The organism is Streptomyces sp. NRRL F-6676 (genome assembly GCF_000725625.1).
In the GTDB taxonomy this organism is placed as follows: Bacteria; Actinomycetota; Actinomycetes; order Streptomycetales; family Streptomycetaceae; genus Streptomyces.
The window spans coordinates 57,672-115,342 of record NZ_JOHS01000019.1 but is presented as its reverse complement, the minus strand read 5'-3'; the positions used below and the strand labels follow the sequence as shown (position 1 = coordinate 115,342).

Annotated in this window: 48 protein-coding genes and 2 pseudogenes (2 of these 50 cut by a window edge); 29 read left to right on the top strand and 21 right to left on the bottom strand. The window is 72.5% G+C overall.

Annotated features, from left to right (window positions below):
* Together IO29_RS15460 and IO29_RS15455 are read left to right on the top strand one after the other, a co-directional pair.
* A protein-coding gene (locus IO29_RS15460; RefSeq protein ID WP_030379967.1) for a helix-turn-helix transcriptional regulator crosses the window boundary here: on the top strand, positions 1-1,260 show its final stretch. The gene continues 1,530 nt to the left of window position 1, outside the view; 1,260 of the gene's 2,790 nt are visible here — the last part of the coding sequence; its start codon lies off the left edge, out of view; it ends in the stop codon at positions 1,258-1,260.
* A 158-nt stretch (positions 1,261-1,418) separates the two neighbouring features.
* A complete protein-coding gene (locus IO29_RS15455; protein ID WP_051707891.1) occupies positions 1,419-3,080 on the top strand; it encodes an FUSC family protein in 1,662 nt (553 codons plus the stop codon).
* 78 nt (positions 3,081-3,158) lie between these two features.
* Here the strand turns inward: IO29_RS15455 and IO29_RS15450 are convergent, their stop codons facing one another.
* The 4 genes from IO29_RS15450 to IO29_RS15435 form a co-directional block, all read right to left on the bottom strand.
* Complete coding sequence (locus tag IO29_RS15450) at positions 3,159-5,390, bottom strand: HelD family protein (RefSeq protein ID WP_030379969.1); 2,232 nt, start codon at positions 5,388-5,390, stop codon at positions 3,159-3,161.
* Positions 5,391-5,620: 230 nt separating this feature from the next.
* A complete protein-coding gene (locus IO29_RS15445) occupies positions 5,621-5,959 on the bottom strand; it encodes a thioredoxin family protein (protein ID WP_030379970.1) in 339 nt (112 codons plus the stop codon).
* Positions 5,956-6,384 (bottom strand): MerR family transcriptional regulator, encoded by a 429-nt coding sequence (locus IO29_RS15440; protein ID WP_030379971.1) that lies wholly within the window; start codon positions 6,382-6,384, stop codon positions 5,956-5,958. Before IO29_RS15440 ends, IO29_RS15445 begins: the two co-directional genes overlap by 4 nt.
* A 130-nt stretch (positions 6,385-6,514) precedes the next feature.
* The gene (locus IO29_RS15435; RefSeq protein WP_037840548.1) at positions 6,515-7,900 is read right to left on the bottom strand and encodes a cation:dicarboxylate symporter family transporter; all 1,386 of its coding nucleotides are present in this window, start codon (positions 7,898-7,900) and stop codon (positions 6,515-6,517) included.
* A gap of 144 nt (positions 7,901-8,044) precedes the next feature.
* On the opposite strand from IO29_RS15435, the gene IO29_RS15430 reads away from it, so the two are divergent.
* From IO29_RS15430 to IO29_RS15400, 8 genes and pseudogenes are all read left to right on the top strand, one after another.
* Entirely contained in the window at positions 8,045-9,730 is a 1,686-nt protein-coding gene (locus IO29_RS15430; protein WP_030379973.1) for a sensor histidine kinase, read from the top strand.
* A gap of 92 nt (positions 9,731-9,822) precedes the next feature.
* Entirely contained in the window at positions 9,823-10,434 is a 612-nt protein-coding gene (locus IO29_RS15425) for a response regulator (protein WP_234316388.1), read from the top strand.
* 270 nt (positions 10,435-10,704) lie between these two features.
* Positions 10,705-11,211: pseudogene (locus IO29_RS39445) on the top strand (hypothetical protein); the annotation flags it as partial.
* Positions 11,212-11,298: 87 nt separating this feature from the next.
* Entirely contained in the window at positions 11,299-12,645 is a 1,347-nt protein-coding gene (locus IO29_RS15420; RefSeq protein ID WP_051707894.1) for a hypothetical protein, read from the top strand.
* 23 nt (positions 12,646-12,668) lie between these two features.
* On the top strand, positions 12,669-14,225 hold the full coding sequence (locus tag IO29_RS15415; RefSeq protein WP_420705395.1) for a VWA domain-containing protein: 1,557 nt from the start codon (positions 12,669-12,671) through the stop codon (positions 14,223-14,225).
* Between the two features lie 76 nt (positions 14,226-14,301).
* The gene (locus IO29_RS15410) at positions 14,302-15,426 is read left to right on the top strand and encodes an ATP-binding protein (RefSeq protein WP_030379977.1); all 1,125 of its coding nucleotides are present in this window, start codon (positions 14,302-14,304) and stop codon (positions 15,424-15,426) included.
* 14 nt (positions 15,427-15,440) lie between these two features.
* Positions 15,441-18,281 carry a DUF5682 family protein gene (locus IO29_RS15405; RefSeq protein WP_030379978.1) on the top strand — a complete coding sequence of 947 codons (2,841 nt, stop codon included), beginning with the start codon at positions 15,441-15,443 and terminating at the stop codon, positions 18,279-18,281.
* A 346-nt stretch (positions 18,282-18,627) separates the two neighbouring features.
* On the top strand, positions 18,628-19,347 hold the full coding sequence (locus IO29_RS15400; RefSeq protein WP_078618297.1) for a helix-turn-helix domain-containing protein: 720 nt from the start codon (positions 18,628-18,630) through the stop codon (positions 19,345-19,347).
* 125 nt (positions 19,348-19,472) lie between these two features.
* Here the strand turns inward: IO29_RS15400 and IO29_RS15395 are convergent, their stop codons facing one another.
* A complete protein-coding gene (locus IO29_RS15395) occupies positions 19,473-20,498 on the bottom strand; it encodes an ATP-dependent 6-phosphofructokinase (RefSeq protein ID WP_030379980.1) in 1,026 nt (341 codons plus the stop codon).
* Positions 20,499-20,736: 238 nt separating this feature from the next.
* Here IO29_RS15395 and pta point away from each other — a divergent pair, with 238 nt between their 5' ends.
* From pta to pyk, 3 genes are all read left to right on the top strand, one after another.
* Complete coding sequence (pta, locus tag IO29_RS15390; RefSeq protein WP_030379981.1) at positions 20,737-22,812, top strand: phosphate acetyltransferase; 2,076 nt, start codon at positions 20,737-20,739, stop codon at positions 22,810-22,812.
* A 111-nt stretch (positions 22,813-22,923) separates the two neighbouring features.
* Positions 22,924-24,180 (top strand): acetate kinase, encoded by a 1,257-nt coding sequence (locus tag IO29_RS15385; protein WP_030379982.1) that lies wholly within the window; start codon positions 22,924-22,926, stop codon positions 24,178-24,180.
* Between the two features lie 73 nt (positions 24,181-24,253).
* Positions 24,254-25,684 carry a pyruvate kinase gene (pyk, locus tag IO29_RS15380; protein WP_030379983.1) on the top strand — a complete coding sequence of 477 codons (1,431 nt, stop codon included), beginning with the start codon at positions 24,254-24,256 and terminating at the stop codon, positions 25,682-25,684.
* Between the two features lie 111 nt (positions 25,685-25,795).
* Here pyk and IO29_RS15375 read toward each other — a convergent pair whose 3' ends face one another.
* The 4 genes from IO29_RS15375 to IO29_RS15360 all read right to left on the bottom strand — a co-directional run bounded on the left by IO29_RS15375 (position 25,796) and on the right by IO29_RS15360 (position 30,278).
* The gene (locus IO29_RS15375; protein ID WP_030379984.1) at positions 25,796-27,202 is read right to left on the bottom strand and encodes a hypothetical protein; all 1,407 of its coding nucleotides are present in this window, start codon (positions 27,200-27,202) and stop codon (positions 25,796-25,798) included.
* Positions 27,192-27,818 (bottom strand): DUF6114 domain-containing protein, encoded by a 627-nt coding sequence (locus tag IO29_RS15370; protein WP_030379985.1) that lies wholly within the window; start codon positions 27,816-27,818, stop codon positions 27,192-27,194. The genes IO29_RS15375 and IO29_RS15370 overlap by 11 nt, the downstream gene beginning before the upstream one ends.
* 186 nt (positions 27,819-28,004) lie before the next feature.
* A complete protein-coding gene (locus tag IO29_RS15365; protein ID WP_234307527.1) occupies positions 28,005-28,598 on the bottom strand; it encodes a DUF6230 family protein in 594 nt (197 codons plus the stop codon).
* Positions 28,599-29,297: 699 nt separating this feature from the next.
* Complete coding sequence (locus IO29_RS15360) at positions 29,298-30,278, bottom strand: tetratricopeptide repeat protein (RefSeq protein ID WP_030379987.1); 981 nt, start codon at positions 30,276-30,278, stop codon at positions 29,298-29,300.
* Positions 30,279-30,531: 253 nt separating this feature from the next.
* Here IO29_RS15360 and IO29_RS15355 point away from each other — a divergent pair, with 253 nt between their 5' ends.
* A complete protein-coding gene (locus IO29_RS15355; RefSeq protein WP_030379988.1) occupies positions 30,532-31,149 on the top strand; it encodes a TetR/AcrR family transcriptional regulator in 618 nt (205 codons plus the stop codon).
* 231 nt (positions 31,150-31,380) lie between these two features.
* Here IO29_RS15355 and IO29_RS15350 read toward each other — a convergent pair whose 3' ends face one another.
* From IO29_RS15350 to IO29_RS15335, 4 genes are all read right to left on the bottom strand, one after another.
* Positions 31,381-33,081, bottom strand: a complete 1,701-nt coding sequence (locus tag IO29_RS15350) for a coenzyme B12-dependent isobutyryl-CoA mutase large subunit (protein WP_030379989.1) — start codon at positions 33,079-33,081, stop codon at positions 31,381-31,383.
* A gap of 84 nt (positions 33,082-33,165) precedes the next feature.
* Entirely contained in the window at positions 33,166-33,507 is a 342-nt protein-coding gene (locus IO29_RS15345; protein ID WP_030379990.1) for a DUF3817 domain-containing protein, read from the bottom strand.
* A 77-nt stretch (positions 33,508-33,584) separates the two neighbouring features.
* Entirely contained in the window at positions 33,585-34,094 is a 510-nt protein-coding gene (locus tag IO29_RS15340) for a MarR family winged helix-turn-helix transcriptional regulator (RefSeq protein WP_030379991.1), read from the bottom strand.
* Between the two features lie 22 nt (positions 34,095-34,116).
* A complete protein-coding gene (locus tag IO29_RS15335; protein WP_030379992.1) occupies positions 34,117-35,400 on the bottom strand; it encodes an MFS transporter in 1,284 nt (427 codons plus the stop codon).
* Between the two features lie 70 nt (positions 35,401-35,470).
* On the opposite strand from IO29_RS15335, the gene IO29_RS15330 reads away from it, so the two are divergent.
* Positions 35,471-36,493, top strand: coding sequence for an ArsR/SmtB family transcription factor (locus IO29_RS15330; RefSeq protein ID WP_033226411.1), 1,023 nt, complete (start codon positions 35,471-35,473; stop codon positions 36,491-36,493).
* Here IO29_RS15330 and IO29_RS15325 read toward each other — a convergent pair.
* The gene (locus tag IO29_RS15325; RefSeq protein WP_030379994.1) at positions 36,457-36,771 is read right to left on the bottom strand and encodes an MTH1187 family thiamine-binding protein; all 315 of its coding nucleotides are present in this window, start codon (positions 36,769-36,771) and stop codon (positions 36,457-36,459) included. The genes IO29_RS15330 and IO29_RS15325 overlap by 37 nt on opposite strands.
* On the bottom strand, positions 36,768-37,112 hold the full coding sequence (locus IO29_RS15320; RefSeq protein ID WP_030379995.1) for a DUF3817 domain-containing protein: 345 nt from the start codon (positions 37,110-37,112) through the stop codon (positions 36,768-36,770). The genes IO29_RS15325 and IO29_RS15320 overlap by 4 nt, the downstream gene beginning before the upstream one ends.
* 270 nt (positions 37,113-37,382) lie before the next feature.
* Between IO29_RS15320 and IO29_RS15315 the strand changes: the two genes are divergently transcribed.
* The 4 genes and pseudogenes from IO29_RS15315 to IO29_RS15300 all read left to right on the top strand — a co-directional run bounded on the left by IO29_RS15315 (position 37,383) and on the right by IO29_RS15300 (position 40,053).
* Positions 37,383-38,021, top strand: coding sequence for an AIM24 family protein (locus IO29_RS15315; protein ID WP_030379996.1), 639 nt, complete (start codon positions 37,383-37,385; stop codon positions 38,019-38,021).
* 1 nt (position 38,022) lies between these two features.
* The gene (locus tag IO29_RS15310) at positions 38,023-38,673 is read left to right on the top strand and encodes an AIM24 family protein (protein WP_030379997.1); all 651 of its coding nucleotides are present in this window, start codon (positions 38,023-38,025) and stop codon (positions 38,671-38,673) included.
* Positions 38,670-39,472, top strand: a pseudogene (locus IO29_RS15305) (AIM24 family protein). The gene IO29_RS15310 and the pseudogene IO29_RS15305 overlap by 4 nt, the downstream one beginning before the upstream one ends.
* Positions 39,473-39,576: 104 nt before the next feature.
* A complete protein-coding gene (locus IO29_RS15300; RefSeq protein WP_030379999.1) occupies positions 39,577-40,053 on the top strand; it encodes a MarR family winged helix-turn-helix transcriptional regulator in 477 nt (158 codons plus the stop codon).
* A gap of 79 nt (positions 40,054-40,132) precedes the next feature.
* Here the strand turns inward: IO29_RS15300 and IO29_RS15295 are convergent, their stop codons facing one another.
* Positions 40,133-40,765 carry a TetR/AcrR family transcriptional regulator gene (locus IO29_RS15295; RefSeq protein ID WP_033226412.1) on the bottom strand — a complete coding sequence of 211 codons (633 nt, stop codon included), beginning with the start codon at positions 40,763-40,765 and terminating at the stop codon, positions 40,133-40,135.
* Between the two features lie 121 nt (positions 40,766-40,886).
* Between IO29_RS15295 and IO29_RS15290 the strand changes: the two genes are divergently transcribed.
* On the top strand, positions 40,887-41,582 hold the full coding sequence (locus IO29_RS15290) for an alpha/beta fold hydrolase (RefSeq protein WP_030380001.1): 696 nt from the start codon (positions 40,887-40,889) through the stop codon (positions 41,580-41,582).
* Between the two features lie 152 nt (positions 41,583-41,734).
* Here the strand turns inward: IO29_RS15290 and meaB are convergent, their stop codons facing one another.
* Together meaB and IO29_RS15280 are read right to left on the bottom strand one after the other, a co-directional pair.
* Complete coding sequence (meaB, locus tag IO29_RS15285; protein ID WP_030380002.1) at positions 41,735-42,691, bottom strand: methylmalonyl Co-A mutase-associated GTPase MeaB; 957 nt, start codon at positions 42,689-42,691, stop codon at positions 41,735-41,737.
* A 65-nt stretch (positions 42,692-42,756) separates the two neighbouring features.
* Positions 42,757-43,959: an acetyl-CoA C-acetyltransferase gene (locus IO29_RS15280; protein ID WP_030380003.1), complete on the bottom strand. Its 1,203-nt coding sequence runs from the start codon at positions 43,957-43,959 to the stop codon at positions 42,757-42,759.
* Positions 43,960-44,117: 158 nt separating this feature from the next.
* On the opposite strand from IO29_RS15280, the gene mce reads away from it, so the two are divergent.
* The 7 genes from mce (at position 44,118) to IO29_RS15245 (ending at position 54,144) form a co-directional block, all read left to right on the top strand.
* The gene (gene mce, locus IO29_RS15275) at positions 44,118-44,558 is read left to right on the top strand and encodes a methylmalonyl-CoA epimerase (protein WP_030380004.1); all 441 of its coding nucleotides are present in this window, start codon (positions 44,118-44,120) and stop codon (positions 44,556-44,558) included.
* A gap of 223 nt (positions 44,559-44,781) precedes the next feature.
* On the top strand, positions 44,782-48,627 hold the full coding sequence (gene scy / locus IO29_RS15270; RefSeq protein WP_030380005.1) for a polarized growth protein Scy: 3,846 nt from the start codon (positions 44,782-44,784) through the stop codon (positions 48,625-48,627).
* A gap of 182 nt (positions 48,628-48,809) precedes the next feature.
* Positions 48,810-49,745 carry a coiled-coil domain-containing protein gene (locus IO29_RS15265; protein ID WP_030380006.1) on the top strand — a complete coding sequence of 312 codons (936 nt, stop codon included), beginning with the start codon at positions 48,810-48,812 and terminating at the stop codon, positions 49,743-49,745.
* 109 nt (positions 49,746-49,854) lie between these two features.
* Complete coding sequence (locus IO29_RS15260; RefSeq protein WP_030380007.1) at positions 49,855-50,817, top strand: ABC transporter ATP-binding protein; 963 nt, start codon at positions 49,855-49,857, stop codon at positions 50,815-50,817.
* Positions 50,814-51,590 (top strand): ABC transporter permease, encoded by a 777-nt coding sequence (locus tag IO29_RS15255; RefSeq protein WP_033226413.1) that lies wholly within the window; start codon positions 50,814-50,816, stop codon positions 51,588-51,590. The genes IO29_RS15260 and IO29_RS15255 overlap by 4 nt, the downstream gene beginning before the upstream one ends.
* Before the next feature lie 251 nt (positions 51,591-51,841).
* Positions 51,842-53,278: an ABC transporter ATP-binding protein gene (locus IO29_RS15250; protein ID WP_037840547.1), complete on the top strand. Its 1,437-nt coding sequence runs from the start codon at positions 51,842-51,844 to the stop codon at positions 53,276-53,278.
* Positions 53,275-54,144, top strand: a complete 870-nt coding sequence (locus tag IO29_RS15245) for an ABC transporter permease subunit (protein WP_030380010.1) — start codon at positions 53,275-53,277, stop codon at positions 54,142-54,144. Before IO29_RS15250 ends, IO29_RS15245 begins: the two co-directional genes overlap by 4 nt.
* A 21-nt stretch (positions 54,145-54,165) precedes the next feature.
* On the opposite strand, the gene IO29_RS15240 is transcribed toward IO29_RS15245, so the two are convergent.
* On the bottom strand, positions 54,166-54,498 hold the full coding sequence (locus IO29_RS15240) for a hypothetical protein (protein WP_030380011.1): 333 nt from the start codon (positions 54,496-54,498) through the stop codon (positions 54,166-54,168).
* 203 nt (positions 54,499-54,701) lie between these two features.
* Here IO29_RS15240 and IO29_RS15235 point away from each other — a divergent pair, with 203 nt between their 5' ends.
* Positions 54,702-55,730, top strand: a complete 1,029-nt coding sequence (locus tag IO29_RS15235) for an LLM class flavin-dependent oxidoreductase (RefSeq protein WP_030380012.1) — start codon at positions 54,702-54,704, stop codon at positions 55,728-55,730.
* A gap of 131 nt (positions 55,731-55,861) precedes the next feature.
* On the opposite strand, the gene IO29_RS15230 is transcribed toward IO29_RS15235, so the two are convergent.
* Positions 55,862-56,254, bottom strand: a complete 393-nt coding sequence (locus IO29_RS15230) for an SCO5389 family protein (protein WP_030380013.1) — start codon at positions 56,252-56,254, stop codon at positions 55,862-55,864.
* A gap of 299 nt (positions 56,255-56,553) precedes the next feature.
* Between IO29_RS15230 and nucS the strand changes: the two genes are divergently transcribed.
* Positions 56,554-57,225 carry an endonuclease NucS gene (gene nucS, locus IO29_RS15225; protein ID WP_030380014.1) on the top strand — a complete coding sequence of 224 codons (672 nt, stop codon included), beginning with the start codon at positions 56,554-56,556 and terminating at the stop codon, positions 57,223-57,225.
* 188 nt (positions 57,226-57,413) lie between these two features.
* Here nucS and IO29_RS15220 read toward each other — a convergent pair whose 3' ends face one another.
* Positions 57,414-57,671, bottom strand: the end of a protein-coding gene (locus IO29_RS15220) for an ATP-binding protein (protein ID WP_030380015.1). 2,400 nt of this gene lie beyond the right edge of the window; only the last 258 of its 2,658 coding nucleotides appear in the window; its start codon lies off the right edge, out of view; it ends in the stop codon at positions 57,414-57,416.

The following is a 57,671-nucleotide window of genomic DNA, read 5'->3' as shown; positions in this document are numbered from 1 at the left end:
GAGGACGCCCAACTCCACCGCATCCGGGACATCCTGCGGCGCCTTCCGGAGGACGCCTCGTACGCGGGCGTGCGCGCCTGGGTGCGGGCGGTGTCGGACCCCTACGACGACCGGGCCCGGCTCGTCTCCCTGCTGCCAGAGGTGGCTGCCGGGGCGGAGGGCCGGCCGGAGCTGCTCACCGCCGTCGGGATCATGGCGTGGATCCTGGACGAGACCGCGCAGGCCGTCCGCGCCTTCGACGAGGCCTTCGACCGCTGGGAGGCGCGGGGAGCGCTGCCCGAGGGGCTGGGCGGCGCGGTCGCCTGGGCCTATGTGGAACGCGGACGGTGGGGACAGGCCCGTGAGGCCTGCGCCCGTATCACCGCGGTCGGCCGGGCGGCCGGTCTCGACCACGCCGTCGCCTGCGCGGCCACCGTGGACGCCACCCTGTCGGCCTTCCAGGGCGACGCGTCCTCGGCGCGTACCCGGGCCGAGGAGGCGCTCGCCCTGGTCGATCCGCTGGAGAGCCGGTCGGTCGCCGTCTACGCCCATCGCGCGCTCGGTGCCGCGGCAGCCGCGGAAGGCGCCTACGAGAGCGCGTACGGCCACCTCCGCGCGGTCTTCACGGCGGACGGCGCTCCGGTGCACTACCACGCCTCCTACCCGGCCCTCGCGGATCTGGCGGCCGCCGCTGTGCGCTGCGGCCACCACGCGGAGGCCGCCCTGATCGTGGAGCGTTCGGCCTCGGCGCTGGCGGACGACGCCTCACCCCGTCTGCGCGCGCTGATCGGCCGGGCCCGTGGCCTTCTGGCGGGCCCCGAGGACGCCGAAGCGCACTTCCGGGCGGCCCTGGCGGATCCGGTGCTGGAGTACTGGCCCTTCGAACGCGCGCAGACCCTGCTCGACCTCGCCGAGTGGCTGCGGCGCCGCCGGCGCATCGCGGAGGCGCGCGGTCCGCTCACCGAGGCCCTGGAGACCTTCCGTCGCCTGGGCGCCCGCCCGTGGATCGAGCGGGCCCGGGCCGAATCACGGGCCGCCGGCCTCGACGTCACGGAAGCCGCCCCGGACGCGCTCGCCGAGCTCTCCCCGCAACAGCAGCAGATCGTCCGGCTCGCCGCGCGCGGCCTGACCAACCGCGAGATCGGCGAGAAGCTCTTCCTCTCCCCGCGCACGGTCGGCTCGCACCTCTACCGCAGCTTCCCCAAGCTGGGCATCACCGCCCGTTCCCAGCTGCGCGGCCTCATCGAGGAGGCCCCCGCGACGGCGGCCCACCAGGGCTGACGGCGGCCGCCAGGAGCGGGCCGCCCGGCCGCGGAAGCAGTCACATGACGCATACCGTGCGCCGTCGCGCCGGGCCAGACTGGCTGCCGGGGCGAAGCGAGCCCCCTCCTCGTACCGGGACGGGGACGGCCGGCACGACGAGCGAACGGGAAGCCACGGTGACAGCGAGGACAGCGTCGCTATGGGAGCGGGTCGCCACGGCCGACCCGGGGCTGCTGCGGCTGACCGCCGGGCTGCGTGCCGTCCTCGGCCTCGCCCTCACCCTGGCCGCGCTGGCGGTACGGCAGCAGTCCTCCGTCGCGCTCCTGGCCGGCGGCTTCACCGCGGTGGTCACCTCGTTGGCGAGCAGCGACCCGCACCCCCGCAACCAGTTCCGCACCCTGCTCGCCGGGGTTCCCGTCACCTTTGCCGCCCTGTCGGCCGGGAGCCTGCTGGCGCCGTATGTCGTCGCGTCCCACCTGGCCTTCCTGGTGCTGATCTTCGTCGCGGTCTACGCGCGTCGCTTCGGGCGGCTCGGCATGGACCTCGGGGTCTTCGCCTTCATGGCCTACTTCCTGTCCCGGTTCGCCGACATCCGTCCCGCTCAACTCCCGGGCTTGACCGAGGCGGTGGCCCTGGCCTTCGCGGCGGCCGCGGTCACCCGTGCCTGTCTGGTGCCCAGGACGTCCCGCGGGATCCTGAGACGTCTGAGGGCGGCCTTCGACAGCCGTCTCCGTGCGGCGCGGCAGGCCACGTCGGACCTGCTCGCGGACGGCGGAGCCGGCGTCCGCGGAGTCGCACGGCGTCTCGACCGGCTGCACTCGTGTGCGCTGCTGCTCCAGGAATTCCTGTACGAGGCCCCTGCCGGGCTGCTCCACGACACGACGGCGGAGCGGGAGCGGACGGCACGTGCGGACGCGGCCGCGCAACGCCTCGGCGTACTCGCCATCCGTTCGGCGGAGGGCTCGGCGAAGTCCTCCGCCGGCGCGGCGGGGGAGGTGGACACCGCGGAGCTGATCGACCGGGCGGAGCGCGACCGTACGGCGCTGCGTCCGGGGGCGGCACGGCACGCGGGCCCCCGGCGGTACACGACGCGGCAGGCGTTCCAGGTGACCGCCGCGGCCGCGCTGGCCGTACTCGGCGGGCATCTTCTCTCCCCCCACCTGTGGTACTGGGCCGTGGCCACGGCATGGGTCGTCTTCATCAACGCCGAGCACACCGGGGACGTCCTGTTGCAGAGCGGGCGGCGGCTGGTCGGCACCGTCGCCGGGGTGCTGTTCGGCTACGGCCTCGCCGCTCTGGCCGACGGGCACCTCGCCCTGGCCCTGGTCTTTCTCCTCGCCTGCGTCTTCGGGATGTTCTACACCCCCTCCGGCAGCTACTGGGCCGTGACCTTCTTCATCACCGGCTCGCTCAGCATGGTGCTCGCCGCCCTGCGCACGCTCTCCCCGCACCTGCTCGCACTGCGCGTCCAGGAGACCGTTCTGGGGGCCGGGTGCGGGATACTGGCGGCCTCGCTGGTCGCTCCCGTGGCTGTCCGCGCGGTCGCCTACACGCGTCTGGGAGAGCTGCTCTCCCTTCTTCGCCCGCTCGTGCGCTGCGCGCCGCGGACCGGTGTCCCGGAGCCCGCACTGGACGCGCACGCTCTCGACCGGGCGTTGGAGGCCTTCCGCACGGCCTGCCGTCCCCTGGTGCATCCGCTCAATCCCCACCGCGCCGAGCGCGCCCGGGTCCGCCGTGTCCTCGCACACGTGGAAGCCGTCTCCTTGCAGGTGCGCGGCCTCGCCGCCGAGACCGCACCCGACAGCTGTCGGCCGGCAGCGGCCCGCTCCCCCCGGTGAACGGTCCGCCGGCCCGGGACGGAGCCGGGACGGCTCCCCGCCCGCGCGCCGCGGCGGGCAGACGGGGAGCGGTGTGTGTCAGACGTTCGCCAGGCCCGCCGGCAGTCGGCCCGTGTGCAGGATGCCCAGGTTCTGTGTCGCCCGGGTCAGGGCGACGTACAGGTCGCTCGTGCTGTAGTGGGACGGTTCGACGACCAGGACCGCGTCGAATTCCAGGCCCTTGGAGCCGCGGGGGTCCAGGAGGACGACCGCGTGGGTGAGGTCCGGTTCGGTGGCCGCCGTGACGTCGGGGAGGTGGGCGGCCAGCCTTCGGTGCAGGGAGCGCGGGGCGATCACCGCGAGGCGGCCCTCCTCGGGGGTCAGTTCGGCTGCCGCCTTGCCCACCGCTTCGGCCAGGTCACCGGCGTCCACCTGCCGGATCCACGGCTTCGCCCCCGTGGCCCGTACCGACCTCGGCGGCTCGAAGGACGGGTCGGCCGCCCGGACGACCGCCGCCGCGAGGTCCATGATCTCGGCGGGCGTGCGGTAGTTGACGTCCAGCCGGGTGTGCTCCCAGCGGTCGCCGACGTACGGCGCGAGGATGTCGGACCAGTTGCCCACCCCCGCCTCCTCCGCCGTCTGGGCGGGGTCCCCGACCAGCGTCATCGCACGGGTCGGGCTGCGCCGCATCAGCAACCGCCAGGCCATCGGCGACAGTTCCTGCGCCTCGTCGACGACGATGTGGCCGAACGCCCACGTCCGGTCGGCGGCGGCGCGCTCGGCGGCGCTGCGGTGGTCGTCCTCCTCCTGGCGCTCGGCGAAGCGTTCGGCGTCGATGATGTCGTGCGCGGAGAGCACCTCGGAGCTCTCGGGGTCGTCCTCCTCCTTGTCCTCGAACTCGTAGGTGCGGGAGGCGTACGACATGTCGAGCACGCCCTGCGCGTACGACACCTGCGCCGCGCGCTCGCGCTCGGCGCGGGCGCGGACCACCCGGTCGTCCTCGCCCAGCAGTTCGGCGGCCTCGTCGAGCAGGGGAACGTCGGCGGGGGTCCAGGCGCGGGTGACGGGGCGGCGTACGGCGTCGGCGTCCTCGGCGGGGAGCTGGTCCTCGGGGGCGGCGAGGAAGTCGGCGACCAGGCGCTGCGGGGTCAGTACCGGCCACAGCTGGTCGATGGCGGACCACACCTCGGGGTTCTCGGCCAGCTCGTCGCGGATCTGGGTGATGTCGCTGGGGTCGAGGAGGTTGGTGCCGTCGTAGGGGTCGGTGCCGATGCGCTCGGCGACCATGTCGGTGAGCGTGTTGAGGATGTGGCCCTCGAAGTGCTCGCGGGCCGCGTTGTGCGGCAGCTTCGCCGCGCGGGTGCGGTCGCGGGCGACCTGGACGAGCCCGGCGTCGAGCAGGAGCACGTCCCGGTCGTGCTCGATGGTGACGACGGGGTCGGGCAGCGCCTGCCGGTCGGCGACGGCCCGGGCGAGCGCGTCCGCCATCGCGAGGCCGCCCTTGACGGCGGCGGCGCGGGGCGTGTCGACGGCCGTGGCCCGCACGCCGGGGAACAGCTCCCCGACCGTGGCGAGCAGTACGCCGGTCTCGCCGAGCGCGGGCAGCACCTCGCCGATGTAGCCGAGGAAGGCCGGGTTGGGGCCGACGATGAGGACGGCCCGGCGGGCGAGCAGCTCCCGGTGCTCGTAGAGCAGATAGGCGGCCCGGTGCAGGGCGACGGCGGTCTTGCCGGTGCCGGGGCCGCCCTCCACGACGAGGACGCCCTGGTGCGGGGCGCGGATGATGCGGTCCTGGTCGGCCTGGATGGTCCGCACGATGTCGCCCATCCGCCCGGTGCGGGCGGAGTTGAGGGCGGCGAGCAGTACGGCGTCGCCCGTGGGGTCCTCGTGGCCGGTGCGTTCGGTGTCGGCGAGGTCGAGGATCTCGTCGTGCAGCTCGGTGACGCGGCGGCCGTCGGTGCCGATGTGCCGGCGGCGGCGCAGCCCCATCGGGGTGTGGCCGGTGGCCAGGTAGAAGGGGCGGGCGACGGGCGCCCGCCAGTCGATGAGGACGGGCGTGCGCTCGGCGTCGTCGGCGCGCAGCCCCAGGCGGCCGATGTGGTGCGCCTCCCCCGAGGTGAGGTCGATGCGGCCGAAGCAGAGCGAGCCGTCGACGGCGTTGAGCGCGGCCAGCAGCCCGGAGCGTTCGGCGACGAGGATGTCCCGCTCCAGGCGGGCCTGCATGGGGGTGTGGCCCTGGGCGAGGGCGTCGTCGACGGCGGTCTCGGTGCTCCCCCGCAGCCGGTCCACGCGCGCGTACAGGTCGTCCATGAATTCCTGCTCACGGCGCATTTCCTGGTCGGTGAAATCCGCGTGCGCTCCCGTGCGCGATCCTGTTTGCGATCCCGTGTTTGACAATTCCGCTCCCGGCCGGATAGGATGGCGTCATCAATACTTCCGCGACCTTCGCCTCGTAAAGTCGCGAACCATTGAATATACGCAGAGAAATCCCCCGGGCGCAATCGCCCGGGGGATTTCTTGTGCTGCCTGTACGCCGGTACGTCACCCGCCTCTACGTCACCTCACAGCACGTCCGCGTCCGCGAGTTCCTCGCGCAGTCGGCGCCCCGGCCTCGCCCCCACCATGGAGCGCACCGGCTCGCCGTCGCGGAAGACCATGAAGGTCGGCATGGACAGCACCCGGTAGGCGTGGGTGGTCTCCGGGTTGGTGTCCACGTCGAGCTGCACGACCTTGAGCCGGCCGCTCTCCTCGTCGGCGAGTGCGCTGAGCACCGGGCCCATCTGGCGGCACGGGGGGCACCAGTCGGCGGTGAACTCCACGAGTACCGGCAGTTCCGCCTCGATGACCTGTTCCGTGAAGTCCGCGTCCGTCACCTCTGTGACGCCGGCTGCCTTGATCACGATGTCTGTCCTCCCAGTTCGCACACGGGTTCCGGGCCGCCCGGAACGTCCGCTTCGACCGACAGCCGGTCGCGGGTCCGTTCGGCCCGTTCCAGCTCGCCGGCGACCTTTCGGCGTACGGCGCCGAGCTCGTCGATGAGGGTGTCGAGCTCGGCGAGTTTGCGGCGGTAGACGGCGAGCGAGGCGGGGCAGGCGTCGCCGGACGGGTGGCCGGCGCGCAGGCACTCCACGAAGGGACGGGTCTCCTCGAGGTCGAACCCGAAGTCCTGGAGGGTCCTGATCTGACGGAGGAGGGTGAGGTCGGCCTCGTCGTAGGTGCGGTAGCCGTTGTCGCCGCGGCGGGCGGGGAGCAGGCCGCGGGATTCGTAGTAGCGGAGGGTGCGGGTGGTCGTGCCGGTGCGTGCCGCCAGTTCGCCGATTCGCATGGGAATGACTCCAAGGGGCGGAGCCCCTTGAAGGGACGATGGGGGTCCCCCCTGCTCGAACGAAGTTGAGAGCTTGGGGGAGGGTAGGGGCGGCGGGGGCGAAAACCCACCCCGGGCCGCCGCCCATCCCTCACGCCTTGGCCAGCTCCTTCTCGCCGTCCTCCCGCGGCTCCGCCGCGCCCGCCGGCGCGGAATCCCCGCTGTCGACGAGCAGCCGCTCGTCGAAGGGGAGGTCGCCGGCCAGCACCCGGTCGACCCGCTCCTTGTCGACCTCCCCCGTCCACGTCCCGATCAGCAGCGTCGCCACCGCGTTCCCCGCGAAGTTCGTCAGCGCCCGCGCCTCGCTCATGAAGCGGTCGATGCCGACGATGAGGCCGACGCCGTCGACGAGCGCCGGCTTGTGGGACTGAAGGGCGCCCGCCAGCGTGGCGAGCCCCGCCCCGGTGACACCCGCCGCGCCCTTGGACGCGACCATCATGAACAGCAGCAGGGTGATCTGCTGCCCGATGGCCAGCGGCTGGTCCATCGCGTCGGCGATGAACAGCGACGCCATCGTCAGGTAGATCATCGTGCCGTCGAGGTTGAAGGAGTAGCCGGTCGGCACGGTGATGCCGACGACCGGCCGGCTCACGCCCAGGTGCTCCATCTTCGCGATGAGCCGCGGCAGCGCGGACTCCGACGACGAGGTGGACAGGATCAGCAGGAACTCCCGGCCCAGGTACTTGAAGAGCTGGAAGATGTTCACCCCGGCGACCACCCGCACCATCGCGCCGAGCACGACGAAGACGAACAGCACACAGGTCGCGTAGAAGCCGAGCATGATCGTCGCGAGCGCCTTCAGCGCGTCCACGCCGGTCTCGCCGACGACGGCCGCCATCGCCCCGAACGCGCCGACCGGCGCCGCCCACATGATCATGGACAGGACGCGGAAGACCAGCCGCTGGATGTGCTCGATGCCGCGCAGCACCGGCTGCCCGGCGTTGCCCAGGGCCTGGAGCGCGAAGCCGACGAGGAGCGCGACCAGCAGCGTCTGGAGCACCTGGCCCTCGGTGAACGCGGAGACCAGGCTGGTCGGGATGATGCCGAGGACGAAGTCTACGGGTCCCTCGGCCGCGGCCGCCGCCTGGTCGTGGCCGACGCCCTTGACCGCCTCGGTCAGGTGCATGCCGCTGCCGGGGTGGACGAGGTTGCCGACCACGAGGCCGATCGCCAGCGCGACGAACGACATCACGATGAAGTAGCCGAGCGCGAGCCCGCCGACCTTGCCGACCTTCGCCGCCTTGCGGACCGAGCCGACGCCGAGCACGATCGTGCAGAAGATGATCGGCGAGATCATCATCTTGATCAGGTTGACGAAGCCGGTCCCGATCGGCTTCAGCTCCTTGGCGAAGTCCGGTGCGAGGAACCCGACGGCGACGCCGAGCACCACCGCGGCGATCACCGCGAGGTAGAGGTAGTGGGTGCGGTCCCGCTTGCTGGCGGGTGCGGCAGGTGCCGTGTCGGGGGTGCTGGACACTGCTGCCCTCCTTTGACGACGTCGTCGGCATCACCGGCGTGCGGCTCACGTCCGGGGGATGCGGCGACTATCTCCCGGCGCTGTGAGGGCGGTCACGCTTCCGTTCATTTAGTTCACGCTTACACCGAGAGGCACACTGGCGGCATGCCCCTTCCAGCCACTCTCAGCGGCGTGCTCGCCCGCCTCCCCAGGCCCCGCAGCCTGGCCGGGCAGCTCTTCGCCATGCAGGCGGTACTGGTCGCGGTGCTGGTCGGCGGCTACGCGCTGTTCACCTACCTCAGTGATCGGGATCAGGCCACGGAGGCGGCGACCCGGCAGGCGCTCGCCGTGACCCGCTCGGTGGCCGACTCCCCCTCCGTACGGGCGGCGATCCGCACCCCGGACCCGTCGAGGACGCTCCAGCCGTACGCGCTGCGCGTCCAGCGGCACACCGGCGTGGACTTCGTGACGATCATGGACCCGCGGGCCATCCGCTGGACCCACCCCACCCCGGACCTGATCGGGAGGAAGTTCGTCGGCAACACCGCCCCGGCGCTCGCGGGGCACACCTTCACCGAGACGTACAAGGGCACGCTGGGGCTGTCCGTACGCGCCGTCACCCCGATCCGGGACCACGGCGAGATCGTCGGCCTGGTCAGCGCCGGGATACGGGTGGAGGCGATCTCCCGGCGCATCCACGACCAGGTCACCACGCTCGCCGGGGCGGCCGGCGGGGCGCTGGCACTGGGTGCCGTCGGCACCTACGTGATCAACGCGCGGCTGCGGCGCTCCACCCACGGGATGAACGCCGCCGAGCTGAGCCGGATGCACGACTACCACGAGGCGGCGCTGCACGCGGTGCGCGAGGGGCTGCTGATGCTGGACGGGCAGTACCGGGTGGCGCTCATCAACGACGGCGGGCGGGAGCTGCTCGGGGTGCGCGGCGAGGTGGTCGGGCGGTCGGTGGCCGAGCTGGGGCTGCCGGCGCCGCTGACGGGGGCGCTGCTGTCGTCGCAGCCGCGGGTGGACGAGATCCATCTGACGGCCGACCGGGTACTGGCGGTGAACACCTCCCCCGTCTCCGGCGGGGAGCGCCGGGGCACGGTGGTGACCCTGCGGGACGTCACCGAGTTGCAGTCCCTGATGGGCGAGCTGGACTCGGAGCGCGGCTTCACGCTGGCGCTGCGCTCGCAGGCGCACGAGGCGGCCAACCGGCTGCACACGGTGGTCTCGCTGATCGAGCTGGGCCGCGCGGAGGAGGCCGTCGACTTCGCCACCGCCGAGCTGGAGCTGGCCCAGGAACTCACCGACCAGGTCGTCGCCGCCGTCAGCGAGCCGGTGCTGGCCGCGCTGCTGCTCGGCAAGGCGGCGCTGGCCAACGAGCGGGGCGTGGAGCTGGTGGTCAGCGAGGACAGCGGCATCGACGACGGGCTCCTGCCGCCGTCCCTGCCGCCCCGCGACCTGGTGACGATCCTCGGCAACCTGATCGACAACGCGGTCGACGCGGCGCAGGGCTCGGTGGGCGCGCGGGTGACCGTGACGGCACACACCGACGACACGGACGGTCCCGCGCTGGTGCTGCGGGTCGCGGACACGGGGGCCGGGGTGGATCCGGAGCACGCGGAGGCGGTGTTCCGGCGCGGCTGGTCGACCAAGCCGGCCGGTCCCGGCGGACGCGGCCTGGGGCTCGCCCTGGTGCGTCAGACCGTGCAGCGGCACGCGGGGCGGCTGTCGGTGGCGCGGGCGGACGGGGGCGGGGCGGAGTTCGAGGCGCGGCTGCCGTTGCCTACGGTGAGGGCGGCCGCGGGAGCGCCGGGCGGTGCGGCTTCGGCGGGAGGTGAGGGCGCGTGACGGATACGGCTGGGGCGGGCGGGGTCGGCGGGGCCGAGGTGATCCGTGTGCTGGTCGTGGAGGACGATCCCGTCGCGGCGGACGCGCATGTGATGTACGTCGGACGGGTGCCGGGGTTCGCCGCGGTCGGGAAGGCGCACACCGGCGCGGAGGCGCGGCGCGCGCTGGACCGGATGCCGGTGGACCTGCTCCTGCTCGACCTGCATCTGCCGGACGTGCACGGATTGCAGCTCGCCCGCTCGCTGCGGGCGGCGGGGCACCACGCGGACGTCATCGCGGTGACCTCCGCGCGGGACCTGGCGGTGGTGCGGGAGGGGGTGTCGCTGGGGGTGGTGCAGTACGTGCTGAAACCGTTCACCTTCGCGACGCTGCGGGACCGGTTGGTGCGGTACGCGGAGTTCCACGCGACGGTGGGCGAGGCGAGCGGGCAGGACGAGGTGGACCGCGCGCTGGCCGCGCTGCGTGCGCCGGGGCCGGCGGCGCTGCCGAAGGGGTTGAGCGGTCCGACGCTGGAACGCGTCACGAAGACGTTGCGGGAGGCGGCGCCGGAGGGGGTGACCGCGGCGGGGCTCGCGGAGACAGTGGGGATTTCGCGGATCACGGCGCGGCGGTACCTGGAACACCTGGTCGCTGCCGCTCCCCGGCCCCCCCCCCCCGCCCCCCCCCCGCGCCCCCCCCCCCCCCCCGCCACGATCTACCCGTAGCCGAGAAACCGGCGATCACCACGTCGTACCCAGGGGCGCGGGGAACTGCGCGACCAGCCACGGCGCATCCGCACCCGCTCGGCGGCCCACGCCACCCGAGCTCTTCCGCGCCCGTCCCCCGACCCCCGTCCCCCCGCACCGAACCCCGTTGTCAGTGCCCCCCGCTAGCTTCATTCCCCTACCGCGGTTCTGCCGCGAGGGGGGTCACCGAGGCATGCCCGCGCACACCCCCCGGCAGCAACCCCCGCGCACCGAAAAGGAGATGACGCGTTGTCGGAGTGGGAAACGGCAAGCACGGCCCGGGTGACCCCGCCCGCCCGGCCACGCAAACTCGCCAAGGTCCCGTTCGTCGAACTGGCCGACGGCCGCCTCCAGGGCGTCGTCTCCAGCGGCTCGGACATCGAACGGGTCTACGTCTCGTCGGTCGCCACCGGCACCTACGCATACGCTTGCAGCACCAACAACAACCGCCCCTGCGGCGGCGCCCGCGGCGGCTTCTGCAACCACATCCTGGCCCTGATCAAGGAGGCCGTACTCCAGTACGGCCCCACCCGCGTCGCCCGCTACCTCCGCCTGGACGCCACCGACGGCGGCGAGGAGCCGACGGCGGCGAGCATCACCGCCGACATGAGCGCTACCCGCCCCCAGCCGGCCGCCGACAAGGCCGCCGCCTCCGTCTTCAGCCGCTTCCTGCGCCACCTCGCCTACCTGGAACTCCCGCCCAGCACCACCCCGTCCCCGGAGATGCACTGGTTCCCGCCCACCAGGGGAACGGCACCCACCGCCGACGCCGGCCCCGGGAACGAGGACGACGGCACGGAGACAGCACTTCTCGGCGCGCCGGTCCCCGGCTTCGACGACGCCCTGGAAGCCGTCGCCGCCCTGGACCGCGCCCTCGTGGGCGGCCTGCTGCGCCCGGCGCCCACCCAGGCCGCCGACCTTCAGGTCTTCGCCGCCGCCCTGGCGGCCTCGCCGCTGGCCGCCCGGACCGCCGAGGCGGCCGAGAAGGCCGCGGCCGGTGCCGCCGGCGAGGACCACTTCACCGCCCTCGCCGCCGCCCGCACGGCACTCCTCGGCTCCGTCCACGACGCGCTGGCGGCCCGCGGCGAGGAGCTGACCGGCCGTACGCACGACGCGGACCCGGAGCCGTCGCCCGCCGCGCCGCAGCCGGCGAACCTGCTGGTCGCCGCCCGCTCCTGGCTCTGCGACCTGGCCCGCACGGGCTGGCGCAACCTCGACCACGACGTGGTCGCCGGCGCCGCCCCCGTCGTCTCCGCGATGCTCCCGGAGCCGTCGCTGCGCCGCCTGGCGACGCTGCTGGACGGTCTGGCCTTCGAACTGGCCGCCTCCTGCCCGGGCGCCGCCCTGGAGCGGGTGCCCGAGCGCCGCTGGGGCGACCTGTGGTCGCGGGCGATGCTGCTGACCGTGCCCGGCGCCGCGGGCGCGGCCCCGACCGGCACGGTCACCGGACGGCTGCTGCCGCTCGGCACCGACCTGCACGAACACGCCACGGCCGCACAGGCCCAGGTGCACGCGGTGCTGGAGCCCGCCGACGGCTCCCCGCCCCGCCTGGTGCGGGCCGGGGTCTCGGTGCCGAAGCCCGACACGGTCGTCGGGGCCGGCGTCTGGCAGTTGCTGCGCCCGCATCTGTCGCTGCTGGCGGCGGTCGGCGAGGGGCGTGCGATGGACGTCACCGACATGCCGGTCACCGACGAGGGCGACCTGGTGTGGAGCGAGGAGCACGCCCGCCGGGGCGAGCCGGCCGACGCCTTCGCCACCGCCCGCGTCGCCCTGCCCACCGCGGGCGCGGCGCCGACGGCGCCGCTGGACCGGCACCCCGCGCGGCTCGCGGAACCGGTGTTCCTGGAGGGCTACGAAAGCCAACGGGACGACGACAGCGGGACCCTGACGTTCACCGTCGCCGGTCACCGTCTCGTCGTCGACACCGACCGGGTGCCGACCGCCGGGCCGCTCACCCCGGAGGCCGTGGCGGCGTCGCACGCGTGCATCGGGTTGCTGCGCTGGGACGCCGGACGGTTCCGGCTGCAACCGCTGGCCGTCGAGACGACCGTGCGGAAGAAGCCCGTCACCGTGCACGCGGGGGCGTGGGCGGGCGGCACCACCGACAAGGCCGGGATCAAGGCGGAGAAGGCGGCGACGGACGCGGTGACAGTCCTGCGCGAGCGCGCCGGAAGGCTGCTGCGCAAATGACCGAGCCGGACGAGAACACCGAGATGGCCCACGCCACCGCCACGACCGCAACCACCGGCACGACCGAAGCCGCTGCCGGGAGGTCCGCCCCGGAAGCCCCGGAAACTACGAAAGCTACGGAGGCCCCAGAAGCTCCGGTGACTCCGGAGACCCCGGAGGCGAACCCGCACGAGACCCGCCGTCAGGTGCTCTACTGGCGGCTGCTCGCCCGGCTGTTCGACCCCGAGGAGCAGCCCGCGCTGGAGTCGTCGAGCCTCGCCGTCGTCAAGGACATCGGGCTGCCGCCCGCGCTGCTCGATCCGAAGGCGTCCGTCGACTCGGTCGTGCAGCGTCACCCCGAACTGGCCGACGAGTTCGACCGGTTGATGGTGCCCGAGTCCGACCACGACGACGCCGCCGAGGGCGGCGGGGGGCGGGACCGGGCGGCCGAGGTGCGGCGCGCGGCGCTGGTGTCGAAGGTGCTGCTCAACGTCTTCTCCGCCGGCTCCGGGACGGTCACCGCCGGGCAGCTGGCGCGCTGGCAGTCCGACGCGGGCTGGCTGGAGCGCGCGCTGGGCTGCGAGCCCGGCGGGCTGCGGGGCGGCGGACGCCCCGGGGGTGGGTCGAGCCCGGGCGGGTCGAGCCCGGGCGGAGTGAGCCCGACCGGCACCGGCTTCGGCGCCCCGACGCCCGGTCTGAGCACGCTCATCCCGGCCATCGGCCCGGAGCTGGGTGCCATCGAGGCCGACCTCGTCAAGCGGATGCGGCTGCGCGAGGTGCTCGCCGACCCCAAGCTGGCCTCGCAGTTGACGCCCAGCATGTCGCTGATGGAGCAGCTCCTGCGGGACAAGGACAACCTGTCCGGCGTCGCCCTGGCCAACGCCAAGGCGCTGATCCGCCGCTTCGTCGACGAGGTCGCCGAGGTACTGCGCACCCAGGTGGAGAAGGCCACGGTCGGCGCCCTGGACCGGTCGGTCCCGCCGAAGCGGGTCTACCGCAACCTGGATCTGGACCGCACGATCTGGAAGAACCTCACCAACTGGGACCCGGAGGAGGAGCGGCTCTACGTCGACCGCCTCTACTACCGGCACACCGCCCGCAAGACGACGCCGCAGCGGCTGATCGTGGTGGTGGACCAGTCGGGCTCGATGGTCGACTCCATGGTCAACTGCACCATCCTGGCGTCGATCTTCGCCGGACTGCCCAAGGTCGACGTCCATCTGATCGCGTACGACACCCAGGCGCTCGACCTCACCCCCTGGGTGCACGACCCCTTCGAGACCCTGCTGCGCACCAACCTGGGCGGCGGGACGGACGGCACGGTCGCGATGGCGCTGGCCCAGCCGAAGATCGCGGAGCCGCGCAACACCGTCGTCGTCTGGATATCCGACTTCTACGAGTGGCAGACCGAGCCGCTGTTCGAGTCGATGGCCGCGATCCACCGCTCCGGGGCCAAGTTCATCCCGGTCGGCTCGGTGACCAGCTCGGGGCGCGGCAGCGTCAACCCGTGGTTCCGGGAGCGGTTCAAGGACCTGGGTACGCCGGTGCTCTCCGGCCACATCCGCAAGCTCGTGCACGAGCTGAAGACGTTCCTGACCTGAGCGCCCCACGCTTCTCCCTCCCGCACCCGCCTGCCCACACGTACACGTACTCGTCGCTTCTTCCGAAAGGCTCATCATGTCCGACCTGTTGCGCGCCCCCGCCGAGATCAAGTACGCCGAGGAGCTGGACTGGCTGGAGTCGGTCGACGACGGCCCCAAGCCGTTCTCCTGGCGGCTGTCGCCCAAGATGGTGCGCCTGTTCATCCTCGGCTCCGAACGCGCCGACGGCCTGGACCGGGAGGTGACGCAGAAGTGGTTCGGCGACCGCAGCTTCGTCGAGCGGTCCATCGTGACGCTCGCCTCGGACCGCGGGCTACTGCTGATCGGCGACCCCGGCACCGGCAAGAGCTGGCTGGCCGAGCTGCTGTCCGCGGCGATCTCCCGCAACTCCACGCTGGTGGTGCAGGGCACGGCCGGCACCACGGAGGACCACATCAAGTACTCGTGGAACGTCTCCATGGTGATCGCCAAGGGGCAGTCCCGGGAGTCGATGATCCCCTCCCCGATCATGACGGCGATGGAGACCGGCGCGATCGGCCGCTTCGAGGAGCTCACGCGCTCGACCAGTGACGTACAGGACGCGCTCATCTCGATCCTGTCCGAGAAGTACATCTCGGTCCCCGAGCTGGGCAGTGACCAGGACAGCGACAACATCGTCTTCGCCAGGCCCGGCTTCTCGGTCATCGCCACCGCCAACAGCCGCGACCGGGGCGTCAACGACCTGTCGTCCGCGCTCAAGCGCCGCTTCAACTTCGTCCGCATCCCGGTGGTGACCAACAAGAAGAGCGAGGCGGAGATCGTCCGCTTCCGCACCGAGGAGCTGCTGCGGCGCCACGAGATAGAGCTGGACGTGCCGCCGACCCTGCTCGACGTGCTGCTGCGCAGCTTCGCCGATCTGCGCGCCTCCGCCGCCGCGGCCGGCAGCGACGACGAGAAGCTGGAGTCGGCGCTGTCCACCGCCGAGCAGATCGGTGTGCTGGAGGACGCGATCCTGCACAGCAACTTCTTCGGCGAGAGCGCGCTGAGCGCCCGTACGCTCGCCTCCTCGCTGGTCGGGTCGCTGGCCCGGCGCGCGCCGGAGGACCTGGCCATCCTCAACAAGTACCTGCACGGCGTGGTCGAGCCGCGCAGCACGCAGGAGGGCGGCTCCTGGCCGGAGTTCCTCAAGGGCGGCCGCGACGCGATCGCGACCCTCTCGTGAGCGCGACACAGAACCTGCCCGCCGCAGGAACGGCGACGGCGGCGACGGCGGCGAGGGGCCCGTTCGAGGCGCTGCGTGCGCAACTCCACGAGGCGGCCACGGAGTTCGCCGACGGACCGGGCGCGCTGGAGGGCATCCTGCTCGGCATCGTCGACGACGTGGACCGGGCGGTGCGCGAGCCGCTGGAGATCTTCCCCGTCTGCCACCACTCGCCCGCCTCGGCGCTGGCGATGGCGCGACGGCTCCGCGAGAAGCAGCCGAAGGTGGTGTACCTGGAGCTGTGCGAGGACATGGCGCCGCTGCTGACCGAGCTGCGCAACTGCCGCCTGCCGGTGGCGGTGCAGGCGTTCGCCGGCGAGGTGGCGGGGCTGCCCGTCGAGTGGGCGCCGCTGTCGGTGGTCGCGCCGATCACCGAGGCGTCGGCGGAGTACCAGGCGATCGCGTACGCGCTGGACACACCGGGCGTCGAACTGGTCCTCGTCGACCGCTCCTCGGACCACGTCTTCCAGTGGCAGGCGCGCGAGACCCCGGACGGCGAGGGCGCGGAGCCCATGGACCCGGACGCGCCGCCGGCCGAGGAGGAGGCCGCGCTGCACGGCGACGCGGTCGGCGTGGAGATCGGCGATCTGCGGCCCCGGTTCGCGGAGCTGGAGGAGCATCTGCTGCGGCACGGGCGGGTGCGGCACTGGTCGGAGTGGTGGCACCAGTACGTCGAGGTGCCGCTCGGCGACGCCGCCGCCGACCACGACACCTACCGCCAGGTGATGCTGCTCATCGGCAGCCTGTTCCGGCGGCTGGCGCCCGGGGACGCCGGGCGGGTGCGGGTGGACGAGGAGCGCGAGCGGTACATGTGGACCCGGATGCGGGAGCATCTGTCCGCGACCGGTACGGACCCGGCGGACTGCCTCTACGTGTGCGGGGCGTTCCACGCGGCGAGCAGGGTGGCGGAGTTCGGGGTCGGGGGCGCCGACACGTACCGGATCACCCCGCCGAGCGGCAGCACCTGGCAGCACGGGCTGATCCCGTCCAGCCATGCGGCGATCGAGGCGCAGTTCGGGCTCGCGGCCGGTTCGGTGTCGATCGCGGCGACGGAGTGGGCGAAGAACGTCAGGCGCACCAGGGTGAAGCCGTACCGGCTGGCCGGGCAGGCGGGCACGAGGAAGAAGGCGGCCGCGAAGCGGACGCCGGCGGCTCCCCGGGCCACGGCGGGGGACACGGCGCCGGACCGGCTCTCCGGCTTCCTTCGACGACCGCCCGTGCTCGACGGTGTGGACGAGGCGGAGCTGCTCGGCTGGTCGGTGGAGATCGTGCGGGCCGCGCGCCGGGCCGGCTATCTCGCCTCCACGGCGGACGCCATCGCGGTGTTCGAGACGTCGATCCTGCTGGCCGGGATGCGGGACCGGGCCAAGCCCACGCCGTACGACTTCCAGGACGCGGCCGTCACCTGCATCGAGAAGGACCGGGTGCCGGGGCGGCGCGACGTGCGGCGGCTCGTCGAGATCATGATGGGCGGCGACCGGATCGGACAGGTCGGCTACGACGCCCTGCCGCCGCTCGCCCGCGATGTGCACGACCGGCTCGCGCCGCTCGGCATGAAGCTGCAACAGCGGGGCGTGCAGCGGGCGTTGCTGGACATCGCCGGCAGGCCCGAGCTGGAGCGCTGCTCCGACGTGCTGTGGATGCTGCGGTATCTGATGCCGCAGGGCACCGCCCGCCCGATCATGGGCGAGCGGACACTGGGCGGACGCTCGCTCCAGGAGTCGTGGGACCTGGCGCTCGGCACCCACCAGCGGTCCCTGATCGAACTCGGCTACGAGGGCGTCAGCATCGAACAGGTGCTGGAGCAGCGGCTGCGGCGCACGGCGTACGCGCCGCGGGCGACGACGGCGACGGTGCTGGGGGCGGTCGAGGACGCGGTGCTGTACCTGGGCAGCCGCCGTCTCGCCGACGAGCTGGGCACACGGGCGCTGGAGGTCCTGGCCACCGAGCGCGGCGTCGACGGCGCGCCGGAGGTGCTGCGCCGGGTGCGGCGGCTGCTCGCGTACTACCGGATCAGCGTGCCGGAGCTGCCGGGGTGGGTAGAGTCCTTCGTCCGGACCGGTTACGCGCACTACTGCACGCTGCTGCCGACGGCGTTCACCGACGAGGAAGCGACGGTGGAGCAGGTCGCGGCGACGCTGGGCTTCCTGTTCGGCATGGAGGGGCTCGCGCTGTCGCTGGGCTGCGACCGGACGCAGCTGGAGCTGGCGGTCGCGCAGTCGCATCCGGAGGAGCCGGCGAAGGTGGCGCTGCTGTGGGCGGCGCAGGTGCATCTGGGCCGGCTGTCGCGGGCGGAACTGCGGCGGCGGTGCGACGAGTTGCTGGGCAACCCGCTGGTGGTGCCGTCCTACCCGCGCTATCTGAGCGGGTTCCTGCACGCGCTGGAGCCGGTGCCGCAGCTCGCGGGCTTCGTGGTGGAGTCGGTGTCCCACGCGTTCGGGCGGCTGCCGGACGCGGTGCTGCTGCCGTGGCTGCCGACGCTGATCACGTCACTGCGGGCGGGCGGGGCCGGGCCGGCCCCGCTGCTGATCCGCGAGGCCGGGCGGATCTTCCCGGGGCGGCTGGCGGAACTGGACGCGTGGATACCGCCGTGGCGGACGGCACCGGCCGCGCCGGCGCCGGTGTCCGCGGTCCCCGCGGCCGCCGGGGGCGTGCTGCTGCGCACCCACCGGGCCACCACGGACGCGGTGGCGCGACTGCTGGGCTGCGAGCAGAACTGGCCACGGACGGAAGTGTCCTCACCCTCCGGCGCGACGACTCTGACGACCCGCCATCCGGCGACGGGCCGGGCACTGGAGGCACTGCTGACCGCCTGACGGGGCGCAGCCCCGCGCCCCCGACGGGGCTGGGGCTGCGCCGCGTCAGGGGCGGGGCCGCGTCTTCTGCGCGGCTCCGCCGCAGGGGCGCGAGCAGCCACCGCGCCCCTGCAAGGGGCGCGGGGAACTGCGCGAGAAGTCCCCACGCACCCGCACTCCCCACTCAACCCCACCCACCCGAGCTCTCCCGGGGTCGAAGGGGCGGAGCCCCTTGAGGATGGGAAGGGTAAGGGCGGCGGGGGCGGAAGAACGTCACGGCGCCCCCAGAACCGTAGCTTCCTACAATCCGTGAGTGTGGCCGGACAGAACGTAGTCACCGCAGCCCCGAACCCCCTACGTTGGCCCCGTGCCGCACCGACCACACGTCCCGCAGCCCCCGCCTCCCACTCCCCCTTTCGACGCCCTCGCCGCGCGCCGCCTCCGCGCAGCCCTCGGCATGGCCCCCGAACACGTCGCCTACGGCATGCGCGCCTCGTTCGGCCTGCCGTACGTCACCCCCGATCTCGTGATCGCCTGGGAGCACGGGGACGCCGCCCCCACCTCCCCCGAACTCGTCGCCCTCGCCGGCGTCCTGTGGTGCGCGCCCGGCGAACTCGTCGGCGCGCCGCGTACGTTGCGCGAGCACCGCGTGGCGCGGGGGCTCGCGCCGGAGGACCTCGCGCGTGCGGTCGGGGTCGAACCGCTCGCGTACGTACGGATGGAGGAGGCGGGTGAGTGGCGCGGCACCGACCGGCAGTCGGCGGCGCTGGCCGATGTGCTGGAGCTGTCGCTACCGGATTTCGTCACCGTGACGGGGCGGGACGCGCGGCTCGCGGAGCTGTTGCGGGGGGCCGTCACCACGCGGTGGCAGGGGTATGTGCGGCAGGTGGGGAAGGTGGTGCCGCTGCATCGGCGGGTGATCGAGGAGGTGCTGGCGGAGATGCATGCGTCGTACCAGGGGGAGCTGGTGCCGACGCCGGTGGCTGGGGGTTTCGCGGGGGTGGCGGCGACGGCGTCGGGGGACGCGGGGCGGGAGTTTCTCGAGCGGGTGGTGGGGGTGTTCTGGGAGATGGTGGGGCGGGGGTGACGAGGGGGGCCGTCGAGTTTTTTCGGCGGCTGCTCACGCCCCCGCGGCGCAGCCGCGCGAAAGACACAGCCCCGCGCCCCTGACGGGGCACGGTGACCGCTCGCGCCCTCACAAGGCACCGCCCCCTAGAACACCGACTCCGCCTCTTCCATCCGGTCCTTCGGGACCGTCTTCAGTTCCGTTACCGCCTGGGCCAGGGGGACCATGACGATGTCCGTGCCGCGCAGGGACGTCATGCGGCCGAACTCGCCCCGGTGGGCCGCCTCCACCGCGTGCCAGCCGAAGCGTGTCGCGAGGACGCGGTCGTACGCCGTCGGCACGCCGCCGCGCTGGACGTGACCGAGGATGACCGGCTTGGCCTCCTTGCCGAGCCGGCGCTCCAGCTCGTACGCCAGTGCCGTCCCGATGCCCTGGAACCGCTCGTGGCCGAACTTGTCGATCTCGCCGTGGCCGTAGTCCATCGCGCCGTCCACGGGGTGCGCGCCCTCGGCGACGCAGATCACCGCGAACTTCTTGCCGCGCGCGAACCGCTCCTCGACCATCTTGACCAGGTCGGCCGGGTCGAAGGCGCGCTCGGGCAGGCAGATGCCGTGGGCGCCGGCGGCCATGCCGGACTCCAGGGCGATCCAGCCCGCGTGCCGGCCCATGACCTCGACGACCATGACCCGCTGGTGGGACTCGGCGGTGGTCTTCAACCGGTCCATCGCCTCCGTGGCGACGCCGACGGCCGTGTCGAAGCCGAAGGTGCGGTCGGTCGAGGAGATGTCGTTGTCGATCGTCTTCGGCACGCCCACGACCGGCAGGCCGGCGTCGGACAGCATCCGGGCGGCCGTCAGCGTGCCCTCGCCGCCGATCGGGATGAGCGCGTCGATGCCGAACTCGTGGATCATGTCGGAGGCGTTCTCGCAGGCCTCGCGCAGCCGGTCGCGCTCCAGGCGGGAGGAGCCGAGGATCGTGCCGCCGCGGGCCAGGATGCCGCTGACGGCGTTGAGGTCGAGGGTGCGGTAGTGGCCGTCCAGCAGGCCGGCGTAGCCGTCCTCGAAGCCGATCACCTCGTCGTCGTACTGTGCGACCGCCCGGTGCACGACCGACCGGATCACTGCGTTCAGCCCCGGACAGTCGCCGCCGGCGGTGAGAACTCCGATGCGCATCGTGCTGTGTCTCCTGCTCGCTTCGGTACCTGTGAGCCACTCCGATTGTTTCACGCCCCACGACACGCTGCGGCGCGCCTCCGGTTCACCCGATGCGCGCAGCCCCGTCACCCGTACTGACGGGCGCCTTATCCAGCCCCGGGGGTACTGTCAAGAGGCTTCTCCGCACACCGGCGGACAGCCAGAGACCGACCCCCACTGACCGACGCAGAAGACGCAACCGAGAAGGAGCGCACGCGTGACGCGCAGCGTGTACGTGACCGGGATCGACCGCGGCGACGGCCGCCAGGTCGTCGAGCTGGGGGTCATGGAGCTGCTGACCCGCCGGGTCGACCGGGTGGGCGTGTTCCGGCCACTCGTCCACGACGGCCCCGACCGCATGTTCGAGCTGCTGCGCTCCCGCTACCGCCTCTCCCAGGACGCGGCGACCGTCTACGGCATGGACTACCACGAGGCGTCCGCGCTCCAGGCCGAGCGCGGCACGGACGAGCTGGTCTCCACGCTCGTCGACCGGTTCCACCGGGTCGCCCGGGACTACGACGTCGTCCTCGTCCTCGGCACCGACTTCGCCGCCACCCAGCTCCCGGACGAGCTGGCGCTCAACGCCCGGCTCGCCAACGAGTTCGGCGCGCCGGTGATACCCGTGGTCGGCGGCCGGGGGCAGTCCGCCGAGTCCGTGCTCGCCGAGACCCGCAACGCCCACCGCGCCTACCAGGGCCTGGGCTGCGACGTGCTCGCCATGGTGGCCAACCGGGTGGACCGGGCCGCGCGCGACCTCATCGCGGAGCGGCTCGGCCCGCTGCTCCCGGTGCCCGGCTACGTGCTGCCCGACGAGCCCGCGCTCTCCGCGCCGACCGTCGCGCAGATCGCGCAGGCGCTCGACGCCAAGGTGGTGCTGGGCGACGACTCGGGGCTCGCCCGGGACGCCCTCGACTTCGTCTTCGGCGGCGCCATGCTGCCGAACCTGCTGCCCGCGCTGACCCCCGGCTGCCTGGTCGTCACCCCCGGGGACCGCGCGGACCTGGTCGTCGGGGCGCTCGCCGCGCACAGCGCCGGCACCCCGCCGATAGCGGGCGTCCTGCTCACCCTGAACGAGGTGCCGAGCCCGGAGATCCTCACCCTGGCCGCCCGCCTCGCGCCCGGCACCCCGGTGCTCTCCGTGCCCCACAGCAGTTTCCCCACCGCCGCCGAGCTGTTCTCCCTGGAGGGCAAGCTGAACGCGGCCACCCCGCGCAAGGCGGAGACCGCGCTCGGCCTGTTCGAACGCCATGTCGACACCGCCGACCTGCTCAGCCGGGTCTCGGCGCCCAGCAGCGGCCGGGTCACGCCGATGATGTTCGAACACGAGCTGCTGGAGCAGGCCCGCTCCGACAAGCGCCGGGTCGTCCTCCCGGAGGGCACCGAGGCGCGCGTGCTGCACGCCGCCGAGGTGTTGCTGCGCCGGGGCGTGTGCGATCTGACGCTGCTGGGGCCGGTGGACGCGATCCGCAAGAAGGCCGCCGACCTCGGCGTCGACCTCGGCGACGCGCTGCTGATCGACCCGGCGGGCTCAGAGCTGCGGGAGTCCTTCGCCCAGCGCTACGCCGCCGTACGCGCCCACAAGGGGGTCACGGTGGAGCTGGCGTACGACGTCGTCTCGGACGTCAACTACTTCGGCACCCTGATGGTGCAGGAGGGGCTGGCCGACGGGATGGTGTCGGGCTCCGTGCACTCCACGGCGGCGACGATCCGGCCCGCGTTCGAGATCATCAAGACCCAGCCGGACGCCTCGATCGTCTCGTCGGTGTTCTTCATGTGCCTGGCCGACAAGGTGCTGGTCTACGGCGACTGCGCGGTCAACCCGGATCCGGACGCCGAGCAGCTCGCCGACATCGCCACGCAGTCGGCGGCCACGGCCGCGCGGTTCGGCGTGGAGCCGCGGATCGCGATGCTGTCGTACTCCACCGGCAGCTCGGGGTCCGGCGCGGACGTGGACAAGGTGCGCGCGGCGACCGAGCTGGTCCGCGCGCGCCGGCCCGATCTGCGGATCGAGGGGCCGATCCAGTACGACGCCGCGGTGGAGCCCTCGGTCGCGGCGACCAAGCTGCCCGGCTCCGAGGTGGCCGGGCAGGCGACGGTGCTGATCTTCCCGGACCTGAACACCGGCAACAACACCTACAAGGCCGTGCAGCGCTCGGCCGGCGCGATCGCCGTCGGACCGGTCCTCCAGGGGCTGCGCAAGCCGGTCAACGACCTGTCCCGCGGCGCGTTGGTCGGCGACATCGTGAACACCGTCGCCATCACCGCGATCCAGGCGCAGACCCCGGCGAACTGAGCCCGACGGCCCGGCGGACCCGGGCGGCCCCCGGTACCCGGCACACGCCGGCCGCCGTTCGCCACCTCACCGCCACTCCCCCGCCACCTTCGACAGAGAGCATCAGCCCCCGTGACCGCGACAGCCTCCGCGAACGCGACCCGCGTCCTCGTCCTCAACTCCGGCTCCTCGTCGGTGAAGTACCAGCTCCTGGACATGCGTGACCGCAGCCGGCTCGCCGTCGGCCTGGTGGAGCGCATCGGCGAGCAGACCTCCCACCTCACGCACACCCGTCTCGGCGAGGACGGCGACGCGGACGCCACCCGTGAGCGCAGCGGGCCGATCGCCGACCACGAGGCCGCGCTCGCCGCCGTCGCCGAGGAACTCGCCGCCGACGGTCTCGGCCTGGACTCCCCCGATCTGGCCGCGATCGGGCACCGCGTGGTGCACGGCGGGATGTTCTTCACCGAGCCCACCGTCGTCGACGACGCCGTGCTCACCGAGATCGAACGGCTGATCCCGGTGGCGCCGCTGCACAACCCGGCCAACCTCACCGGGATCCGCACCGCCCTGGGGCTGCGCCCGGACCTGCCGCAGGTCGCCGTGTTCGACACCGCGTTCCACACGACGATGCCGGAGCACGCCGCCCGCTACGCGATCGACACCAAGATCGCCGACCGGTTCCGGGTCCGCCGCTACGGCTTCCACGGCACCTCGCACGCCTATGTCTCCCGGGCCACCGCGAAGCTGCTGGGCAAGGCGCCCGAGGACGTCAACGTGATCGTGCTGCACCTGGGCAACGGGGCGTCCGCCTCGGCCGTGCGGGGCGGGGTGTGCGTGGACACCTCCATGGGGCTGACGCCTTTGGAGGGGCTGGTGATGGGTACCCGCTCGGGCGACATGGACCCCGCGGTCATCTTCCATCTGCGGCGGGTCGGCGGGATGTCCATGGACGAGATCGACACGCTCCTGAACAAGCGGAGCGGACTGTTCGGTCTCTGCGGCGACAACGACATGCGGGAGATCCAGCGGCGGATCGACGCGGGCGACGCGCAGGCGCGGCTCGCCTTCGACGTCTACATCCACCGGCTGCGGAAGTACATCGGCGCGTACTGCGCGGTACTCGGGCGGGTGGACGCGGTGGCCTTCACCGCGGGCGTCGGAGAGAACGCGGCGGCGGTGCGGCGGGCCGCGATCGAGCGCCTGGACGTCTTCGGCCTGGCGGTCGACGAGGAGCGCAACGCGGTGCGCTCCGGCGCGGCGCGGCTGATCTCGCCGGACTCCGCGCGGGTCGCCGTCGCCGTCGTACCCACCGACGAGGAGATGGAAATCGCCACCCAGACCTACGCATTGGTCGCGGACGGGACCGCCCTGGAGGACCACACCTGAGCGGCAACCCGCGCATTTGTAGCTTCCGCCCGACGGAATATTCCGTAGCGAAACAAACCGATAGGATCGCCCCATGCGCCGTTCGAAAATCGTCTGTACTCTCGGCCCCGCGGTCGACTCCCACGAGCAGCTCGTCGCGCTGATCGAGGCCGGCATGAACGTGGCCCGCTTCAACTTCAGCCACGGCTCGCACGCCGAGCACCAGGGGCGTTACGACCGCGTCCGCGCCGCCTCCCAGGAGACGGGCCGGGCCATCGGTGTCCTCGCCGACCTCCAGGGTCCGAAGATCCGCCTGGAGACCTTCGCCGAGGGCCCGGTCGAGCTGGTGCGCGGCGACGAGTTCACCATCACCACCGAGGACGTGCCGGGCGACAAGTCGATCTGCGGCACGACGTACAAGGGTCTGCCCGGTGACGTCTCCAAGGGCGACCAGATCCTGATCAACGACGGCAACGTCGAGCTGAAGGTCCTGGACGTCGAGGGCCCCCGGGTGCGCAGCATCGTCATCGAGGGCGGTGTCATCTCCGACCACAAGGGCATCAACCTGCCCGGCGCGGCGGTGAACGTCCCGGCGCTGTCCGAGAAGGACATCGAGGACCTGCGGTTCGCGCTGCGCATGGGCTGCGACCTGGTGGCGCTCTCCTTCGTGCGCGACGCCGGTGACGTCAAGGACGTGCACCGCGTCATGGACGAGGAGGGCCGCCGGGTCCCGGTCATCGCCAAGGTGGAGAAGCCGCAGGCGGTGGCGAACATGGAGGCCGTCGTGATGGCCTTCGACGGCGTGATGGTGGCCCGCGGCGACCTGGCCGTGGAGTACCCGCTGGAGAAGGTCCCGATGGTGCAGAAGCGGCTCATCGAGCTGTGCCGCCGCAACGCCAAGCCGGTGATCGTGGCGACCCAGATGATGGAGTCGATGATCACCAACTCCCGGCCCACCCGCGCCGAGGCGTCCGACGTGGCCAACGCGATCCTGGACGGCGCGGACGCGGTGATGCTGTCGGCCGAGTCGAGCGTGGGCGCGTACCCGATCGAGACGGTCAAGACGATGTCGAAGATCGTCGCCGCGGCCGAGGAGGAGCTGCTCTCCAAGGGGCTCCAGCCGCTGGTGCCGGGCAAGAAGCCGCGCACGCAGGGCGGTTCGGTGGCCCGTGCGGCCGCCGAGATCGCCGACTTCCTGGGCGGCAAGGGGCTGGTGGCCTTCACCCAGTCCGGCGACACCGCCCGCCGGCTCTCCCGCTACCGCGCGGCCCAGCCGATCCTGGCCTTCACCACCGACGAGTCGACGCGCAACCAGCTCGCGCTGAGCTGGGGCGTGGAGTCGCACGTGGTGCCGTTCGTGAACACCACGGACGAGATGGTCGACCTGGTCGACCAGGAGATGATCCGGCTCAAGCGGTTCAACGCCGGTGACATCGTGGTCGTCACCGCCGGCTCCCCGCCCGGCGTCTCCGGCACCACCAACATGGTGCGCGTGCTCCACCTGGGCGAGGGGGACCGCGGCTAGCCGCACCGCGCCGGGGGGCGCGCACAGGACAGCAGGGCTGTGGCCCGGTACCCGCCTTCGGGGGCGGATACCGGGCCACAGTCCGTTGCGGCTCCCGGGGGGGGCGGTGGGTCAGCTGTCGGTCGTGTACTGGTGCAGCCCGGGGATGTGCAGGGTGCCGCCGAACTGGCCGGCCTGGACGACCTCGACGTGGGTGAAATAGATCAGCGGGATGTTCAGCGGCGGCGGGTGCTCCGGGTCGAACGTGATCGGGATGAGGCCGAGCAGGTTGCCGGAGATGCTCTCGGTGTACATGACGGTGTCGCCGTCGGTGATGGTCGACGTCGAGCCCTTCGCGGCCTGGACGTGGTGCGTCGTGCCGGTCCTCTTGTCGACGACCGTCTGGTGCAGGTCACCGATGTCGGTGCCGGCGGAGATGACGTACTTGAGCACCTTCTTGGTGGTGCCGTCGGCGGTCCTGACCTCGACGATGCCCTTGTAGTCGGCGCCCTTCAGCGTCAGCGAGCTGGCCTGGAGGTGCCAGGGGTCGTCGGGCAGGAGCACCTGGTTGTCGACGCCGCCCTCGGCGTCGGTGGCCGCCGGGCAGTCGTCCGGGTCGGTGCCGTCGCTCGCGGAGGCCGACGGGCTCGGGTCGGCCGAGCTGGAGGGGGACGGCGAGGACGTGGCCTCCTCGGCCGCATCCTTCGCCTTCTCGGTGGCCTTCCGCGCCGCGTCCCCCGCCGCCCCGGTCGCCGTGTCGGTGACGTCCTTGGCGGCGTCCCCGGCCGTGTCGGTGACCTTCTTGGTGGTCTCCTTGGCCTTGGCGGCGGCGTCGTCGGCCGTCTTGGACGCCGAGGGGGCCGGAGTGGCCGACGAGGTGTCGCCGGAGTCCTTGGTGTCGTCGCCCGGGGTGAGGATGTCCTTCAGGGCGTCGCCGATGCCCTGAAGCAGCCCGCCACCGCCGCTCGCGGAGGCGGAGGGAGAGGCGGACGGCTCGCTCTTGTCGTCGCCCGCGCCCTTGTCCTCGGAACCTGAATCCGAGGAAGAGGACGAGGAGGACGAATCCGAGCCGGATTTCGATGTCGACGAGGAGGAACCGGAACCCGACGTACCCGTCGAGTCCTTGCCGTCGGACGCGTCGGAGGAACCGGAGGAACCCTTCGAGTCGTCGGAGGACGACGAGCCCGTCTTCTCGTCCGCCTTCCCCGACTCGGTGTCAGTGTCCTCGTCGTCCTTGTCCTTGGACTTGTCCTTGGACGATTCCGACGCGGACGGCGAGGCCGACGCGGAGGCCAGCGCGTCCACGCAGTCCTGGTACTCCTCGGCCGACAGGGTCTTGGAGGACGACGCGTGGTCGTCGGCGGTGGCGAGCGTCGGCGTGAGCCCCATCCCCATGAGGACCGCCGTCGGCATCGCCGCCAGCGCTATCGCCTTGCCGGCCGGCACGTGGAAGCGGGTGAACAGCGGCTTCCTCGGGGCCGCGTGGCGCGGCCCGGTTCTCGGGGGCGCGGCGATGTCGCGCGCCTCGTCAGCGGACACGGTACCCCCCGTCCTGGTCCTCGAAGCCGTGGGCGTCCGGGGCGCCCTCGCCGGCGGAAGGGTGCGGCGGCTGCGGGGTGTACGGCGCCGCCGGGCCGTCGGCGGGGGCGTGCGGCGTCCCCGGCTCCTCGGCGGCGGGTACGGCGGGCGGGGTGGCGCCCTCGCCGTCCGGGTCCTGCTTCCCGGCGTCCGGCTCGGACGTGGCCCGCTCGGGCTTGGCCTTGCTGGGCACCCAGGAGATGGCCATGGCGCCGCCGAGCATCGCCAGCAGGAAGCCGACCACGAACCCGCCGATGTTGGACACCACCAGGGACACCAGGCCAAGGATGATCGCCGCGACTCCGGCGAAGACCCGGGTGGCCTGCTGGAACCACATCGTCAGCCCCAGCGTGACCAGCAGCACGCCGATGATCAGTGAGGCGGAGCCCGCGGTCGTCGACATGGTGACCGACATGGTGCCCAGCTTGAGCGTGGCATACGGGAAGTAGGCGATCGGCACTCCGCCGAGCGCGGTGAGAAGGCCCGCCCAGAAAGGCCGGCTGCCCCGCCAGGCGCGGAAGCCCAGACGCAACCGGGTGAAGGTCCCGACGCGTCGGACCGGGGTCTCGGCACTCATGGAAAACAGCTCCCTGGGTCCGGTGGAGGTACGTACCGGCTCGGCCATGGGGACGGTAAGCCGGAAGTCGAAGGGTGCAAGGATGCCCGGCGCGCGGCGCCGGCCGGGAACCGGGGTGGGGAAGCCGGGGCCTCCCCACCCACTCGATGCCTCAGTTGCCCGGAGGCACCCGTGCCGCGGGAGCCGTCAGAAGCACTCCATGTCGGCGTCCGTGCCGAGCCGCATCTTCAGGCCGCTGAGCTTGAAGGTGCCGGCCGTGGTCGCCCAGGCCGTCTGCTTGACGTCCGTCAGGTCGGCCGAGTCCGCCTGCTGGGCGAAGCCGCCCGGCAGCGCGTTCTCACCGCTCTTGACGGCAGGACCCTTGGTCTGGTCCTTGACGGCCACGCCGATGTCGATGTTCTTGAACGTCGCATCGGCGTCGAGCTGGGCCACGTCGATGTAGAGGTTCTTGGCCTCCACCTTGTGGTTCGCGTCGGGCCCGGCTTCGAGACGGAGGTAGAACGTCTTCCCGATGAGCGGGATCGTCGTCTTGACCGACTGGCACATGTTCGTGATCTCGGCGTTCTTGAACGACGAGATCGCGACGGGGTGCACCGTCTTTTCCTTGCCCTCGGTCGTCGTGTAACCGCTGTCGACGCCGCCGTACTGCGCGAAGCCATGACCCTCGAGGTGGCCGGCCCGCACCTTGAACTCCTGGCCGGACACACTGAACGACGCGGCCAGCGCGCCCTGGGCCAGACTCACACCGATAGCTGCGGCAGCGGCCACGCTGGGCACCATGACCACAGCGAACCGCTTCCATCTGGTCCCGCCACGCACCTGGGACTCCATCATTTCCTCCTTCTCGGACGTACATCTCCTGACCCCGGCTGCCCCCGAGTAGGCGGCCGAGCCCGGGCAGGGATGGGAGAAGTGCTACGTCCTCGGTAAGGAGAGCGCCCGTTGCGCCGGGCACGGACCGCGCCCGGATCACCGGCGATCACCCCCGAGCGACAACCACTGGTCGCGCCTGACACGCATCACGCACAACCTGCCGGACAGGCTCCACCGGACGGCGGAGACCCCCCTGTCCAGGAACCGGCGTCACTGTCGCCGGCCCCTGCCCGGTGGGGACCCAAGACGCTCCGCGACCCGGCTGGCTGCGGGGTACGGCATTGGACCGAGCGTCGCCGATCGTGGTGCATTCCGGCCGCCCCCGCAAGGGGGTTCGTTACTCGCTAGTAACGGCGCGATAACCACGCCACGACGCGACGGCGCCGGACGGCGACGCTCGGTGGCACAGAACGGGGCGACGAACTGGTTGAAGTACGGACACACACCGACAGACCAACAGGGCTGGTTTACTCGGAGTAACAGCGGCCGCGATTGCCAAGTTTTGGCAAAGCGCGGCCGCCTGCGCCACTCGGTCGGCGAATTTTCACCGGGGCATCACAGCACCCGATGTTTAGCGACAGGTCATCAGCAAGACGCGTAAACCGGTCAGAACAGGGCCCGGGCGAGCGCCCTGCGCGCCACTGTCACCCGGGGGTCCTCGGCCCCGACGACCTCGAACAGTTCGAGGAGCCGCACCCGCACCGCGTCCCGGTCGTCACCGGCCGTACGGCGCACCGTGTCGGTCAGCCGGCCGAAGGCGTCCTCCACATGACCGCCCACCAGATCCAGGTCGGCGGCGGCGATCTGCGCGGCCACGTCACCGGGCTTCTCGGCGGCCTCCTGACGCACCTTCTGCGGGTCCAGACCCTGCACCCGCCGCAACAGCTCGGCCTGCGCGAGGCCCAGCTTCGCCTCCGGGTTGCCGGGATCGTCGCTCAGCACGTTCTTGTACGCCGCCACGGCGCCCGCCAGGTCGCCCGAGTCCAGGGCGCTGACGGCGGCCTCCAGCAGGGCGTCGTACGGGCCGGCCGGGGCCTCGGCGTCGGCGTCGGCCGGGCGCCCGCCGGGCACGGCGTCCGGGTCGACGGTCAGCCCCGTCAGCCCGAACCGCTGCTCGGCGACCTGGACGAGCTGGTCCAGCGTCTCCCGGATCTGCTGCTCGCCCGCCGCGCCCTGGAAGAGGGGCAGCGCCTGGCCGGCGACGACGGCGAAGACCGCCGGGATGCCCTGGATGCCGAACTGCTGCATCAGCATCTGGTTGGCGTCGACATCGACCTTGGCGAGCAGGAACCGGCCGTTGTACTCGACGGCCAGCCGCTCCAGGACCGGGCTCAACTGCTTGCAGGGCTCGCACCACTCGGCCCAGAAGTCGATGACGACGGGTACCTCGGTGGAGCGCTGGAGTACGTCACGTTCGAACCCGGCCTCGTCGACGTCGAGCACCAGGTCCGCGGGGGACACCGCCCCCGTGTCGCCCCGCCGGGCGGCTTCGGCGCGCGCCTGCTCCGCCTTCGCCTTGGCCTCCTGGGCCGCCTTCACCGCGGCGAGGTCGACGACTCCGCTCATGGACATGTTCCGTGGCTGCATGAGTACATCCTCCCCCTTCCGCGCACACGCGTGGTCCACGCGTCCGATCCGGGGGATCGTGCGCGAGTGCGCCGGGTCCCCACCCGGCGCGATGCGCCGGGTCCCCACCTGGCGCCGTGGTCGTCGCTTTTCGCTACGGCTCGTAGCGTAACCGGGGTGCGGGGCGGCCGTGGACCCTCTTCCGGTGATCTCCCTCACGACTTCACAACACTGACGCATACCGGCCGCCGAGGGGCCGGATATGGTCACTGACATGCCCGAACAACCCTCCGCGTCCCGTCCCGCCGGGCGCCCCCGCAGCGCCGCCGCGGACGCCGCGATCCTCGAGGCGACGCGGGCGGCACTGGTCGACCTGGGCTGGTCCCGGCTGACCCTCGGCGACGTGGCGACGCGGGCGGGCGTGGCGAAGACCACGCTGTACCGGCGGTGGGCGGGCAAGAACGAGCTCGTCGTGGACGCGGTCGCCGTCCTCTTCGACGAGCTGGAACTGCCGGACCGGGGCAGCCTGGCGGCGGACGTCGAGGGCGTGGTGCGGCAGTTCGCCGCGATCCTGGACCGGCCGGAGACCAAGACGGCGCTCATGGCGGTGGTCGCCGAGGCCACGCGGGACACGCCGCTGCGGGAGCGGATCCGGACGTCGATCGTGGAGCGGCAGAAGCGGCTGGTGGTGGAGGGGCGGGCCCGCGCGACGGCCCGCGGCGAACTCCCCGCGGAACCGGACGCGGGGGCGGCGGCGCGGGCGGCGGATCTCATCTTCGACGTGGTGGCGGGGGCGGTGGTGCACCGCACGCTGGTGAGCGGACAACCGGCGGACGCGGCGTGGGCCGCGGCGTTCACGCGGCTGCTGCTGGAGGGGCTGGCGGGGGTGTGACGGTTGTCTCGCCCCCGCCGCCCCTACCCTTCCCGTCCCCCAGGGGCTCCGCCCCTTCGACCCCGGGGCGCGAGCGCCCAAGAGTTCGGGGCGGGGGATGTACGGCGGGTGCGGGTGCGTCGTGGTTGCTCGCGCAGTTCCCCGCGCCCCTTACGCGGGGGGCGGGCACGCCGCTCGCGCACCGCGACGGAGCCGCGCAGAGACACAGCCCCCGCGCCCCTTACGGGGCCCTCAGAAGCCCGGGGGCTCCGTGTAGACGCCCCACTCCTCGCGGAGCGCGTCGCAGATCTCGCCCAGCGTCGCCTCCGCCCGCACCGCGTCCAGCATGGGATCGACCATGTTCGAGCCGTCCCGCGCCGCCGCGAGCATCGCGTCCAGCGCGCCCCGCACGGCCGCCTCGTCGCGCGCGGCCCGCCGCTCGCCGAGCACCCGCACCTGCTCCCGCTCCACCTCATGGCTGACCCGCAGGATCTCCAGGTCCCCGGTGACCGACCCGGTGTGGGCGTTGACGCCCACGACCCGCTTGTCACCCTTCTCCAGCGCCCGCTGGTACTGGAACGCCGACTCCGCGATCTCCCCCGTGAACCACCCGTCCTCGATCCCGCGCAGGATCCCGGAGGTGATCGGACCGATCGGGTGCCGGCCGTCGGGGTGCGCCCGCAGCCCCCGCTCCCTGATCTGCTCGAAGATCTTCTCCGCGTCCGCCTCGATCCGGTCGGTCAGCTGCTCGACGTACCAGGACCCGCCCAGCGGGTCGGCCACGTTGCCGACCCCGGTCTCCTCCATCAGCACCTGCTGCGTGCGCAGCGCGATCTCCGCCGCCTGCTCGGACGGCAGCGCCAGCGTCTCGTCGAGCGCGTTGGTGTGCAGCGAGTTCGTGCCGCCGAGCACCGCCGCCAGCGCCTCCACCGCCGTGCGCACCACGTTGTTGTACGGCTGCTGCGCGGTCAGCGAGACCCCGGCGGTCTGCGTGTGGAAGCGCAGCCACTGCGCCTTCTCCGACGTCGCCCCGTACACGTCGCGCATCCAGCGCGCCCAGATCCGCCGGGCGGCCCGGAACTTGGCTATCTCCTCGAAGAAGTCGACGTGCGCGTCGAAGAAGAAGGACAGCCCCGGGGCGAACACGTTCACGTCCAGACCGCGCGAGAGGCCCAGCTCGACGTACCCGAACCCGTCCGCGAGGGTGTACGCGAGCTCCTGCGCGGCCGTGGAGCCGGCCTCGCGGATGTGGTAGCCGGAGACGGACAGCGGCTTGTACGCGGGGATGCGGGATGCGCAGTGCTCCATCAGGTCGCCGATGAGGCGCAGATGCGGCTCGGGCTGGAAGAGCCACTCCTTCTGCGCGATGTACTCCTTGAAGATGTCCGTCTGGAGCGTGCCGTTGAGGACGCCCGGGTCCACGCCCTGCCGCTCGGCGGCGACCAGGTACATGCAGAAGACGGGCACGGCGGGCCCGCTGATCGTCATGGAGGTCGTCACGTCGCCGAGCGGGATGTCCTTGAAGAGGACCTCCATGTCGGCCGCCGAGTCGATCGCCACACCGCAGTGCCCGACCTCGCCGAGCGAGCGCGGGTCGTCGGAGTCGCGGCCCATGAGCGTGGGCATGTCGAACGCGACCGACAGTCCCCCGCCGCCGTTGGCGAGGATCATCTTGTAGCGCTCGTTGGTCTGCTCGGCGTTGCCGAACCCGGCGAACTGCCGGATCGTCCACGTCCGTCCTCGGTAGCCGGTCGGGTACAGGCCGCGGGTGAAGGGGTACTCCCCCGGCCAGCCGATCCGTTCGAAGCCGTCGTAGGTGTCGCCGGGCCGGGGCCCGTAGACCGGGTCCACGGGGTCGCCGGAGAGCGTGCTGAAATCGGCGTCGCGGGTGCGGGAGGCGTCGTAGCGGGCCTGCCAGCGACGGCGGCCCTCCTCGATGGCGTCAGCGTCCATACCCCCGAATTTACTAGGACGTCCAAGTAAATGTCGATGGGGGACCGCCGTACGTGTGCCCGTACGGCGGTGGAGCGGTCCCCGCTATGCCTTGGCCGCGGCCGGCGCCGCGTCCTGCGCGAGCTTCGGCTCCAGCTCGTGGCTGATCCTGCGCTCCACGAAGAAGGCCGCGGTCGGCACGGTGCCCGCCAGCAGCACCCAGAGCTGCTTGGCCACCGGCCACTTCGCCTTGGCGCCCAGGTCGAAGGCGAACACGAGGTACACGACGTAGAGCCAGCCGTGTGCGATGGCGACGACCCGGGTGAAGTCCGCGGCACCGTCGACGTCGAACCCGTACTTGGCGATCATGCTGAGGCACAGCAGGACCAGGAGCACACCGGTGACGTACGCCATCACGCGGTAGCGGGTCAGCACGCTTTTCTTCATGGGTACGAGCGTAACGAGCGGCGGGGCCCGATCTTCGGGCGCCCCCGGTGGCGTACGACACCCCCGGAGGGGTCCGGTCACTCGTCCTCGAAGTCGTGAGCCGCCACCCGCAGCGGCCGCAGCATCGCGAAGATCTCCTGGCACTCCTCCGCGTCGTACGCGCCCAGCCCGAAGTCCATCGCCATCAGCTCGCGGGTGGCGGCGTCGCACACCTCGCGGCCCTTGTCGGTGATGGAGGCGAGGGTGCCGCGGCCGTCGTTGGGGTTGGGACGCTTGGCGACCAGTCCGGACGTCACGAGCCGGTCGACGGTGTTGGTGACGGAGGTCGGATGCACCATGAGCCGCTCGCCGATCTTGGACATCGGCAGCTCACCCGACTTCGAGAACGTGAGCAGCACCAGCGCCTCGTACCGCGCGAACGTCAGTCCGTACGGTTTGACGACCGCGTCGACCTCGGCGAGCAGGATCTGCTGGGCCCGCATGATCGAGGTGATCGCCGCCATGGAGGGCACGCTGCCCCACCGCTGCTTCCAGTGTTCGTCGGCGCGCGCGATGGGGTCGAAGGAGAGACCGAGGGGCTTTGGCACGGAACCAGACCTTACCGGCCGGTCACATGGTGGTCAGCCCCGTCTCGCTGTTCGGTCGCTCATTCTTTCGGTACGCGTCCGCCGCGCGCTCCCCGCGCCGGGCCGAGAGGGCCAGCAGGACGCAGACGAGCGTGCCGAGCGCCCCGGCGCCGGCCACCGTGGCGGGCACCCCGGCGAACTGCGCGACGACGCCCGCGAGCGCCATGCCGACGCCCTGCACGGTCATCAGCCCGGCCGTGTTCAGCGTCATGGCGCGGCCCCGCAGCTCCTGTGGCAAGGCGGCCACGAACCACTGGTCCAGGCCGAGCGTGTACGCGGACCCGGCGCCCGAGAGCGCCAGCAGGAACAGTGCCCAGCCGAGGCCGGGGGCGAGGGCGTAGCCGAGGTAGGGCAGCAGCATGAAGGAGAGCAGCGGCAGCGTCACGCGCTCCCGGGTGGCCGGGCGCAGCCGCGCCCCCGCGAACAGCTCACCGGCGATGGTGCCGACGGGCAGCGCGCACATCAGCAGCCCGAGCCCGGTCGACCCGGCGCCGATCCGGTCCGCGTAGGGGGCGGCCAGGGCCTCCGGGACGACGCAGAACATCGGCGGCACCCAGAACAGCAGGAGCAGGACGCGGGTGCGCCGGTCGGCGAGCACGCGCCGGGCGCCGGAGAGCGGGCCGGCCACCGGGGCGCCGTCGCGGCCGGACGCGCGCGCCGGGCGGCGCCGGGTGCCGAGCCGCAGCAGCAGCGCGGAGGAGAGGAAGGTGGCGACGGTGATCACCAGGGCGTGGCGCGGGGTGAGCACGGTGAGCAGCAGTCCGCCGCAGCCGTAGCCGACCAGGAGGGCGCTCTGGGAGACGATCCGCAGCAGCGAGCGGCCGAGCACGAAGAGGTCGCCGTCGCCGAGGACGTCGGCGAGGGTCGCCATGCGGGTGCCCTGGAAGACGGGCGAGACGACCGCGAGCGCGCAGCGCAGGGCGAGCAGGACGGCGATGTGGGTGCCGGGGACCGTCATGACGGCCACGCAGCCCGCGCACAGGAGGTCGCAGACGACCAGGACGCGGCGGGCGGGGAACCGGTCGGCGACCCCGGCGAACAGGGTGCCGCCGACGAGGTACGGCAGGAAGCCGAGCGCGAAGGTCAGCGCGCTGAGCAGGGGCGAGCCGGTGAGGTCGTAGACGAGGACGGAGAGGGCGATCTCGCTGACGACGACGCCGAGGAGGGAGAGGGTGTGCGCGGCGAAGACCGCGCGGAACTCGGGTACGCGCAGGACGCGGGTGTAGCCGCCGGGAGCGTCCGGGGGCGCGGCTTCGTCGTGGGGCATGGTGGCAGCGTGATCGTCACCCGCCGGGCCGCCTAGAGTTTCGGCTGTCGCCGAATCCTGGGAGGTGGTCGTGCCCTCGCGGCTGCGTTTCGCCGAGGAGGACTTCCTGTCCTGCCGGTTCGCCGTGTCGCCCCTGTGGGAGACGCAGGACGTCGTACGGACGCTGAAGCGGCCGGAGCGGCACGGGTACCACGCGCGCTGGCTGCGCCGGGTCGCGCCGGCCGTGGCGCGTCTTGACCTGACGCCGCTGTGGCTGCTGATGCCCCGCTTCGGGCACACCCCGGACTGGCTGTCGCCGCCGCCGATCGGGCCCTCGGCCCGGTTCGAGGAGGAGATCGCGGCGGTGCGGGCGGCCGATCCGGAGGCGGCGTGGGAGGACACCGCGCGCTCGCTCGCGGACACACCGGGGGCGCTGGAGTCGGCGTACGGCCGGGCCTGGCTGGCGGACCCGGTGCGGATGGTCCGGGAGCTGGCCGACGCGATGGAGGAGGTCTGGTACACCGTCGTCGCCCCGGACTGGCCCCGGCTGCGGGCGCTGCTGGAGGCCGACGTGGCGTTCCATTCGCGGCGGCTGGCGGAGGTGGGGCTCGGGGGGCTGCTGCCGGAGATCAACCGGCGGTTCGGCTGGCACGCGGGGACGCTGACGGTCGAGTACCGGGGTGAGCACGAGCGGCGTCTCGACGGGCGGGGGCTCGTGCTGATGCCGAGCGTCTTCGTGTGGCCGGACGTCGTCAGTACGTTCGAGCCGCCGTGGCAGCCGACGCTCGTCTATCCGGCGCGCGGCATCGGGGGGCTGTGGGCGGAGCCGGCCGAGGGGACGCCGGACGCGCTGGTACGGCTGCTGGGGCGCGGCCGGGCGGCCGTGCTCGCCGCGCTGGACGAGCCGGCCGGCACCACCGTGCTCGCCCACCGGCTGCGGCTCGCGCCCTCGTCGGTCTCGGCGCATCTGGCGACGCTGCGCGAGGCCGGGCTGCTGCTGTCGCGGCGCTACGGCCACCAGGTGCTGTACGAGCGGACGCCGCTCGGGATCGCGCTGCTGGCGGGGGGCGGCGGGGCTCAGTCCCCGGAAGGTGCCGGGTCCCCCGAGAGGTGACGCTCGACCGTTGCGACCTTGCTGGTGAGGCCGTCGGTGACACCCGGGCGGATGTCCGCCTTCAGCACGAGGGAGACGCGCGGGGCGCGCTTCTCGACGGCGGCGACGGCGCGCTTGACGACGTCCATGACCTCGTCCCACTCGCCCTCGATGGAGGTGAACATGGCGTCGGTGCGGTGCGGCAGTCCGGAGGCGCGGACGACCCGGACGGCGTCGGCGACGTACTCCCCCACGTCCTCGCCGACGCCCAGGGGCGTCACGGAGAAGGCGACGATCATGCGCCGACCACCCCTTCGCGGCGGGCGCGGGCGGCGATCACCGCGTCCTCGGCCTCGCGGCGCAGCTTGCGCTCGGCGAAGAAGCCGCCGGTGGGCAGGACGGAGAGGACGAAGTAGAGCGCGGCGGTGCCCGGGCTCCACTTGGCCCGGTTCCAGGCGTCGGCCCAGAAGAGCACGTAGAGGACGAAGAGGAGTCCGTGGATCGCGCCCATCACGGGTACCGCGTTGAAGTCCGTGGTCCGCTTCAGCACGGAGCAGACGAGGAGGAGCAGGAAGGAGATGGCCTCGGGGGCGGAGACCAGTCGGAGCCGGCGCAGGGCGGTGGCGGTCTTGATGTCCACGGATCACCTCGTGGGAGACGTCGGATGACGGGGGCGGGCGCGGCGCGGGGGCGCCACGGCTCGGGACGGCTTGTGAACGGGCGCACAAGCGCTGCCCCATTCTGGCATTGCCGGGTCCGGGCACTTCTTCAGGGGGTGCCGGGCACCGTTCGCCGGGCGGACGGGCGGGCCCGTCGGCGCGGGCCGGGCGTCCCTTAAGGGGTGGATTCAGGGTCGGACTCCACCTACGGGTGGTGTTGTCTCCACCCGTCGGACGGCTACCTTCGCAGCGTGGCAACCTTCCGACTCCAAGGCAGCAAGGTGCTGGCCGTCGACATGACCGGCGACGCCGTGAAGGCGAAGAACGGCTCCATGGTCGCGTACGACGGGCAGATCGCCTTCAAGAAACTCAGCGGCGGCGGTGAGGGCCTGCGGGGGATGGTGACCCGGCGGCTCACCGGCGAGCAGATGACGGTGATGGAGGCACGCGGGCACGGCACCTGCTGGTTCGCGGACCGCGCCTCCGAGATAAATCTCGTCTCCCTCCGGGGGGACACGCTGTACGTCGAGTCGAGCAACCTGCTCGTCACGGACGCCGGCCTGCGCACGGGGACGACGTTCACGGGGCTGCGCGGCGCCTCGCAGGGCAACGGGCTGTTCACCACGACGGTGGAGGGGCACGGGCAGGCGGCGCTGCTGTCGGACGGCCCGGCGGTGGTACTGCGGGTGAGCGCGCAGTATCCGCTGACGGTGGACCCGGGGGCGTACATCGCGCACCAGGGGAACGTCCGGCAGTCCTTCCAGTCGGGGGTGACGTTCCGCACGTTCATGGGCGAGGGCGGCGGCGAGGCGTTCCAGATCCGGTTCGAGGGGGACGGCCTGGTGTATGTGCAGCCGAGCGAGCGGAACACGATCGCGGGGGATGTGTGACATGCCGTTCCGTGAGATCAACTCGAAGATGGTCGAGGCGACGGTGGCGCCGGGGCAACGGCTGTTCAGCCAGCGCGGCGCGATGCTCGCGTACAAGGGGGAGGTGTCCTTCACGCCCAATGTGCAGGGCGGTCAGGGCGGGCTGATGTCGATGATCGGCCGCCGGGTGGCCAACGAGGCGACACCGCTGATGACGGTGGAGGGCAGCGGCACGGTGCTGTTCGGGCACGGCGGCCATCACGTCCAGGTGATCCAGCTCGCCGGGGACACGCTGTACGTGGAGGCGGACCGGCTGCTCGCCTTCGACGGCGCGCTCCAGCAGGGCACGGTGTTCCTGGGCTCGCAGGGCGGGGTGATGGGCATGGTGCGCGGGCAGGTCACCGGGCAGGGCCTGTTCACCACGAGTCTGAAGGGGCACGGCGCGGTGGCGGTGATGGCGCACGGCGGGGTGTTCGAGGTGCCGATCACCCCGCAGCGCCCGGTCCATGTGGACCCGCAGGCCTACGTCGCCCACCACGGGGACGTGCGCAACAAGCTGTCGACGGCGCTGGGCTGGCGGGACATGGTGGGCCGCGGCTCGGGCGAGGCCTTCCAGTTGGAGCTGAGCGGCAGTGGCTCGGTGTATGTGCAGGCCTCGGAGGAGAAGCTGTGAGCGGCTACGGAATGCCCGGCGGGCCGGTGGTGTACGACCCCATGACGCTGCCGGTGGACGACAACGTCAACGCGTACACCTTCTGCGTGGAGCTCAAGGGCGGTCAGTGGTTCCTGCAAAAGGGGAAGATGATCGCCTACTACGGGTCGATCGACTTCAACGGCATCGGGCACGGCCGGCTGGACCGTCTGGTGCGTACGTCGTTCCATTCGCCTTTGCACGCGAGCGACTGGGTGGTGGCGGAGGGCTCGGGCAAGATGCTCCTGGCCGACCGGGCCTTCGACGTCAACTCGTATGACCTGGAGGACGGCAATCTGACCATTCGCTCGGGCAATCTTCTCGCTTTTCAGCCAACTCTCGCGCTGAAGCAGTCGATCGTTCCGGGGTTCCTGACGCTCATCGGCACGGGCAAGTTCGTGGCGGCCTCCAACGGTCCGGTGGTGTTCATGGAGCCGCCGATCCGGGTGGACCCGCAGGCGCTGGTCGGCTGGGCCGACTGCCCCTCTCCCTGCCACCACTACGACCACGGCTATCTGACGGGGGTGATGGGCGGTCTACGTGCGATGACGGGGATCGGCGGGGCCTCCGGGGAGGAGCACCAGTTCGAGTTCGTGGGGGCGGGCACGGTGCTGTTGCAGTCCTCCGAGGCGCTGATGGCGGAGCAGGCGACGGGGGCGGTGCCGTCGGAGCCGGGCGTGCCGGGCGGGGGCGGGGCGCCGGGGGGTCAGGGGCAGGGGGCGGGATCACCGCGCCTTCCCGGACAGCTCGGTGATCTCCAGCGTGTCGCTTCGGGCTGTGAGCGGTAGTCTGCGGAGGGTGACGTCGAACGGGTGCGCGTACTCGTTGACGCACGTCACCACCCCTCACTAGTTCGTCATTCAACCTTTTAGGTAGACTTCATCCATGGAGACCGAGACGGCCACCCGCTGGCTGACCGATGCGGAGCAGTGCGCCTGGCGCACCCACCTGGAGGTCAACAGGCTGTTGACGTACCAGCTCGAGAAGGATCTACAGCCGTTCGGCCTGACGATCAACGACTACGAGATCCTGGTGAACCTCTCCGAGTCGGAGGGCGTACGGATGCGGATGAGCGACCTCGCGGCCGCCACCCTCCAGTCCAAGAGCCGGCTCTCGCACCAGATCACCCGCATGGAGAACGCCGACCTGGTGCGGCGCGAGAACTGCGAGTCCGACCGCCGCGGACTCTTCGCGGTGCTGACCGAGCATGGCATGGACATGATGCAGAAGGTGGCGCCGCACCACGTCGCCTCCGTCCGACGCCACTTCATCGATCTGCTGTCGCAGGAGGACCTGGAGCAGCTGCACAAGGCGCTGCGGCCGGTCGCGGAGCAGCTGCGGACGCAGCGCGGCAAGCCGTGACGGTCCCGCGTCGCGCGCCTCTCGGACTCACCGGCGGGCGACGCGGGGCCATGGGCGGGACGCCGCCCCGGCGCCGGCCCTAGGGGCCGGACGCCGCCTCGGTGGCGGCCGGGCCGCTGCCGACGGTTTGCCGGCGGCGGTGGCCGGTTGAGCGGTCACCGTCGGCCAGGTGCGCGAACGAGGCGAGGAACTCGTGGAAGGCCCGGTCCGCGCGGGCGGTGTCGGCGGTGGCGTCGAGGTCCATGAGAAGACCGCGGATGACGGCGAGGACGAGCGTGGCCAGCTCCGGCCGGCCGGTGCCGCGCAGACCGTCCTCGAGCGGCCCCAGCCAGTCGGTCGTGGCGGTGCGCCGGAAGCCGGGCCACAACTGCTGCTCCGTACTCTCGCGCAGCCGGCCGAACATCCGCAGGTACGGTCGCCCCTCCGCGCCGGTGATCGAGGCCCAGGCGCGCTCCAGGGTGACGGTGTAGGGCTCGTCGGACCGCGCCCGCAGGAGGTCGCCCCATGTGTCGAGCTGACGTTGCCGCGCACGCCCGAGGACGGCCCGCAACAGGGCGTCGCGGGTGCCGAAGTGGTAGAGCAGCATGCGGGCCGAGGTGCCGGTGGCGGTGGCGAGCGGCTCGAGCCGGTCGGGAAGACCGTGCGCGAGGGCGTGATCGACGCAGGCGTCCAGGAGCCTGTCCTTGATGTGCGGCTGCGGTCGTCTGCCCATGCGGTCCATCTTTTCGCGTAACGACGGCTACGTCTACCGTTGATCGAGAGGGCGGCCGAGACGGCCGGACAGCCGGGCCGGCCGGAACGGGGCGGCAGCCGGGACAGACGCGGAGGTGGCGATGAGGGTCGTGTTCGTGCATGGCGCATGCGTGCGGGACGGGTCCTGGTGGTGGCACCGCACCGCCGGGCTGCTGCGGGAGCGAGGAGTGCCGAGTGTGGCTCCGGCGCTGCCGAGCTGCGGTGAGGCGGAGCTTCCCGCGGGCGCCGACGGCCCGGGGCTGCCGGAGGACGTGGCGGCGGTGCGGCAGGTACTGCTGGACGGCGACGAGCCGACCGTCGTGGTCGCCCACAGCTACGGCGGCATCGTCACCGCGGAAGCCGCCGCGGGCGTCGGGTCGGTACGCCATCTGGTGCTGGTCTCCAGCTACCTGCCCGAGGTCGGGCAGCGCCTGTCGGACTTCGGGGCCGACGGGCCCGCCCCGTTCCTTGACGTCGACCCCGGCGCCGGCACCTTCGGGGTCCGCCCCGAACTGCTCGTGGGCACCTTCCTGCACGACTGCGACGCCGAGGTCCGTGCGCGGGCGGCGGACCACCTCGCCCGGCAGAGCGTGCGGGTCACCGGACAGCCGGTCGGGGCGGCGGCGTGGCAGCAGGTGCCCTCGACCTACCTGGTCTGCGCCCAGGACCGGGGCACCCCGCCGCACCTGCAACGCGAGTACGCCCGCCGGGCCGGCAAGGTCGTCGAACTCGACACCGGCCACCACCCGTTCCTGTCCGAACCCGCAGCGGTACGGGACCTGCTGCTGAGCCTGTAACGGCAGCCGTCGACGGGCCGGTACCGATGGACGTACCGCGCCCCGTCAAGGGCGCGGGACCGTGCCGATCCGCGACGTGGCCACACCGGGCGCGAACGACCACGCACCCGCCCGCGGCCGCCCTGCGACCGACCCCGCGAACTCTCCCGCGCCTACCCCCCGACCAGCCCCTCCACCAGTTCGTCCGCCGCCCCGTAGGGGTCCAGCTCGCCCCCTACGATCCTGTCCGCCAGCGCGCTCAGGCGCCTGTCACCATGCAGGTCGCCGATGCGTTCCCGGAGCGCCGTGACCGCGATGGTCTCGACCTCGCGGGCCGCGCGGGCCCGGCGGCGGTCGGCGAGGACGCCGCGCTCCTCCATCCAGGCCCGGTGTTTCTCCAGTGCCTCGACGACCTCCTCGACGCCCTCGCCCCGGGCCGCGACCGTCTTGACGATCGGGGGGCGCCAGTCGCCCGGGCCCCGTGCCTCGCCGAGGCCCAGCATGTGGTTCAGCTCGCGGGCCGTCGCGTCGGCGCCGTCGCGGTCGGCCTTGTTGACGACGTAGACGTCGCCGATCTCGAGGATGCCCGCCTTGGCGGCCTGGATGCCGTCGCCCATCCCGGGCGCCAGCAGCACCACCGACGTGTCGGCCTGCGAGGCGATCTCCACCTCCGACTGCCCGACGCCCACCGTCTCGACGAGGATCACCTCGCAGCCCGCCGCGTCCAGCACCCGGATCGCCTGGGGCGCGGCCCAGGCGAGACCGCCCAGGTGCCCACGGGTCGCCATCGAACGGATGTACACGCCGGGGTCGGAGGCATGCTCCGACATGCGCACCCGGTCGCCGAGGAGCGCGCCCCCGGAGAACGGCGAGGACGGGTCGACGGCGAGCACGCCGACCCGCTTCCCGGCCCTGCGGTACGCGGTGACCAGCGCCGACGTGGACGTCGACTTGCCGACGCCCGGCGACCCCGTGAGCCCCACCACGTACGCCCCGCCGGTCAGCGGGGCGAGCGCGGCCATGACCTCCCTGAGCTGCGGGGACGCCCCCTCCACCAGGGAGATCAGCCGGGCCACGGCACGCGGCCGGCCCTCCCTCGCCTGGGCGACCAGCGTGGCGACGTCCTGCATCACGACTCCGTTTCAGACATGCGTCTCAGACCCCGCGGGCCCGGACAGGAACAGACCTACAGGTGTCAGGCGCCCCGCACCCGCAGGATCAGCGCGTCGCCCTGGCCGCCGCCGCCGCACAGCGCCGCCGCGCCGACCCCGCCGCCGCGCCGCTTCAGCTCCAGCGCCAGGTGCAGAACGAGCCGTGCGCCGGACATGCCGATGGGGTGGCCGAGCGCGATCGCGCCACCGTTCACATTCACCTTTTCGGAGGAGATCCCCAGGTCCTTCATTGACTGGACGGCGACGGCCGCGAAGGCCTCGTTGATCTCGATGAGGTCGAGGTCGCCGACCTCCAGGCCCTCCTTGCCGAGCGCGTGGCGGATCGCGTTCGACGGCTGGGACTGCAAGGAGTTGTCCGGCCCCGCCACATTGCCATGGGCGCCGATCTCGGCGATCCACTCCAGGCCCAGCTCCTCCGCCTTGGCCCTGCTCATCACGACGACGGCCGCGGCCCCGTCGGAGATCTGCGAGGACGAGCCCGCGGTGATCGTGCCGTCCTTGCTGAACGCGGGGCGCAGCTTGCCGAGCGACTCGGCGGTCGTCTCGGGCCGAATGCCCTCGTCCTCGCTGAAGACGACCGGCTCGCCCTTGCGCTGCGGGATCTCCACGGGGGTGATCTCGGCCTCGAACAGGCCGTTCTTCTGGGCGGCGGCGGCCCGCTGGTGGGAGAGGGCGGCGATCTCGTCCTGCGCCTCGCGGGCGATGCCGAGCCGGGTGTTGTGCTTCTCGGTGGACTCGCCCATGGCGATGTTCTCGAAGGAGTCGGTGAGGCCGTCGTACGCCATGGCGTCGAGCATCTGGACGGCGCCGTACTTGTAGCCCTCGCGGGACTTCGGCAGCAGATGCGGGGCGTTGGTCATGGACTCCTGGCCGCCGGCGACGACGATGTCGAACTCGCCGGCGCGGATCAGCTGGTCGGCGAGCGCGATGGCGTCGAGGCCGGACAGGCACACCTTGTTGACGGTGAGCGCCGGGACGCTCATCGGGATGCCCGCCTTGACCGCGGCCTGCCGCGCCGGGATCTGGCCCGCCCCGGCCTGGAGCACCTGGCCCATGATCACGTACTGCACCTGGTCGCCGCCGATGCCCGCGCGGTCGAGGGCTGCCTTGATCGCGAAGCCGCCGAGATCGGCTCCGGAGAAGGACTTCAGGGAGCCCAGCAGGCGCCCCATGGGCGTACGCGCGCCCGCGACGATCACCGAGGTCGTGCTGTTCGTTCCGGTCATGAGCTGCGATCCCCTTACCGGCTGCACTGCCGAGGAGTGAGTGGAAGTGAACGAGGGTTTACTTCGAATGTACTGAGTGGCACTCCGTGCCGTCACCGCTCTTACGGTGTGATCGCGCGCACGTTGCGTAACCATCCGCGGAGCGCTCCACTGTCACCATGCTGACGCGAATCGACCACATCGGGATCGCCTGCCACGACCTCGACGCGACCGTCGAGTTCTACCGGGCCACGTACGGCTTCGAGGTGTTCCACACCGAGGTCAACGAGGAACAGGGCGTGCGCGAGGCCATGCTGCGGATCAACGGCACGGACGACGGCGGCGCCTCCTACCTCCAGCTGCTCGAACCCGTCCGCGAGGACTCCACCGTCGCCAAGTGGCTGGCCAAAAATGGCGAGGGAGTGCACCACATCGCCTTCGGCACGGCGGACGTCGACACCGAGGCCGCGGACATCCGGGACAAGGGTGTACGCGTCCTGTACGAGGAGCCACGGAGCGGCTCCATGGGGTCGCGGATCACCTTCCTGCACCCGAAGGACTGTCATGGCGTACTGACAGAACTGGTCACTTCGGCGGCTGTTGAGTCGGCGGAGCACTGACCGACGTACATAGGGGCCGGTAGGGTTGGGGGCGGTCGTGCCTCCCGCGAGTGTGCGGGAGCGCGTGGCCGCTTGCCGGGGTCCGGGTTTCGGGGGACGAGCGTCGGGGCAGCAGCCCGTGCTCCGCCGTTGATCTGACACCATTCCCCGGGGGCCCCGTTCGGCGGATGGACGGAGCTCGGTTGGACCAAGCTTGCGACCAGGGGACGGATGGGACCGCGCAGTGCGGGGCTACGAACGCCAGGAGCGAGAGCCGGCGGCTGACGTCGACCACCTCTCTCGGTTCGAGGCCGAGATGGAACGGCTGAAGACCGAGCGGGAAAAGGCGATTCAGCACGCCGAGGACCTCGGCTACCAGGTCGAGGTGCTGCGCGCCAAGCTGCACGAGGCGCGCCGCACGCTCATGTCCCGGCCCGCCTACGACGGGACGGACATCGGCTACCAGGCCGAGCAGATGCTCCGCAATGCCCAGGCGCAGGCCGACCAGCTGCGCAGCGAGGCGGAGCGGGAGCTGAGCCAGGCCCGCGCGCAGACCCAGCGCATCCTCCAGGAGCACGCCGAGCAGGCCGCGCGGCTCCAGGCGGAGCTGCACCAGGAGGCGGTCAACCGCCGCCAGCAGCTCGACCAGGAGCTGGCGGAGCGCCGGCAGACCGTCGAGTCGCACGTCAACGAGAACGTGGCGTGGGCCGAGCAGCTGCGCGCCCGTACCGAGTCGCAGGCCCGGCGGCTGCTGGACGAGTCCCGCGCCGAGGCCGAGCAGGCGCTGGCCGCCGCCCGCGCCGAGGCCGAGCGGATCGCCGCCGAGGCCCGTCAGCGGCTCCAGGGCGACGCCGAGGCGGCCCGGGCGGAGGCCGACCAGATCCTGCGCCGGGCCCGCGCCGAGGCCGAACGGCTGCTGAACGCCGCCTCCGCGCAGGCGCAGGAGGCCACCGACCACGCCGAGCAGCTCCGCACCAGCACCGTGACGGAGTCCGAGGCCGCCCGCCGCCAGGCCGCCGAGCTGAGCCGGGGCGCCGAGCAGCGGATGAGCGAGGCGGAGTCGGCGCTGCGCGAGGCCCGCGCGGAGGCCGACAAGGTCGTCGCGGAGGCCAAGGAGGCCGCCGCGAAGGCGCTGGCGGGCGCGGAGTCGGCCAACGAGCAGCGCACCCGTACGGCGAAGGAGCAGGTCGCCCGGCTGGTCAGCGAGGCCACCAAGGAGGCGGAGTCCACCCGGGCGGAGGCCGAGCAGGTCGTCGCGGACGCGCGCGCCGAGGCGGAGAAGATCGTCGCGGAGGCCGCCGAGAAGGCCCGCAGCATCACCGCCGAGGAGACCGCCTCCCAGCTCGCCAAGACCGCCCGTACGGCGGAGGACGTGCTGAACAAGGCGTCGGACGACGCCAAGGCGACCACCAAGGCCGCCGCCGAGGAGGCCGAGCGGATCCGCCGGGAGGCGGAGACGGAGGCGGACCGGCTGCGTGCCGAGGCGCACGACATCGCCGAGGAGCTCAAGGGCGCGGCGAAGGACGACACCAAGGAGTACCGGGCCAAGACGGTCGAGCTCCAGGAGGAGGCCCGCCGGCTGCGCGGCGAGGCCGAGCAGCTGCGGGCCGACGCGGTCGCGGAGGGCGAGAAGATCCGCTCCGAGGCCCGGCGGGAGGCCGTCCAGCAGATCGAGGAGGCGGCCAGGACCGCCGAGGAGCTGCTGGCCAAGGCCAAGGCGGACGCCGACGAGCTGCGGACCACGGCGGCCACGGACAGCGAGAAGGTACGCACCGAGGCCATCGAGCGGGCCTCGAGTCTGCGCCGGCAGGCCGAGGAGACCCTGGAGCGCACCCGTAAGGAGGCCGAGCGGCACCGCGCCGAGGCCACCGAGCAGGCGGAGGCGCTCAAGGAGGACGCCGAGCGGGCCGCGCGCGAGCTGCGCGAGGAGACCGAGCGGGGCGTCGAGGCCCGGCGCGAGGAGGCCGCCGAGGAGCTGACGCGGCTGAAGGAGGAGGCCGAGCAGCGGGTCACCGCCGCCGAGCAGGCGCTGAACGAGGCCCGTCAGGAGGCCGAGCGGCTGCGCCGGGAGGCCGCGGAGGAGACCGAGCGGCTGCGCGCGGAGGCCGCCGAGCGGATCCGTACGCTCCAGGCGCAGGCCGAGGAGGAGGCCGAGCGGCTGCGCGACGAGGCCGCGGCCGACGCGTCCGCCTCCCGCGCGGAGGGCGAGTCCGTCGCCGTACGGCTGCGCTCCGAGGCGGCGGCGGAGGCCGAGCGGCTCAAGGCGGAGGCGCAGGACACCGCCGACCGGGTGCGGGCCGAGGCACAGGCCGCGGCCGAGCGGCTGAACACGGAGGCCACCGAGACGCTGGCGGCCGCGCAGGAGGAGGCCGCCCGGCGCCGCCGCGAGGCCGAGGAACTGCTCGGCGCCGCCCGCCGGGAGGCCGACCAGGAGCGGGAGCGGGCCGGCGAGCAGAGCGAGGAGCTCCTCGCGGTGGCGCGGGCCCGCGTCGAGGAGGCGCAGGCCGAGGCCGAGCGGCTGGTGGAGGAGGCGGACCGGCGGGCCACCGAGATGGTCTCGGCCGCCGAACAGACCGCCCAGCAGGTCCGCGACGCGGTCTCCGGGCTGCACGAGCAGGCGCAGGAGGAGATCGCCGGGCTGCGCAGCGCCGCCGAGCACGCGGCCGAGCGCACCCGGCGGGAGGCCGAGGAGGAGTCCGACCGGGTCCGCGCCGACGCCTACGCCGAGCGCGAGCGGGCCGCGGAGGACGCGAGCCGGCTGCGCCGGGAGGCGGCCGAGGAGCGGGAGACCGCGGCCTCGCTGGCCGAGCGCACGCTGGCCGAGGCGGCCGCCGAGGCGGAGCGGGTGCGCGCGGACGCCGCCGACCACGCCCAGCGGGTGCGCACCGAGGCCTCGGACACCATCGCCCATGCCGACCAGGACGCCTCGCGGACCCGCGCGGAGGCGCGGGAGGACGCCAACCGCATCCGGTCGGACGCGGCGGCCCAGGCGGACGCCCTCATCAACGAGGCGCGGGCGGAGGCCGAGCGCCTGACCACGGAGACCAACGCGGAGGCCGAGCGCGTCCTCGGCGAGACCAACGCCGAGGCGGAGCGGGTGCGGGCGGAGTCCGTGGCCCGGGCCGAGCGGCTGGTCGGGGACGCCAGCGAGGAGGCGGAGCGGCTGCGGGCCGAGGCCGCCGAGACGGTCGGCTCGGCCCAGCAGCACGCCGAGCGGATGCGGGCCGAGGCGGAACGGCTCACCACCGAGGCGCGCGAGGAGGCCGAGCGGACGCTGGACGAGGCCCGCAAGGAGGCCAACAAGCGGCGTTCGGAGGCGGCCGAGCAGGTCGACACCCTCATCACGGAGACGGCCGCCGAGGCCGACAAGCTCCTCGCCGAGGCCCAGCAGGGCGCCCAGCGCACCACGGCGGACGCCGAGAGCCAGGCCGACAGTATGGTGGGCGCCGCCCGTACGGAGGCCGACCGGCTGGTCTCGGAGGCCACCATCGAGGGCAACGGCCTGGTGGAGCGGGCCCGCGCGGACGCCGACGAGTTGCTGGTGGGCGCGCGCCGGGACGCGACGGCCATAAGGGAGCGGGCGGAGGAGCTGCGCGACCGCATCACCACCGAGATCGAGGAACTGCACGAGCGGGCGCGGCGCGAGTCGGCCGAGGCGATGAAGTCGGCGGGCGAGCGGTGCGACGCGCTGGTGAAGGCGGCCGAGGAGCAGCTCGCCGAGGCCCGCGACAAGGCCAAGGAGCTGGTCTCGGAGGCCGACTCCGAGGCGAGCAAGGTGCGTATCGCCGCCGTGAAGAAGGCCGAGGGGCTGCTCAAGGAGGCCGAGCAGAAGAAGGCCAAGCTGGTCGCCGAGGCGGAGGAGATCAAGGCCGAGGCGATCCGCGAGGCGCGGCAGGCGGTCGAAGAGGGCAAGCGGGAGCTGGAGATCCTGGTGCGCCGGCGCCAGGACATCAACGCCGAGATCTCCCGCGTCCAGGACGTCCTGGAGGCGCTGGAGTCGTTCGAGGCGCCGGGCGGCGGCAAGGACTCCGGGGTCAAGGCGGGGGCCGTCGTCGGACCTCGTTCGGGTGGCAAGGCGTCAGAAGGGTAGCCAGGGGCGCACATTCCGTACTCGACGGGGCGTAACGCACAGGCGCTGGCAAGGGTTCCGACAGTCAGCCACCCGAAAGGAGTGTCATTCTCCAGATCAAACACGTATCCGCTCGATGACACACCGCTTCGGCGCCTAGGATTCCCTCTATCACCTCACCGGTCTCTTTCGACAGGAACCCCATGAGCGACACTTCCCCCTACGGCTTCGAGCTTGTGCGGCGTGGGTACGACCGCGCTCAGGTGGACGAACGCATCTCCAAGCTCGTCTCCGACCGTGACAGCGCACTGGCCCGTATCACCGCACTGGAAAAGCGCATCGAGGAGCTCCACCTCGAGACGCAGAACGCCCAGGCCCAGGTCATCGACGCCGAGCCGTCGTACGCCGGTCTCGGTGCGCGCGTCGAGAAGATCCTGCGTCTCGCCGAGGAAGAGGCGAAGGACCTGCGCGAGGAGGCCCGGCGCGCCGCCGAGCAGCACCGCGAGCTCGCCGAGTCGGCGGCCCAGCAGGTGCGCAACGACGCGGAGTCGTTCGCCGCGGAGCGCAAGTCCAAGGCCGAGGACGAGGGCGTCCGGATCGTCGAGAAGGCCAAGAGCGACGCCTCCCAGCTGCGGGCCGAGGCCCAGAAGGACGCACAGTCCAAGCGCGAGGAGGCGGACGCCCTCTTCGAGGAGACGCGCGCCAAGGCCGCGCAGGCCGCCGCCGACTTCGAGACGAACCTCGCCAAGCGCCGCGAGCAGTCCGAGCGCGACCTGGCCTCCCGTCAGGCCAAGGCCGAGAAGCGGCTCGCGGAGATCGAGCACCGCGCGGAGCAGCTGCGCCTGGAGGCGGAGAAGCTGCGCACGGACGCCGAGCGCCGCGCCCGCCAGACGGTGGAGACGGCCCAGCGCCAGGCCGAGGACATCGTGGCCGACGCCAACGCCAAGGCCGACCGGATCCGTTCGGAGTCCGAGCGCGAGCTGGCCGCCCTCACCAACCGCCGCGACTCGATCAACGCACAGCTGACCAACGTGCGCGAGATGCTGGCGACGCTCACGGGTGCCGCGGTGGCCGCCGCCGGTTCCCCGGCCGAGGACGAGCCGATCTCCCGCGGGGTGCCGGCGCAGCAGTCCCGGTAGTCACACAGGCAACGGGAGGTTCCACCTCTCACGCGGTTCTCGTACGGTGCGGGAAGCCCTTCGTCACTTCGGGTGGCGGAGGGCTTCCCGCCGTTCTAGCGTGGCACGCATGATCGAGCTCGAGGGCCTGACCAAGCGCTACGGCGAGAAGCTGGCGGTGGACCACCTCACCTTCACGGTCCGCCCCGGCGTGGTCACCGGCTTCCTCGGCCCCAACGGCGCCGGCAAGTCCACCACCATGCGGATGATGCTCGGCCTCGACCGTCCCACCGAGGGCCACGTCCGCATCGACGGCCGGCGCTACGAGGAGCTGACGGACCCGCTGAAGTACATCGGCGCCCTCCTCGACGCCAAGGCCATGCACGGCGGCCGCAGCGCCTACAACCACCTGCTCTGCCTGGCGCAGAGCAACGGCATCCCCGCCGCCCGCGTCCACGAGGTGCTGGACACGGTCGGGCTGACCTCCGTCGCCCGCAAGAAGGCCAAGGGGTTCTCCCTCGGTATGGGCCAGCGCCTGGGCATCGCCGCCGCGCTCCTCGGCGGCCCGCGGATCCTGATGTTCGACGAGCCGGTCAACGGGCTCGACCCCGAGGGCATCCACTGGATCCGTACGCTGATGAAGTCCCTTGCCTCGCAGGGCCGTACGGTCTTCGTCTCCTCCCATCTGATGAGCGAGATGGCGCTCACCGCGGACCACCTCGTCGTCATCGGCCAGGGCCGGCTGCTCGCCGACACCACGATGGCCGACTTCATCGCGCGCAACTCCCGCTCCTACGTACGGATCCGCTCCCCCCAGTACGAACAGCTCCTCGACGCGCTGCACGAGGCCGGGATCACGGTCGTCGAGGCGGGCGGCGGGGCGCTGGAGGTCGACGGTGACGAGGCCGCGCGGATCGGCGAGCTGGCCGCGCGGAACGGTCTCGTCCTGCACGAGCTCAGCCCCCGGCAGGCCTCGCTGGAGGAGGCGTTCATGCGGCTGACGGCCGAGTCCGTCGAGTACCACGCGCACTCCGGGCCCGCGCCGGCCCGGGAGTGGGGCGAGGACCGCGAGAGCTGGAAGAAGGTGGGCTGACGATGGCGGCGACCCAGGTCATCCGCTCCGAGTGGACCAAGATCCGGTCGGTGGCGTCCACGGTGTGGACGCTCTCGCTCGCGGTGGTCGTCACCGTCGCGCTCGGCATGCTCATCTCGGCGCTGTCCCGGCACGAGTTCGGCAACATGAGCCGGCGCGACCGCACCACCTTCGATCCGACGTTCATCAGCTTCGCCGGGATGACGCTGGGACAGCTCGCGATGATCGTGTTCGGGGTGCTCGTCGTGTCCAACGAGTACAGCACCGGGATGATCCGTACGTCGCTGGCGGCGGTGCCGCGGCGGGCGACGTTCCTGTTCAGCAAGATCGGGGTGGCGACGGCGCTGGCGCTCGTGGTGGGGATAGTGACGAGCTTCGTCGCGTTCTTCCTCGGGCAGGCGATGCTGGGACCGCACCGGACGTCGCTGGGCGAGCCGGGGGTGTTGCGGGCGGTGATCGGCGGGGGGCTGTACATGACGCTGATCGCGATGTTCTCGATGGGGGTGGCGGCGATGCTGCGCTCCCCCATGCTGTCGCTCGGCATCCTGATGCCGTTCTTCTTCCTGATCTCGAACATCCTGGGGAACGTGTCGGTGACGAGGAAGGTCGGCCAGTTCCTGCCCGACCAGGCGGGCAGCCGCATCATGCAGGTCGTCCCCCAGGCCACCGACAACCCGCCCTACGGCCCGTGGGGCGGCCTGGGCATCATGCTGCTGTGGGTGGTGGCCGCCCTGGCGGGCGGCTACGCGGTGTTGCGGCAACGGGACGCGTGACGGGACGATTTCCCCGCGCCCCTGTCCGGGGGCGGAGAACTGCGCAACGGGGCGAAGCCCCGTACGGGGTCGAAGGGGCGGAGCCCCTTGAGGACGGGAAGGGTAGGGGCGGCGGGGCGAGGAAAGCCGGTGTGCCGCACGGTCCGAACCGTACTGACCCGGCGGGAACCGTCAGTGGCCCGTTATTCTCCTAACCCTTACGGGGGCGTCCGCCCCGACGTACGTCCTGATCCTTTCGATGGGTGCGGAGAATGATCGAGGCAGTCGGCCTGACCAAGCGCTACGGCGACAAGACGGCCGTGCACAACCTTTCCTTCCAGGTCCGGCCGGGCATGGTGACCGGCTTCCTCGGTCCCAACGGCTCCGGCAAATCCACCACCATGCGGATGATCCTCGGCCTGGACAACCCCACCGCCGGCCACGTCACCATCGGCGGCCACCCCTACCGCAAGCTCCCCAACGCCGCCCGCCACGTCGGCGCCCTGCTGGACGCCAAGGCCGTGCACGGCGGCCGCAGCGCCCGCAACCACCTCCTCAGCCTCGCGCAGCTCTCCGGCATCCCGCAGCGCCGCGTCGACGAGGTGCTCGGCGTCGTCGGCCTCCAGGCCGTCGCCAAACGCCGCTCCAAGGGCTTCTCACTGGGCATGGGCCAGCGCCTCGGCATCGCCGCCGCGCTCCTCGGCGACCCCCAGGTCCTCCTCTTCGACGAGCCGGTCAACGGCCTCGACCCGGAGGGCATCCTCTGGGTGCGGAACCTGATGAAGTCGCTCGCGGCGGAGGGCCGTACCGTCTTCGTCTCCTCCCACCTGATGAGCGAGATGGCGCTGACCGCCGACCACCTCGTCGTCATCGGCCGCGGCCAGTTGCTCGCCGACATGAGCGTGGGGGACTTCATCTCGGCCAACTCCGCCGACTTCGCCCGGGTCCGCACCCCCGACGGCGAACAGCAGCAGCGCGAGAAGCTGACCTCCGCGCTGACCGAGGCCGGCGGTCACGTCCTGCCCGAGCAGGACGGCGCGCTGCGGGTGACGGGGCTGCCGCTGCCGAGGATCAGCGACCTCGCGCACTCCGCCGACGTACGGCTGTGGGAGCTCTCCCCGCACCAGGCGTCGCTGGAGGAGGCGTACATGCGGATGACGCAGGCCGCCGTCGACTACCGCTCGACCACCGACCAGAAGGCCGGGCTCCAGCAGCCGCTGCCGCCCGGTGCGCAGCCGGCGGTGCCGGTGCCGGGGCAGGGCCAGTCCGGCTGGTACGCCCCGCCGCCGCCCCAGCAGTTCGCACCGGGACAGCCGGGACAGCCCCCGGCGGGCCCGTACGGCGCGCCCGCGGGGGCGCCGCCGAACCCGTACGCGCAGCCCGCCCCGGCCGCCCCGCAGGCGCCCCCGGCCCAGGCGGCCCCGAACCCATACGCCGCCCCGGCCGCGCACCCCGCCGCCGCCCAGCCGACTCCGGCCGCGCAGCCCGCCGCCGCCCCACAGCCGCCGGCCGACAGCGGACCGCGGCCGCGGTCCGCCGCCGCGCAGGCGCCGGGCGCGGCCTCCGCACCGGCCCAGGCCACGGCGCCCGCCTCGGCCCCGCCCGCGCCCGCCCCGGCCGCCGCCGACGCCTTCCCCGCCCCGTCGGCCGCCCCCTCCTCCCCCGCCCCCGCCGACCTCACCAAGCGCGACAGCGAGGACAACCGATGAGTACGCCCCAGCCCCCGATGCCGCAGCAGGCCGTGCCCGCTCCCTCCTGGCACACGGCGCCCGGAGCCTCATACACCTCGCCGATCCCCGTCGTCCGTACCCACCTCGGGCACGCCCTCGCCTCCGAGTGGACCAAGATCCGGTCGGTGCGGTCCACGGTGTGGACGATCGGGGTGTTCCTGTTCCTGATGTTCGGGATGGGAGTGCTGTTCACCGTCGCCATCACCGCCTCGGACTCCGAGCTGGGCGACGAGACGGCGCTGGCGCTCGGCTTCGCCGGTGTGCTGACCGGTTCCATCTGCGTCATCACCCTCGGCGTGCTGACCACCGCCTCCGAGTACGGCACCGGCATGATCCGCACCACCATGACCGCGTGCCCGGGCCGCGGCCGGGTGCTCGCGGCGAAGTCGATCGTGTTCTTCACCCTGGCGTTCGTGGTGACGCTGGTGGCCACCTCGCTCGTCGCCCTGTTCCAGGTGTCCGTCCTGGAGGGGCACGGCGGCCGGCAGCCCTCCGGCGGGGAGTGGCTGAAGGCGACCGTCGGCATCTCGCTCTACGTCGCCCTGCTGGGGCTGCTCTCGCTGCTGGTCGGCTCGGTCATCCGGCACTCCGCAGGCGCGATCACGCTGATGATCGGCCTGGTACTGGCCCCGCTGGTGATCGCGCTGTTCCTGTTCTCGGAGTCCCTCCAGGGCCTCCAGCAGGCGCTGTTCCAGTACTCGATCCCGAACCAGCTCAGCATCTTCTACGACAACTCGCTGAGCCGGAGCGGCCCCAAGGGCTGGGACCCGCTGTGGATCATGCTCGGCGTCAACGCCGTCGCCTTCGCCGGCGCGTACGTGCTGCTGGAGAAGCGGGACGTCTGACCAGGCGTACGCCGCCGGTCATCAGAACCTGGGCGCGTTACGGGACCGCTGCACCCGCGTGGTGCGGCGGTCCCGCGCGTTCCAGCACGCCTTGTGCCAGTGCCGGCGGTCGTCGACGCCCGCGTGGTCGGGCCAGGCCACGACGTGCGGGACGCCGGAGGGAATGAGCTGGTCGCAACCGGGGCAGCGGTAGGTCTTGCCCTGGGCCGAGGCGCCCGCGACATGGCGCACGATCCACTCCTCGCCCTGCCAGCTCTCGGTGGAGTGCCAGCCGCCGTAGCGGCCGGGCGCGTCCTCCTCGGCGCTCCGGCCGGACGAGCCGCCGCCCTTGGGTCGGTTGCGACGCGGGGACACAGCACACCTCACGGGTCCGGGTACGGGGTCCGATCCAGGTTACGCGGCGCCGGGCAGCCCTTTGAGAGGCCGACGGGGAGGCCGAACGGCCCATTGAGAAGACAATCCGCAAATTGCGCCGCCAAGCCGTGACTTCGGCACATGTCAGGCAGTTATGCCCTGCGGGGGAGCTCCACGTCGGAGCCAAGGAAGCAGGAAGCACCATGCATGTCGGAAGTTTTGTACTCGCGGCCCAGTTCCCGGGCCAGGGCCCCGGGGAGGCGCTGCACCGGGCCGTACGGACGGCGGAGGTCGCCGAGGAGGCGGGGCTCGACGCGGTCTGGCTGGCCGAGCACCACTTCGTGCCGTACGGGACGTGCCCGTCGGCCGTCACCCTGGCCGCGCTGCTGCTCGGCCGCACCCGCCGCCTCCGGGTCGGCACGGCGGTCAGCGTGCTGCCCACCGCGCACCCCGTGGCGCTCGGCGAACAGGCCGCGCTGCTGCATCTCACCTCGGGCGGCAGATTCACCCTCGGGGTGGGCCGCGGCGGTCCCTGGGTGGACCTGGAGGTCTTCGGCGCCGGTCTGGAGGCGTACGAGAAGGGGTTCCCGGAATCACTCGATCTGCTGGTGCGCTGGCTGACGGAACCCGCCGTCGCCGCCTCGGGGGAACAATTCACCTTCCGTGAGGTCCCCGTCGTGCCGCGCCCCTCGGAGTCGCTCACCGAGGACCCGGGGCCGGAGGTGGTCGTGGCATGCACCTCCCCCGCAGGTGTCCGGCTCGCCGCCGAGCGCGGGCTGCCGATGCTGCTCGGGATGCACTGCGGGGACGAGGACAAGGCCGCGATGGTCTCCCTGTGGCAGCGCCACGCACGGGCCGCCGGTGTTCCCGGGGACGTGATCGCGGGGGCCGGCCATGTCTCGGCCGGTGTCTGCCAGCTCGCCGACCGCGACGGCGACGCGGTGGAGACGCTCACCAAGGCGATGCCCGGCTGGCTGCGGCAGGGTCTCGGGGCGCATGTCACGGTGGACGGCCGGGTGCGCGCGATGCGGGACCCGCTGGCGTACACGGAACTGCTGTGCGAGCTGCACCCGGTGGGCACGCCGCGGCGGTGCGCCGACCGGCTGGCGGCGACGTCGGAACGGACCGGCATCACCCGCTTCGCGCTGCTCGTGGAGGGTTCGGGCGACCTCGCGGCCACCGAGGAGAACGTACGGCGGCTGGGCGCGGAGGTGCTTCCGCGGCTGGGGTAGCCGCCGCCGGGGCAGCCGCCTCCCGGTCCGCCGGGGTGCCCGCCGCTCCGTCGCGGGAGGAGCGGGGATCTCTCCCCCCGCATACGCTCCCTCCGCGCCCGGGGCGGCAGGCCGTACCGCGTCATACCCGCTCAGCAGTCCCGGAGTTCCGGGGACTGGTTGAGCAACTGGCTGCGGACCGAGGTGAAACGGGCCAGCGTGTCGTCCACCGAGGAGTCCAGCGGGAACACCGCCACCCGGTGGCAGTTCTGGAAGGCCAGTCGCACTCCGAAGTGGCGCTGCAATGCGCCGCGTATCGCGTCACTGGCGAGCGCGCGCAGCAGCTCGCCCCGCGCGTGCTCGTCCGGCGGCGGCGTCTGGTTGTCGGCGAACGAGCCGCCGTCCACCTTGAGCTGGGCCACCAGGGAGCTGATCATCTCCCATGCGAAGGGCAGGGAGGTCCGGACGCAGTCGACGAATTCCGCTTCGTCGACCTCGCCTCGCTCGGCCTTTTCGAGTAGGGCCGGTGAGACGTCGAGCGACATGGGTTCTCCTCTCACACCCCCGGTGCGCGGGGGCCGACGGACAGGGCGGAGAGGCCGGGGCGTCAACACGCTGCGTACATGGCCCGCGACCTCCTGTTTCTACGGTATGCAACCAAACGTGGCCGCACCAGGAAAACGGGGATACGGCCGCCCCCCGGTGGGAACACAATCGGCCATCCGCGAACAGGAAGCGTCAGCAAGGCGGTTGAAGACGACAAGAACCGCGCCGACGTGCGCGAATAGTCCGCAGGCATGGTCGGATCGCGCGGGGGCGGGCGCGTCGAGTAGCGTTGCGCACCATGCGTCTCGTCATCGCCCGGTGCTCCGTCGACTACGCGGGCCGGCTCACCGCCCACCTTCCCTCGGCGCCCCGTCTGATCCTCGTGAAGGCCGACGGCAGCGTGTCGATCCATGCGGACGACCGGGCCTACAAGCCTCTGAACTGGATGTCTCCGCCCTGCACCCTCAAGGAGGGCAGCGGTGAGGAGGCGGGGGTGTGGACCGTCGTGAACAAGGCGGGCGAGAAGCTCATCATCACGATGGAGGAGATCCTCCACGACTCCTCGCACGAACTCGGGGTGGACCCCGGGCTGATCAAGGACGGCGTGGAAGCACACCTTCAGGAACTGCTCGCGGACCGGATCGAGACGCTGGGGGACGGTTACACGCTCATCCGGCGCGAGTACATGACGGCGATCGGGCCGGTGGACATCCTGTGCCGGGACGGCGACGGGGGGACCGTCGCCGTGGAGATCAAGCGGCGGGGGGAGATCGACGGGGTCGAGCAGTTGACGCGGTACCTGGATCTGCTGAACCGGGATCCTCATCTGGCGCCGGTGCGCGGGGTGTTCGCGGCGCAGGAGATCAAGCCACAGGCGCGGGTGCTGGCGGCGGACCGCGGCATCGGCTGCCACATCCTGGACTACGACGCCCTCCGCGGCATCGAGGACGACAAACTCCGCCTGTTCTGAGCCCGACGGCCACCTGAACCCCGCCCCCCCCAAAGGGGCGCGGGGAACTGCGCGAGCAACCACGACGCGCCTGCACCCACGCATCCACCGACCCCCCTCCCCCCTCTCGGGGTTGAAGGGGCGGAGCCCCTGGGGACGGGACGGGTAGGGGCGGCGGGGGCGAAGAAAACGCCCCGCCGCACCCGGCGTCAGATCGTCGGGGTCGCGCCCGACGAACCCGGCTCCGGCGCACTGCTCGTCACCGTCGCACTGGACGACGAGGACGCCGAGTTGGTCGTGGACGGGTCCTCGGAGGCCGACTCCGACGGCGACTGCGACCCGCCCGACGGCGTCCCGGAGGACGACGGCGTCCCCGACGACGACTTCGACGGCGAGGCCGGCGGCTTCGAGGAGGGCTTGTCCCCACCCCCGTGCCCCTTCCCGCCCCCGCCGTCGCCCTTCCCCGT

Coding starts and splice junctions, on each gene's coding strand:
- IO29_RS15450 (WP_030379969.1), bottom strand. CDS start 5,390: ATGCGCCGTGAGCAGGAATTCATGGACGACCTGTACGCGCGCGTGGAC.
- IO29_RS15440 (WP_030379971.1), bottom strand. CDS start 6,384: ATGCGAATCGGCGAACTGGCGGCACGCACCGGCACGACCACCCGCACC.
- IO29_RS15430 (WP_030379973.1), top strand. CDS start 8,045: ATGCCCCTTCCAGCCACTCTCAGCGGCGTGCTCGCCCGCCTCCCCAGG.
- IO29_RS15425 (WP_234316388.1), top strand. CDS start 9,823: ATGTACGTCGGACGGGTGCCGGGGTTCGCCGCGGTCGGGAAGGCGCAC.
- IO29_RS15415 (WP_420705395.1), top strand. CDS start 12,669: ATGGCCCACGCCACCGCCACGACCGCAACCACCGGCACGACCGAAGCC.
- IO29_RS15410 (WP_030379977.1), top strand. CDS start 14,302: ATGTCCGACCTGTTGCGCGCCCCCGCCGAGATCAAGTACGCCGAGGAG.
- IO29_RS15395 (WP_030379980.1), bottom strand. CDS start 20,498: ATGCGCATCGGAGTTCTCACCGCCGGCGGCGACTGTCCGGGGCTGAAC.
- pyk (WP_030379983.1), top strand. CDS start 24,254: ATGCGCCGTTCGAAAATCGTCTGTACTCTCGGCCCCGCGGTCGACTCC.
- IO29_RS15370 (WP_030379985.1), bottom strand. CDS start 27,818: ATGAGTGCCGAGACCCCGGTCCGACGCGTCGGGACCTTCACCCGGTTG.
- IO29_RS15365 (WP_234307527.1), bottom strand. CDS start 28,598: ATGGTGCCCAGCGTGGCCGCTGCCGCAGCTATCGGTGTGAGTCTGGCC.
- IO29_RS15360 (WP_030379987.1), bottom strand. CDS start 30,278: ATGCAGCCACGGAACATGTCCATGAGCGGAGTCGTCGACCTCGCCGCG.
- IO29_RS15355 (WP_030379988.1), top strand. CDS start 30,532: ATGCCCGAACAACCCTCCGCGTCCCGTCCCGCCGGGCGCCCCCGCAGC.
- IO29_RS15350 (WP_030379989.1), bottom strand. CDS start 33,081: ATGGACGCTGACGCCATCGAGGAGGGCCGCCGTCGCTGGCAGGCCCGC.
- IO29_RS15345 (WP_030379990.1), bottom strand. CDS start 33,507: ATGAAGAAAAGCGTGCTGACCCGCTACCGCGTGATGGCGTACGTCACC.
- IO29_RS15335 (WP_030379992.1), bottom strand. CDS start 35,400: ATGCCCCACGACGAAGCCGCGCCCCCGGACGCTCCCGGCGGCTACACC.
- IO29_RS15325 (WP_030379994.1), bottom strand. CDS start 36,771: ATGATCGTCGCCTTCTCCGTGACGCCCCTGGGCGTCGGCGAGGACGTG.
- IO29_RS15310 (WP_030379997.1), top strand. CDS start 38,023: ATGCCGTTCCGTGAGATCAACTCGAAGATGGTCGAGGCGACGGTGGCG.
- IO29_RS15300 (WP_030379999.1), top strand. CDS start 39,577: ATGGAGACCGAGACGGCCACCCGCTGGCTGACCGATGCGGAGCAGTGC.
- IO29_RS15295 (WP_033226412.1), bottom strand. CDS start 40,765: ATGGGCAGACGACCGCAGCCGCACATCAAGGACAGGCTCCTGGACGCC.
- IO29_RS15290 (WP_030380001.1), top strand. CDS start 40,887: ATGAGGGTCGTGTTCGTGCATGGCGCATGCGTGCGGGACGGGTCCTGG.
- meaB (WP_030380002.1), bottom strand. CDS start 42,691: ATGCAGGACGTCGCCACGCTGGTCGCCCAGGCGAGGGAGGGCCGGCCG.
- IO29_RS15280 (WP_030380003.1), bottom strand. CDS start 43,959: ATGACCGGAACGAACAGCACGACCTCGGTGATCGTCGCGGGCGCGCGT.
- mce (WP_030380004.1), top strand. CDS start 44,118: ATGCTGACGCGAATCGACCACATCGGGATCGCCTGCCACGACCTCGAC.
- IO29_RS15265 (WP_030380006.1), top strand. CDS start 48,810: ATGAGCGACACTTCCCCCTACGGCTTCGAGCTTGTGCGGCGTGGGTAC.
- IO29_RS15260 (WP_030380007.1), top strand. CDS start 49,855: ATGATCGAGCTCGAGGGCCTGACCAAGCGCTACGGCGAGAAGCTGGCG.
- IO29_RS15250 (WP_037840547.1), top strand. CDS start 51,842: ATGATCGAGGCAGTCGGCCTGACCAAGCGCTACGGCGACAAGACGGCC.
- IO29_RS15245 (WP_030380010.1), top strand. CDS start 53,275: ATGAGTACGCCCCAGCCCCCGATGCCGCAGCAGGCCGTGCCCGCTCCC.
- IO29_RS15235 (WP_030380012.1), top strand. CDS start 54,702: ATGCATGTCGGAAGTTTTGTACTCGCGGCCCAGTTCCCGGGCCAGGGC.
- IO29_RS15230 (WP_030380013.1), bottom strand. CDS start 56,254: ATGTCGCTCGACGTCTCACCGGCCCTACTCGAAAAGGCCGAGCGAGGC.
- nucS (WP_030380014.1), top strand. CDS start 56,554: ATGCGTCTCGTCATCGCCCGGTGCTCCGTCGACTACGCGGGCCGGCTC.